At 71.2% G+C, this 55,956-nt stretch carries 51 protein-coding genes (1 of these 51 cut by a window edge); 25 read left to right on the forward strand and 26 right to left on the reverse strand.

Annotated elements, in window-relative coordinates; translation table 11 throughout:
• Positions 1-20, forward strand: the end of a protein-coding gene (locus ACZ5U5_RS22465; protein WP_469024397.1) for a class I adenylate-forming enzyme family protein. Its footprint begins 1,567 nt before the window's first position; only the last 20 of its 1,587 coding nucleotides appear in the window; the start codon falls outside the window, past its left edge; it ends in the stop codon at positions 18-20.
• 16 nt (positions 21-36) lie between these two features.
• On the opposite strand, the gene ACZ5U5_RS22470 is transcribed toward ACZ5U5_RS22465, so the two are convergent.
• Positions 37-549, reverse strand: coding sequence for an EF-hand domain-containing protein (locus ACZ5U5_RS22470; protein ID WP_469024400.1), 513 nt, complete (start codon positions 547-549; stop codon positions 37-39).
• A 423-nt stretch (positions 550-972) separates the two neighbouring features.
• Here ACZ5U5_RS22470 and ACZ5U5_RS22475 point away from each other — a divergent pair, with 423 nt between their 5' ends.
• The 3 genes from ACZ5U5_RS22475 to ACZ5U5_RS22485 all read left to right on the forward strand — a co-directional run bounded on the left by ACZ5U5_RS22475 (position 973) and on the right by ACZ5U5_RS22485 (position 4,485).
• Positions 973-1,422 (forward strand): hypothetical protein, encoded by a 450-nt coding sequence (locus tag ACZ5U5_RS22475; protein ID WP_469024402.1) that lies wholly within the window; start codon positions 973-975, stop codon positions 1,420-1,422.
• Between the two features lie 85 nt (positions 1,423-1,507).
• Positions 1,508-2,215 (forward strand): ABC transporter ATP-binding protein, encoded by a 708-nt coding sequence (locus ACZ5U5_RS22480; protein WP_469024404.1) that lies wholly within the window; start codon positions 1,508-1,510, stop codon positions 2,213-2,215.
• Positions 2,212-4,485, forward strand: coding sequence for an ABC transporter permease (locus tag ACZ5U5_RS22485; RefSeq protein WP_469024407.1), 2,274 nt, complete (start codon positions 2,212-2,214; stop codon positions 4,483-4,485). Before ACZ5U5_RS22480 ends, ACZ5U5_RS22485 begins: the two co-directional genes overlap by 4 nt.
• Positions 4,486-4,510: 25 nt before the next feature.
• Here the strand turns inward: ACZ5U5_RS22485 and ACZ5U5_RS22490 are convergent, their stop codons facing one another.
• Positions 4,511-4,885: an STAS domain-containing protein gene (locus ACZ5U5_RS22490; RefSeq protein WP_363211865.1), complete on the reverse strand. Its 375-nt coding sequence runs from the start codon at positions 4,883-4,885 to the stop codon at positions 4,511-4,513.
• Positions 4,886-5,147: 262 nt separating this feature from the next.
• Here ACZ5U5_RS22490 and ACZ5U5_RS22495 point away from each other — a divergent pair, with 262 nt between their 5' ends.
• Complete coding sequence (locus tag ACZ5U5_RS22495; RefSeq protein WP_469024410.1) at positions 5,148-5,747, forward strand: sigma-70 family RNA polymerase sigma factor; 600 nt, start codon at positions 5,148-5,150, stop codon at positions 5,745-5,747.
• Complete coding sequence (locus ACZ5U5_RS22500) at positions 5,744-7,084, forward strand: maleylpyruvate isomerase mycothiol-dependent enzyme family protein (protein ID WP_469024413.1); 1,341 nt, start codon at positions 5,744-5,746, stop codon at positions 7,082-7,084. Before ACZ5U5_RS22495 ends, ACZ5U5_RS22500 begins: the two co-directional genes overlap by 4 nt.
• 24 nt (positions 7,085-7,108) lie before the next feature.
• On the opposite strand, the gene purU is transcribed toward ACZ5U5_RS22500, so the two are convergent.
• Positions 7,109-7,993, reverse strand: coding sequence for a formyltetrahydrofolate deformylase (gene purU, locus ACZ5U5_RS22505; protein WP_469024415.1), 885 nt, complete (start codon positions 7,991-7,993; stop codon positions 7,109-7,111).
• A gap of 67 nt (positions 7,994-8,060) precedes the next feature.
• Entirely contained in the window at positions 8,061-8,564 is a 504-nt protein-coding gene (locus ACZ5U5_RS22510) for an SCO4402 family protein (protein ID WP_469024417.1), read from the reverse strand.
• Positions 8,565-8,681: 117 nt separating this feature from the next.
• Between ACZ5U5_RS22510 and ACZ5U5_RS22515 the strand changes: the two genes are divergently transcribed.
• A complete protein-coding gene (locus ACZ5U5_RS22515) occupies positions 8,682-9,956 on the forward strand; it encodes an ABC transporter substrate-binding protein (protein ID WP_469024420.1) in 1,275 nt (424 codons plus the stop codon).
• A gap of 25 nt (positions 9,957-9,981) precedes the next feature.
• Here ACZ5U5_RS22515 and ACZ5U5_RS22520 read toward each other — a convergent pair whose 3' ends face one another.
• Complete coding sequence (locus ACZ5U5_RS22520; protein WP_469024423.1) at positions 9,982-11,409, reverse strand: hypothetical protein; 1,428 nt, start codon at positions 11,407-11,409, stop codon at positions 9,982-9,984.
• Here ACZ5U5_RS22520 and ACZ5U5_RS22525 point away from each other — a divergent pair.
• Complete coding sequence (locus tag ACZ5U5_RS22525; RefSeq protein ID WP_469024426.1) at positions 11,401-12,846, forward strand: hypothetical protein; 1,446 nt, start codon at positions 11,401-11,403, stop codon at positions 12,844-12,846. The two genes, ACZ5U5_RS22520 and ACZ5U5_RS22525, sit on opposite strands and share 9 nt — an antisense overlap.
• Here the strand turns inward: ACZ5U5_RS22525 and ACZ5U5_RS22530 are convergent.
• Complete coding sequence (locus ACZ5U5_RS22530) at positions 12,786-14,174, reverse strand: transcriptional regulator (RefSeq protein ID WP_469024429.1); 1,389 nt, start codon at positions 14,172-14,174, stop codon at positions 12,786-12,788. The two genes, ACZ5U5_RS22525 and ACZ5U5_RS22530, sit on opposite strands and share 61 nt — an antisense overlap.
• Positions 14,175-14,503: 329 nt before the next feature.
• Between ACZ5U5_RS22530 and ACZ5U5_RS22535 the strand changes: the two genes are divergently transcribed.
• From ACZ5U5_RS22535 to ACZ5U5_RS22550, 4 genes are all read left to right on the forward strand, one after another.
• On the forward strand, positions 14,504-15,151 hold the full coding sequence (locus ACZ5U5_RS22535) for a bifunctional DNA primase/polymerase (RefSeq protein WP_469024432.1): 648 nt from the start codon (positions 14,504-14,506) through the stop codon (positions 15,149-15,151).
• 110 nt (positions 15,152-15,261) lie between these two features.
• Positions 15,262-16,065 carry an ABC transporter ATP-binding protein gene (locus ACZ5U5_RS22540; protein WP_469024436.1) on the forward strand — a complete coding sequence of 268 codons (804 nt, stop codon included), beginning with the start codon at positions 15,262-15,264 and terminating at the stop codon, positions 16,063-16,065.
• Entirely contained in the window at positions 16,062-17,669 is a 1,608-nt protein-coding gene (locus ACZ5U5_RS22545) for a transporter (RefSeq protein WP_469024439.1), read from the forward strand. Before ACZ5U5_RS22540 ends, ACZ5U5_RS22545 begins: the two co-directional genes overlap by 4 nt.
• A 457-nt stretch (positions 17,670-18,126) precedes the next feature.
• Positions 18,127-19,524, forward strand: coding sequence for a PAS domain-containing protein (locus ACZ5U5_RS22550; protein WP_469024442.1), 1,398 nt, complete (start codon positions 18,127-18,129; stop codon positions 19,522-19,524).
• Positions 19,525-19,746: 222 nt separating this feature from the next.
• Here ACZ5U5_RS22550 and ACZ5U5_RS22555 read toward each other — a convergent pair whose 3' ends face one another.
• From ACZ5U5_RS22555 to ACZ5U5_RS22570, 4 genes are read right to left on the reverse strand one after another with little or no spacing between them, the layout of a single operon-like run.
• Positions 19,747-20,964 (reverse strand): ABC transporter permease, encoded by a 1,218-nt coding sequence (locus tag ACZ5U5_RS22555; RefSeq protein WP_469024445.1) that lies wholly within the window; start codon positions 20,962-20,964, stop codon positions 19,747-19,749.
• On the reverse strand, positions 20,961-21,662 hold the full coding sequence (locus ACZ5U5_RS22560; RefSeq protein ID WP_469024448.1) for an ABC transporter ATP-binding protein: 702 nt from the start codon (positions 21,660-21,662) through the stop codon (positions 20,961-20,963). The genes ACZ5U5_RS22555 and ACZ5U5_RS22560 overlap by 4 nt, the downstream gene beginning before the upstream one ends.
• Complete coding sequence (locus tag ACZ5U5_RS22565) at positions 21,659-22,726, reverse strand: peptidoglycan-binding protein (protein WP_469024451.1); 1,068 nt, start codon at positions 22,724-22,726, stop codon at positions 21,659-21,661. The genes ACZ5U5_RS22560 and ACZ5U5_RS22565 overlap by 4 nt, the downstream gene beginning before the upstream one ends.
• Positions 22,723-23,217, reverse strand: coding sequence for a hypothetical protein (locus ACZ5U5_RS22570; protein WP_469024453.1), 495 nt, complete (start codon positions 23,215-23,217; stop codon positions 22,723-22,725). Before ACZ5U5_RS22570 ends, ACZ5U5_RS22565 begins: the two co-directional genes overlap by 4 nt.
• A 119-nt stretch (positions 23,218-23,336) precedes the next feature.
• Between ACZ5U5_RS22570 and ACZ5U5_RS22575 the strand changes: the two genes are divergently transcribed.
• Together ACZ5U5_RS22575 and ACZ5U5_RS22580 are read left to right on the forward strand one after the other, a co-directional pair.
• Positions 23,337-24,005, forward strand: a complete 669-nt coding sequence (locus tag ACZ5U5_RS22575; protein WP_469024455.1) for a response regulator transcription factor — start codon at positions 23,337-23,339, stop codon at positions 24,003-24,005.
• Between the two features lie 86 nt (positions 24,006-24,091).
• The gene (locus ACZ5U5_RS22580) at positions 24,092-25,261 is read left to right on the forward strand and encodes a sensor histidine kinase (RefSeq protein ID WP_469024458.1); all 1,170 of its coding nucleotides are present in this window, start codon (positions 24,092-24,094) and stop codon (positions 25,259-25,261) included.
• A gap of 1 nt (position 25,262) precedes the next feature.
• Here the strand turns inward: ACZ5U5_RS22580 and ACZ5U5_RS22585 are convergent, their stop codons facing one another.
• Complete coding sequence (locus ACZ5U5_RS22585) at positions 25,263-26,027, reverse strand: SIS domain-containing protein (protein WP_469024460.1); 765 nt, start codon at positions 26,025-26,027, stop codon at positions 25,263-25,265.
• Between the two features lie 225 nt (positions 26,028-26,252).
• On the opposite strand from ACZ5U5_RS22585, the gene ACZ5U5_RS22590 reads away from it, so the two are divergent.
• Together ACZ5U5_RS22590 and ACZ5U5_RS22595 are read left to right on the forward strand one after the other, a co-directional pair.
• Positions 26,253-26,945: a metal-dependent transcriptional regulator gene (locus ACZ5U5_RS22590; protein ID WP_160505687.1), complete on the forward strand. Its 693-nt coding sequence runs from the start codon at positions 26,253-26,255 to the stop codon at positions 26,943-26,945.
• A 587-nt stretch (positions 26,946-27,532) separates the two neighbouring features.
• On the forward strand, positions 27,533-28,396 hold the full coding sequence (locus ACZ5U5_RS22595; protein ID WP_469024462.1) for an alpha/beta fold hydrolase: 864 nt from the start codon (positions 27,533-27,535) through the stop codon (positions 28,394-28,396).
• Between the two features lie 16 nt (positions 28,397-28,412).
• Here the strand turns inward: ACZ5U5_RS22595 and pdxH are convergent, their stop codons facing one another.
• Complete coding sequence (gene pdxH, locus ACZ5U5_RS22600; protein ID WP_469025003.1) at positions 28,413-29,165, reverse strand: pyridoxamine 5'-phosphate oxidase; 753 nt, start codon at positions 29,163-29,165, stop codon at positions 28,413-28,415.
• Between the two features lie 297 nt (positions 29,166-29,462).
• Here pdxH and ACZ5U5_RS22605 point away from each other — a divergent pair, with 297 nt between their 5' ends.
• Entirely contained in the window at positions 29,463-30,563 is a 1,101-nt protein-coding gene (locus tag ACZ5U5_RS22605) for a citrate synthase 2 (RefSeq protein WP_365821428.1), read from the forward strand.
• A 221-nt stretch (positions 30,564-30,784) separates the two neighbouring features.
• Here the strand turns inward: ACZ5U5_RS22605 and ACZ5U5_RS22610 are convergent, their stop codons facing one another.
• The 8 genes from ACZ5U5_RS22610 to ACZ5U5_RS22645 all read right to left on the reverse strand — a co-directional run bounded on the left by ACZ5U5_RS22610 (position 30,785) and on the right by ACZ5U5_RS22645 (position 40,490).
• Positions 30,785-31,384, reverse strand: a complete 600-nt coding sequence (locus ACZ5U5_RS22610; RefSeq protein WP_469024465.1) for a TetR/AcrR family transcriptional regulator — start codon at positions 31,382-31,384, stop codon at positions 30,785-30,787.
• Positions 31,372-32,106, reverse strand: a complete 735-nt coding sequence (locus ACZ5U5_RS22615) for an enoyl-CoA hydratase family protein (RefSeq protein ID WP_469024467.1) — start codon at positions 32,104-32,106, stop codon at positions 31,372-31,374. The genes ACZ5U5_RS22610 and ACZ5U5_RS22615 overlap by 13 nt, the downstream gene beginning before the upstream one ends.
• 38 nt (positions 32,107-32,144) lie before the next feature.
• A complete protein-coding gene (locus ACZ5U5_RS22620) occupies positions 32,145-33,323 on the reverse strand; it encodes an acyl-CoA dehydrogenase family protein (protein ID WP_469024470.1) in 1,179 nt (392 codons plus the stop codon).
• Entirely contained in the window at positions 33,320-35,200 is a 1,881-nt protein-coding gene (locus tag ACZ5U5_RS22625) for an acetyl/propionyl/methylcrotonyl-CoA carboxylase subunit alpha (RefSeq protein ID WP_469024473.1), read from the reverse strand. The genes ACZ5U5_RS22620 and ACZ5U5_RS22625 overlap by 4 nt, the downstream gene beginning before the upstream one ends.
• A gap of 32 nt (positions 35,201-35,232) precedes the next feature.
• Positions 35,233-36,840 (reverse strand): acyl-CoA carboxylase subunit beta, encoded by a 1,608-nt coding sequence (locus tag ACZ5U5_RS22630; RefSeq protein WP_469024476.1) that lies wholly within the window; start codon positions 36,838-36,840, stop codon positions 35,233-35,235.
• On the reverse strand, positions 36,837-38,624 hold the full coding sequence (locus tag ACZ5U5_RS22635) for an acyclic terpene utilization AtuA family protein (RefSeq protein ID WP_469024479.1): 1,788 nt from the start codon (positions 38,622-38,624) through the stop codon (positions 36,837-36,839). Before ACZ5U5_RS22635 ends, ACZ5U5_RS22630 begins: the two co-directional genes overlap by 4 nt.
• Positions 38,621-39,415 carry a TIGR03084 family metal-binding protein gene (locus tag ACZ5U5_RS22640; RefSeq protein ID WP_469024481.1) on the reverse strand — a complete coding sequence of 265 codons (795 nt, stop codon included), beginning with the start codon at positions 39,413-39,415 and terminating at the stop codon, positions 38,621-38,623. Before ACZ5U5_RS22640 ends, ACZ5U5_RS22635 begins: the two co-directional genes overlap by 4 nt.
• A 76-nt stretch (positions 39,416-39,491) precedes the next feature.
• Complete coding sequence (locus ACZ5U5_RS22645) at positions 39,492-40,490, reverse strand: EamA family transporter (RefSeq protein ID WP_469024484.1); 999 nt, start codon at positions 40,488-40,490, stop codon at positions 39,492-39,494.
• Between the two features lie 216 nt (positions 40,491-40,706).
• Between ACZ5U5_RS22645 and ACZ5U5_RS22650 the strand changes: the two genes are divergently transcribed.
• Complete coding sequence (locus tag ACZ5U5_RS22650) at positions 40,707-41,732, forward strand: hypothetical protein (RefSeq protein WP_469024486.1); 1,026 nt, start codon at positions 40,707-40,709, stop codon at positions 41,730-41,732.
• A 31-nt stretch (positions 41,733-41,763) separates the two neighbouring features.
• Here the strand turns inward: ACZ5U5_RS22650 and ACZ5U5_RS22655 are convergent, their stop codons facing one another.
• The gene (locus ACZ5U5_RS22655; RefSeq protein WP_469024489.1) at positions 41,764-44,583 is read right to left on the reverse strand and encodes an FAD-binding and (Fe-S)-binding domain-containing protein; all 2,820 of its coding nucleotides are present in this window, start codon (positions 44,581-44,583) and stop codon (positions 41,764-41,766) included.
• 128 nt (positions 44,584-44,711) lie between these two features.
• Between ACZ5U5_RS22655 and ACZ5U5_RS22660 the strand changes: the two genes are divergently transcribed.
• A complete protein-coding gene (locus tag ACZ5U5_RS22660) occupies positions 44,712-46,046 on the forward strand; it encodes a cytochrome P450 family protein (RefSeq protein WP_469024491.1) in 1,335 nt (444 codons plus the stop codon).
• Positions 46,047-46,055: 9 nt separating this feature from the next.
• Positions 46,056-47,174, forward strand: coding sequence for a phosphoserine transaminase (gene serC / locus ACZ5U5_RS22665; protein WP_469024494.1), 1,119 nt, complete (start codon positions 46,056-46,058; stop codon positions 47,172-47,174).
• A 74-nt stretch (positions 47,175-47,248) separates the two neighbouring features.
• On the opposite strand, the gene ACZ5U5_RS22670 is transcribed toward serC, so the two are convergent.
• Both ACZ5U5_RS22670 and ACZ5U5_RS22675 read right to left on the reverse strand, forming a co-directional pair.
• On the reverse strand, positions 47,249-48,124 hold the full coding sequence (locus ACZ5U5_RS22670; RefSeq protein WP_469024497.1) for an ABC transporter permease: 876 nt from the start codon (positions 48,122-48,124) through the stop codon (positions 47,249-47,251).
• Entirely contained in the window at positions 48,121-49,143 is a 1,023-nt protein-coding gene (locus ACZ5U5_RS22675) for an ATP-binding cassette domain-containing protein (protein ID WP_469024499.1), read from the reverse strand. Before ACZ5U5_RS22675 ends, ACZ5U5_RS22670 begins: the two co-directional genes overlap by 4 nt.
• A gap of 134 nt (positions 49,144-49,277) precedes the next feature.
• Between ACZ5U5_RS22675 and ACZ5U5_RS22680 the strand changes: the two genes are divergently transcribed.
• Complete coding sequence (locus tag ACZ5U5_RS22680; RefSeq protein WP_469024502.1) at positions 49,278-50,072, forward strand: TetR/AcrR family transcriptional regulator; 795 nt, start codon at positions 49,278-49,280, stop codon at positions 50,070-50,072.
• An 11-nt stretch (positions 50,073-50,083) separates the two neighbouring features.
• Here ACZ5U5_RS22680 and ACZ5U5_RS22685 read toward each other — a convergent pair whose 3' ends face one another.
• Positions 50,084-51,073 carry a TolB-like translocation protein gene (locus ACZ5U5_RS22685; RefSeq protein ID WP_469024504.1) on the reverse strand — a complete coding sequence of 330 codons (990 nt, stop codon included), beginning with the start codon at positions 51,071-51,073 and terminating at the stop codon, positions 50,084-50,086.
• Positions 51,074-51,169: 96 nt separating this feature from the next.
• Here ACZ5U5_RS22685 and ACZ5U5_RS22690 point away from each other — a divergent pair, with 96 nt between their 5' ends.
• The 3 genes from ACZ5U5_RS22690 to ACZ5U5_RS22700 all read left to right on the forward strand — a co-directional run bounded on the left by ACZ5U5_RS22690 (position 51,170) and on the right by ACZ5U5_RS22700 (position 53,733).
• Positions 51,170-51,874, forward strand: coding sequence for a GDSL-type esterase/lipase family protein (locus ACZ5U5_RS22690; RefSeq protein ID WP_469024507.1), 705 nt, complete (start codon positions 51,170-51,172; stop codon positions 51,872-51,874).
• Positions 51,875-51,955: 81 nt separating this feature from the next.
• Positions 51,956-52,948, forward strand: a complete 993-nt coding sequence (locus ACZ5U5_RS22695) for an aldo/keto reductase (protein WP_469024509.1) — start codon at positions 51,956-51,958, stop codon at positions 52,946-52,948.
• Between the two features lie 269 nt (positions 52,949-53,217).
• Entirely contained in the window at positions 53,218-53,733 is a 516-nt protein-coding gene (locus tag ACZ5U5_RS22700) for a GNAT family N-acetyltransferase (RefSeq protein WP_469024512.1), read from the forward strand.
• Between the two features lie 12 nt (positions 53,734-53,745).
• On the opposite strand, the gene ACZ5U5_RS22705 is transcribed toward ACZ5U5_RS22700, so the two are convergent.
• Positions 53,746-55,083, reverse strand: coding sequence for an MFS transporter (locus tag ACZ5U5_RS22705; RefSeq protein ID WP_469024514.1), 1,338 nt, complete (start codon positions 55,081-55,083; stop codon positions 53,746-53,748).
• Between the two features lie 76 nt (positions 55,084-55,159).
• Complete coding sequence (locus ACZ5U5_RS22710; protein ID WP_249589249.1) at positions 55,160-55,597, reverse strand: MarR family winged helix-turn-helix transcriptional regulator; 438 nt, start codon at positions 55,595-55,597, stop codon at positions 55,160-55,162.
• A 144-nt stretch (positions 55,598-55,741) separates the two neighbouring features.
• Between ACZ5U5_RS22710 and ACZ5U5_RS22715 the strand changes: the two genes are divergently transcribed.
• The gene (locus ACZ5U5_RS22715; protein ID WP_363211910.1) at positions 55,742-55,924 is read left to right on the forward strand and encodes a ribbon-helix-helix protein, CopG family; all 183 of its coding nucleotides are present in this window, start codon (positions 55,742-55,744) and stop codon (positions 55,922-55,924) included.
• Positions 55,925-55,956: the final 32 nt, after the last annotated feature.

Genomic DNA, 55,956 nt, shown 5'->3' on the forward strand with positions numbered 1-55,956 from the left:
ATCGGTTCACACGGGGCTAGTGCGCGCGAGCGTCTCTCACTCAGGGACGGTGAAGTACGCCGAGAACGCCGCGACGACTTCTTCCTCCGTCACACGCCCGTCCCCGTCGGTGTCGAGCGAGCCGCCCGCGGCGCTCGCGACGTCCGCCGGGACGCCGAGGGCCCTGAGCACGCGCTCGACCTCCTGCGGGCTGACCGACCCGTCACCGTCGCCGTCCGCGACCGAGATCACGGCGTCCAGGAACGGCCGCGCGATCTCCGCGAACCGGGCCGGGTTGTCGCGCAGACGCTTGACCGCGCCGCCCACGAACTCCGGCTTGGTGATCCGCTGGTCACCGTCACGGTCGGCGATCCCGGCCATGCCCTGCCAGAAGGCCTCGGCCCCGATGTAAAGGGCCTGGCCCTTCTCGGAGCGTGCCGTGGCGCCGAACTCGCTGAGCAGGGCGGCGGTCGCCGTGCTGAAGTCCTCACGGGAGATGTAGCCGTTGCCGTCCTGGTCAAAGCTGGCGAAACGGGCCGCGATCCTACGCTCGTACTCGGCACTGTCCATGGTGTTCGGGCCGCCTCACTTCTGCGGTTGGGTGCGTGTGCACAGGGGGTTCCCTGGGTGTCTCTGGCAGCGAGCGTACGTGTTCGGCGACCACCCGGAGGCCGGAAGCCGACGCTTGTGCCAAGACCGGGACAAGAGAGGTTGTACCAGGAACCGATCCTTGATGATCTTTTGGGTCTCCCTTGACCTTCCCTCACCCGCAGTGGAGGACGTGTCCTCACGCTGCCACGCTCCGTGTTTCAAACCTCCCGGTTGGCATGATCGAGTCAAAGATCATCTACGTGCACGCAAAGCGAACGCACAGTGATACACGGCCAACAGTCCGTGCGGACGAAATTGCAACTGCCGCTGTCGGCCATGGGTGTTACGTTCCTGCCTCCCTTGATCAAACAAGGGGCGACCAACAAAAACGGGAGAACACAAATGAATCGAAAGCTGGCCGTCGGTGCCCTCGCGGCAGGGCTCTTTCTGACGGGTGCGGGGACCGCTTTCGCCACCGCGAGCGGGGGCAACGGGGATGTCGAGGCGACCGCCTCGTGGCACAAGATCCCGACGCTGTCGAGCAGCGGCGTCAAGTTCAAGAACGGTTACTACAAGTTCGAGGCGCCGGGCGCCAAGCACGGTGCCTTCCACTGGAAGGGCGACCTGCAGGACACCTCGGCCGGTGACGGCCACAATGTCTACGTCCAGGTGAAGGTCGAGGGTTACGACTGGAACCGGTTCAACGGCAAGCAGAAGCGGACGGTCCACAAGGACAAGCTCGTGTGGGACGGCGCCGCTCGCTACACCAGCGACGCATGGATCCGCGCCTGCCGTGACCGGGGTTCCTTCCACCCGGACAACTGCTCGACGACCAAGCACTACAAGCGGTAGTCACCACCGGCACACAGCGGCAGCACTGACCAGCTGCCACGCATGCACACCGGGCCCGGACCCCCGCTCCGGGCCCTTCGCCTTCTTGGGGGAAGCGATCAGTACGTCGAGCAGCACGTCAGAAGTCCTCAGCGCCACGGGAGTCGACCTCTCCTACGGTTCCACTCCCGCCGTCCGCGATGCCCATCTGACGCTGGCGCGTGGTGAGATCGCGGCGATCACCGGGGCGAGCGGCTCCGGGAAGTCCTCACTGTTGTACTGCCTCGCCGGTGTGCTGCCGGCCGCGCGCGGTGAGGTGCGGTTCGAGGGGCGGGCGTACGGCGGGCTCGACGACGAGGACATCAGCGCGCTGCGCCGCGAGCGCTTCGGCTTCGTCTTCCAGTACGGCGAGCTGCTCCCCGAGCTGACCATCGAGGAGAACACCGCGCTGCCGCTGCGCCTGGCCGGACAGCGCAAGCGCCCGGCGCTCAAGGCCGCCGCCGAGGTACTCGACCGGCTCGGGATCGCCGACCTGCGCGAGCGCAGGCCCTCGCAGGTGTCGGGCGGGCAGAGCCAGCGCGTCGCCGTGGCGCGGGCCTTGGTGCACCGGCCCGCGGTCGTCTTCGCCGACGAGCCCACCGGCTCGCTCGACAGCGCCAACGCCGCCACCGTCCTCAAGGAGTTCCTGGGCCTCGCCCGCTCGCAGGGGACCTCCGTCCTGCTCGTCACGCACGACCCCACGGTCGCCGCCCAGGCCGATCGCAACTACTCCATGGCCGACGGAGTCCTCACCGCGAAGGGCGCCTCCGCATGAGCGAGTTCCTGCTCGGCCTGCGGCTGCTCTTCGGCTCCGGGCGCGGCACCCGCGTACGTTTCCTGCTGATGACCCTCGGCGGCTCCCTCGGGGTCTGCTGCCTCGCGCTCGTCCTGACGATCCCCTCGATCCTGGGAGCCCACGACGGACGGGCCGCCGACCGCGACCCACAGGTCTTCGCCGGCAAGAGGTCCGGGCAGCCCACCCTCGTCCTGGAGCGCACCGATCCGCACGGCTCGAAGCCGTTCAGCCGCGTCTTTGTCGCCCGCGGCAAGGATGCCGACAGGGTGCAGCCTCCGCCCGGCCTGAGCGAGCTCCCCGCTGCCGGCGAGGTGTACGTCTCCCCCGCACTGCACGATCAGCTCCGCCGCGAGCCCGGCCTGAAGGGGCTGCTCCCCGGTGCGGAGAAGGGGCTGATCGGCCCCTCCGGCCTGACCGACCCGAACGAGCTCTACGCCTACGTCGGCACCACGCGATCCGACCTCGCCGACGACGCACGCGCGTTGAAGAGCTTCGGTTCCGAGCACCCGCCCACCACGGCCGTGGAGAAGTCCACCCTCGACATCCTGCGCTTCACCCTCGCCGCCCTCGTGCTGCTGCCGCTCGGCGTCTTCCTCTCCGTCTGCGCCAAGCTCTCCGCCGCCAGCCGCAACCGCCGCCTCGCCGCGCTGCGCCTCCTCGGCCTGAGTGCCAGGGGCACGCAACGCGTGAACGCCGCCGAGACCGTCGTCGCCGCCTTCCTGGGGGCGCTTCTCGGGCTCGGCGAGTTCTGGCTCCTGAACCAGATCATGGCGAGGACCGGGCTACCGGGCCTGAAGTGGTACCCGGCCGACGGCGCGCTCTCCGCGTCCACCGTCGCCGTCTGCCTGATCGGCTGCACCGCGCTCTCCTGGTTCGTGGGCCGGGCGAGCGCCCGCGCGGCGGCCACCAACCCGCTGAGCACCCGGCGCACCGCCGCCCCGCGCGCGCCCCGCGTCTGGGGTGGCCTGCTGCTTGTCACCGGGCTCGGCATCGTCATCGGCTACTGCGCGACCGGCCTCACCGACCACCCCGCGCAGAGCACCGGCATCAACTCCCTTCTGGTTCCCGGCGGGGTGCTCCTCACCGGGCTCGGCCTGGTGCTGGTCATGCCGCTGCTCTCGTACGGCATCGCCACGCGTCTGGCCCGCTCCGGCAACCTCGCCCTGAGCCTGGCCATGCGCCGCAACGAGGTCGAGCCGGGCAGCGCGATGCGCGTGGTCACGGGACTCGTCCTGCTGGTGTTCTCGGCGTCGCTCGCCCAGGGCGTCCTGGTCGAGGAGCAGCAGATCACCCGCTCCGACTCGCCCGTCCAGGAGTACGGCCTGCGGCTCTCGCAACTCGGCGAGGAGCAGCAGGCGAAGCTGCGGGACATCCCCGGGGTACGGGCGGACGCGATCGTGATGGAGCCGCACACCGACCCCACCAAGGAGGGCGGCGACTGGCAGGCCCCCGCCCTGGTCGCCACCTGCGCACAGCTCGCGAAGCTGGTGGAACACTCGGCGGGCTGCGAGGAGGGCAAGGTGCTCCGGCTCCAGGACCCGAACGTGTCCGAGTCCCCCCTCAAGCCCTCGACGTACGTGCTGAAGCAGCAGGACGGCAAGCGGACCTCGCTGAAGGTGAAGGTGCCGAGCGCCACCGTCCTGTTCGAGGGGTACGAGGTCACCAACATGCCGAGCCCCGGCCTCCTGGTGCCGCCCTCCGAGCTCCCGGCGCACGCCCTGCCCGCCGCGGCCACGCTGGTCCTCACGAGCAGCTCGGAGCCCGGCACCGTACGCGACGTTCTGGACCGCATCGGCGCCGTCGCGCCCACGGCTGACGTCGACCCGGCGGGCATCAACATCGACGGCCTCCAGCAGATCACCGTGATCGAGACGCTGCTCGCGCTCGGCATGGTGATGGGCCTTGTCATCGGTGTCGCGGCGTTCCTGGTCTCCGTCACCGACCGAGCCGTGGAGCGCCGCCCCCAGGTCACGGCGCTCTCCTTGATCGGCGCGCGGGCCCGCACCCTGCGGCTTGTGCAGTGCACGCAGGTCGTACTGCCGCTGGCCGTGGGCCTGCTGCTCGCCCTCGTCGCGGGGAAGCTGGCGGAGTCCGCCTATCTGGTCACCGGCGGCGGCGAGATCTTCTGGGACGGGGCCGGGGTTCCGCTGCTGGTCGCGGCCATGGCCGGGGTGCTCGTCCTGGCGGTCGTGGGGACGCTGCCGCTGGTCGGGCGGCGCATCGACCCGGAGCTGATCCGGCGGGACTGAGGGACGGTGTGGCTGGCGGGCGGTGTCACGCCGAGAGGGGGATTGCCTCGTCGTCGACCGCTGCCGTGACGTCGGGGAAGACCTCGAAGAGGCGGCGTACGCCGAGGGCCGCCAGGACGCGGTTCACGTGGGAGCCGTCCTCGGCGCCCTTCGCGGGCAGTATCAGGCGCAGGCGGCCCTGGCAGGAGCGGAACAGGCGGCGTGTGGCGATCAGCACGCCGACGCCGCTGGAATCGCAGAACAGCACGTCGGAGAGGTCGAGGACCAGGCTGTGGCGGCCGTCGGCCACGGCGTCGTGCACGCGCTGGCGCACGACAGGCGAGGTCACCAGGTCCATTTCGCCGGACACCCGCAGAACGGCCCAGCCGTCCTGCTCGTCCACGGCCACCTGCAGCGTCACTCGCACGCCTCTCGCTCGCTGATACCGCTCGCTCGTAGCTCGCCGATGCGGAAGCCTTCCCTACGCTTCCTACGTCGCGGCTGCCCCAGCTCCTCCCCATGAAACACCAGGAACACCGCTCCCTATCATCCGAGGCCGGGAGCATGCGCACTTTGCCTTAAAGGGAGTGCGTTGTCGGTGGTGGCGACTACATTCGACAGAGGGTTTCGGGACGAGCAAGGATTCTGGACGAGCAAGGAACGGCACGCGCAGAGGGGGCCGCATGGCGAAGGACGCGCCGCGCCGCTGGGACCGCCGCATGCAGCAGCGGCTGGCGCACGGTGAGGCGGCCGCGCTCGGCGAGTTGTACGACCACTTCGCCTCGCTCGTGCACGGCCTGGCCCACCGCGTGCTCGGTGACGAGGACGCCGCAGACCGGATAACCCGCGAGGTCTTCGCCCACATCTGGGAGAACCCCGACGCGTACGACCCGAAGCAGGGCCCCCTGCGCTCCTGGGTCGCCACGCTCACCCACCAGCGGGCCGTCCGGCGCCTTCGCCAGACCGAGTCCGCCGCCCTGGCCCGCGGCGGGGAAGGAACCGCGGAGGATCTCGAGCGCAAGGTCCGCCGCGCCTCGGCCGCCGCCCGCGCGGACTACATCGTCACGGCCATGCCCGCCCCGCTGCGTGCCGCCCTGGAGCTCGCCTACTTCCAGCGGCGCGACTATCGCCAGACGGCCGCCGACCTCGGCGTGACGGAGGACGAGGCGCGCCGCCGCCTCCGTCTCGGCCTGCAGCTGCTCTCCACCGCGAACGACGCGGCGAGCCCGGCGGAGCCGCACCCCGCGCCGGGGGCTCGCCCCGGTTACGGGAGGGCGCTGTGAAGGGCCCCGACCGGCAGGATCCCTTCGAGGAACCGGACCTTCCGGAGAACGGCGGCGGTGCGGGAGGTCCCGGCGGTCCCAGAGGTCCCGGCGGCGCGGACGGCCCCGGCGACGGGGACTCCCGCCGGCCGCCCCGCATACCGCTGCCCCGCGCCTCCATAGAGGACACGGGACACCCGCTGCCCGACCCGCCGCTCGCCCTCGACCACCGGGTCCTGAAGTCCCTGCTCGGGGCCTGGGCGCTCGCCGCCTGCTCGGTCGAGGAAGCCCTCGCCGTCGAGGTGCACCTGGGGCACTGCGGCCCCTGCGCGGAGGAGGCGCTGCGGCTGCGCGACGCGGTGGGCCTGCTGCATCAGGAGGAGAGCCTCGACCTCGACCCTGGCCTGCGCAACCGCGTCATCGAGAACTGCCTCGGGCGGCGCCCGCCCCGTATCCCGGTCCCCGAGTGGGCCGTTCCGTACGACGCCGAGACCGCCCGGCTCGACGCGCTCCTGAAGGACATCGGCGACTCGGAGTGGCACGCTCCGGTGCGCCTGCGGTGGTTCGACGCGGATCACCCGGTCAGCCGCAAGACGACGGTGGCCGGGGTGATCGCCCACCTCCTCGCCGTGGACGGCATGGTCGCGCTGGCCCTCGGCCTCGACGACCCGCTCGGCAGGGAGACGGCGCCTCGGTCCGACCCGGGCCACCGCACCGAGGCGTACTGGCGCGCCTCGTACTTCCCGCCGACGCGCGCGGTGCGCGGCCCCTGGCGCGAGCAGTCCCACGAGCTGATCCGCACGGTGTCCTTCACGGCGGGCGGCCCGCACGGCTCCGGCTCCGGCGGCCTCGCCGTCCCCTACAGCGCCCCGGACGAGCAGGGCCGCCGCGTCGAACTGCCGCTGCGGGACTCCATGCTGGACCGCGCCTTCGAGTGCTGGATCCACGCGGGCGACATCGCGGAGGCGGTCGACTATCCGTACGAGCCGCCGTCGCCGCGCCATCTGCACCGCATGATCGACCTCGCCGCCCGGCTGCTCCCCGGCACGCTCGCCGAGCGCCGCCGCTCGGGGCTCGCGGGCCCGGCGCACGGCCTGGTGGCGGCGGGCGCCCCGGGCCGCAGCCTGCGCCTGGAGGTGGAGGGCATGGGCGGCGGCGAATGGTTCATTCCGCTCGACTCCCCCGGCGCCAGTGCGTCGGCGGACCGCGAGGTGGCCCATGTCGCGCTGGACGGCGTCGAGTTCTGCCGCCTGGCCGCGGGCCACGTGTCTCCGCAGGAGGCGGCAGCGGGTCAGGTCGGGGACCGCCAGGCGATCAGGGACGTGCTGTTCGCGGCGGCGTCACTGAGCCGTATGTGAGTCCCGCGCGGGACCCCGGAGGGGTCAGGCGAAGACGACCGTGCGGTGGCCGTTGAGCAGGATCCTGCGCTCGGCATGCCACTTCACGGCGCGCGCGAGCGCCTGGCACTCCACGTCCCGGCCGATCGCGACCAGCTGGTTCGGCGTGACGCCGTGGCCGACGCGCTCGACCTCCTGCTCGATGATCGGGCCCTCGTCGAGGTCCGCCGTCACATAGTGGGCGGTCGCGCCGATCAGCTTCACACCGCGCGCGTGCGCCTGGTGGTACGGCTTCGCGCCCTTGAAGCTCGGCAGGAAGGAGTGGTGGATGTTGATGATCCGGCCGCTGAGCTGCTTGCAGAAGTCGTCCGAAAGGACCTGCATGTAGCGGGCCAGGACGACGAGCTCCACGTTCTCCGCGCGCACGAGTTCCAGGATCTGCGCCTCGGCCTGCGCCTTGTTCTCCTTCGTCACCGGGACGTGGTGGAAGGGGATGTCGTACGAGGCGACGAGCTCGGCGAAGTCCGTGTGGTTCGAGACGACCGCGGCGATCTCGACCGGCAGCGCGCCGATGCGCGAGCGAAAGAGGAGGTCGTTCAGGCAGTGCCCGAACTTCGACACGAGCAGGACGACGCGCATCTTGTCGTCGGCGCGGTGCACCTGCCAGTCCATGTGGAAGGAGTCACCGATCGCGGCGAAGCTCGCCCGCAGCTTCTCGACCGTCACCGGCGGCTCCGCCGAGAAGTGGACGCGCATGAAGAAGAGCCCGGTGTCGTGGTCACCGAACTGCTGGCTGTCCTCGATGTTGCAGCCGGTCATGAAGAGGTAGCTCGACACGGCGTGCACGATGCCCTGCTTGTCCGGGCAGGAGAGGGTGAGGACGTACTGCTCAGCGGGGGCGGGGACGGGCGCGGGGACCTTCTCGTTCATGCGCCCAAGGTTCCCACAATCAGGGCACCCCACGGGACCACGGTCCAAGCCCCGGACGGGGAAGTGCCTAGCTCGCCGACCGGGTGAGGATGCGCAGGACCTCAAGTGTCCGGGGAGCCTCGTCGGGGTTCTCCCCGTCACTCGCGGCGAGCCGCACATGGGCCTCGCGCGCGGCGCGGACCGCCTCCGGCCACCCCGGGTGATCGAGATAGGCGGACACCAGCGCGTCCGGGCCCACCTCGTGCATGATCCGCAGGACCCGCAGCACCGCGGTGTCGACGAGGGCCGCCTCCTCCGCGTCACGGAAGATCGTCCCGACGTACTTCTCGGCGGACCAGTTGTCGAGCCACGTGTCCTCGACCAAGCGGTACACGGCGTCGGTCACGTCCCCGTACTCCTCGCGCCCGGCGAGCCAGCACTCACGCTGGAACCCCGGGTCGGAGAGCATGTGAAGAGCCGAGCGCACGTTGCTGCGCCAGCGCCACCATGGCATGTCGTTCGTTGGCATGCCGCCCATGGTGCTTGAGCGACGGCCGCGACGGGAAGAGTTCTCCGAACCTTGCACGGTCATCGATCGTACGTTCCCCCTCGACGCAGCCGAATCGGCCCCTGTCATTCACCTTCTTGTCACCATGCGTTGAGAACGCGTCACTCCATGGTTGGCACTGCGGCGGAATCGTGCAGGACCATGCCCGTCTCGCGACGCACGTTGCTCCCCCGCCCCTCCAAGACCGCAATCCTCACCGCGACCGCCCTGGTGGCGGCGGGTGCGTCCCTGACCACCGCGTGCGGGGTCATCCCTGGTTCCACGGGGGGATCCAGGGAAGACCCCGTGACCGTCATGACCTGGGCCCCCGAGAAGACCAAGGCCACGAACAAGCCCGGAATCCCCGCGATGGCGCAGGCCTACGCGCGCTGGGTCAACGCGAACGGCGGCCTCGACGGCCGCGAGCTCAAGGTCATCACCTGCAACGACCACAACGACCCGGTGGGCGCCGCCGACTGCGCCCGCAAGGCGGTCGACGAGGAGGTCGCGGCCGTCGTCGGCTCCTACAGCCAGCACGGCCGCTCCTTCCTCTCCCCCCTCGAAGTCGCCGGCATCCCCTACATCGGCGGGTACGGCGTCACCGACGAGGAGTTCAGCAGCCCCCTGTCGTATCCCGTCAACGGCGGCGAACCGGCGCTCATGGCGGGCAACGGCCGTCAGCTCGCCGGCCGCTGCGAGCGTGTCTCCCTCGTACGCCCCGACACGATCGCCGGCGACGACCTCCCCGGGCTTCTGGACGCGGGCCTCGCCGAGGGCCGCCACAAGCCCGCCGCCGACATACGGGCACCCGAGGACGGCACCGACTTCACCGCGCAGGCCGAGCAGGCGCTGGAGCGCGCTGGCACCGGGGGCTGCGTGACGGCGGCCCTCGGCGAGCGCACGGACACGTTCTACGACTCCTACCGGCGCACCGAGGACGCGTACCCGACCGCGAAGATCTCCTCCGTGCTCGGCAGCGTCGACCAGTCCCTCGTCGACCGCACGGGCGGCGGCAACGGACCGTACGAAGGCGCCTACCTCACCGGCTGGTACCCGGCGGCCAGCGATCCGCGCTGGGACGACATGCGCGAGGTCATCCGCCGGCAGGCATTCGGCGACAACCGGGTCGACCCGACGGACGCGGGCGTGCAGACGACGTACATCGCGTACACCGTCCTCAAGCAGACCGTCGAGTCGCTGGAGGGCGGCGAGGTCTCCTCGCGGACGCTGCGGCGGGCCCTCGACGAAGGGCTCAAGGTGGAGACGGGCGGGCTCACGCCCACCCTGAGCTGGCGCTTCAAGGACATGCTCGCGGCCAGCGACTTCCCGCGCCTGGTCAACGCCGACGTCACGTTCCAGATGGTGCGCGACGGCCGCCTCGTGCCGGCGCGCAAGGGCTTCGTGAACGTCTCGAAGACGCTGGAGCAGGTGACGTAACCCGCTCCGCGGCCTCGGCGACGCGTCAGAGCTGTGACTTGTCGCGCGTGGTGAGGCCGTACTGCTTGGCGATGGCGTTCCACAGCCCGGCCGCTTCCTGCTTGGCCGTGGTCGCCTCGCCGCTCGACTTGTTCGCGGCGACCGCCTGCGGCGTCGTGCGGGCGTGGCCCTTCTTGCAGCCCTTCTTGCCCGCGACCTGGCCCGCCCACGCGGCGTAGTGGTTGTCGGCCGCGGCGGACGCCTTCCACGCCTTGGTGAGGGAGGCCGTCAGCTGGGCGTTGGCCGGGAGCTTGTCCACGGAGAGCTGTGAGAGGCGCGTGACCAGGCCGTTGCGCTGCTTGGCCGCGTTGCGCAGATCGGTCGCGGACTGGGCGAGGTCGGTGCACTTTCCTACGTTGCGTACGGCGCCGATCACCGAGTCACGGCTGTTGTTGCTGTCGGCCAGGAGCTTGTCCAGGGCGACGGCCTGCTCCTTGGCGGGGTCGACGGAGGGCGAGGGTTTCTCGTCGGCGGGCGCGGACTCGGAGACGGTCTGCGGACTGTCCTTCTCCTCGTCGCCGCCACCGCCGCTGAGGAGGGCGCCCGCTCCGACGCCGACCAGCGCGATCACCACTCCGACGGCCGCGAAGAGCGGCACCTTCGACCCGGTGCGGCCTCCGCCGCGTGCCGCGGGGGCCGCGGCGGCGGCCCGGCGTGCGGCCCGGCCGCCGCCGTCGCCACCGCCCTGGCCGTGGCCCGCGGGCTGCGGCGGCTCGAAGCGGGGCATCTGCTGGGTGGACGCGGGGCCTTCGTCTTCCGCTGCCTCGGTGCGGAAGAGGCTGTCGAACTCGGCGGGCGGCTGCCGGTCACCCGGGGCGCCGGGCCGTATCCCGAAGGGTGCCTTGCCGGGCTCGGCGGGCACGGGGGCGATGAACTGCGTGGGCTCGTTGTCGGAACCGGCCGCCGGGGGCATCGGCGTGCTGCCCAGAAACTGCGTGGCTTCCCCGGCGGGCGCCTCGGGCGGCAGGGCGCCGGGGGCGACGGGGGGTATGTACTGGGTGGCACCTTCGTCGACGCCGGCGCCTGCGCCAGCGCCTGCGGCGGGCGTGGCGGGTATGTACTGCGTCGCGTCCGCGTCACCCGCACCGGCGGGCGCGAGCGGCGCGAGACCGCCTGCGACGGGCGGCAGGGGGGCGCCACCGGAGCCACCGGGAAGCTGCCCCGCCTGTGCGGCGGGCGGAAGCTGCCCGGCTGGGGGAAGCGGCTGCCCCGACTGCCCGGGGTACGAGGCGTTGGAGGGTTGGCCGGGGTACGAGGCGTCGGCGGGCCGGCCGGGGTAGGAGGAGGCGTTGGCGGGCTGCCCGGCGTGGGCGCCACCTGCCGCCTGTCTCGCGTGCGCGCCGCCCTGCGGCAGACCCGCGGGCTGACCGCCGTGCGACTGCGCCGCAGGCTGACCGCCCTGCGCATGACTCACGTGCTGGCCGCCCTGGGACTGCGCTGCGTGCTGGCCCCCCTGGGACTGACCCCCGTACTGCCCGCCCTGGTGGCCCGCGTGCTGGCCGCCCTGAGCGTGCCCTGCGTGCTGGCCGCCCTGAGGCAGACCCGCGGGCTGACCGGCGTACGACTGCGCCCCGTGCTGACCGCCCTGCTGCTGCCCTGCGTGCTGGCCACCCTGCGGCTGACCCGCGTGCTGCCCACCCTGCGGCTGACCCGCGTGCTGCCCACCCTGCGGCTGACCCGCGTGCTGCCCACCCTGCGGCTGCCCTGCGCGCTGACCGCCCTGAGGCAGACCCGCAGGCTGACCGGCGTACGACTGCGCCCCGTTCTGACCGCCCTGCGGCTGCCCTGCGCGCTGACCGCCCTGAGGCAGACCCACAGGCTGACCGGCGTACGCCTGCGCCCCGTGCTGACCGCCCTGCGGCTGCCCTGCGTGCTGGCCACCCTGAGGCTGACCCGCGTGCTGGCCACCCTGGGACTGGCCCCCGTACTGCGCACCCTGCGAAGGCCCCGCAGGCTGCCCCGCGTGCTGACCGCCCTGAGCGTGCCCCGCAGGCTGACCCCCGTACTGCCCGCCCTGTGGCTGGCCCCCGTACGGTGCGCCCGCGCCCTGCGCCGACCCATAAGAACCGTCCTGCGGCTGGGCCCCGTAAGCGCCGCCGTAAGCACCGCCCGAAGCCTGACCGCCGTACGTACCGTCAGGAGCCTGACTGCCGTACGAACCGCCCTGCGGCTGACCGCCGTACGTGCCCTGACCCCCGTACGAGCCGCCCGCAGGACCGCCCCCGTACGCAGCGTCCTGTGCGTAGTCCTGGTGCTGGGCGCTCTCGGCGGGCGAGGGGGTGGTCGTGCCGTACTGCTGCTGGGGGGCGTCCCAGGGTTGGGCCGAGCCGGGGGGCGGGTCCGCAGGGGTCGGGCCCCACGGCTGGCCCCAGGGGCTGCCGCCCGCGGGGGCCACGTGGTCGCCGGTGGTGCCGGGCATCAGGGGCTCGCTTCCGTCGGCAGGCAGCACGATGCCTTCGTGCGCGTGCCGGTCCGCGGAATGCGGATCGGAGGAAGCGGCACCCTGCCCGCCTTGCTGCGTCACCGGGACTCCTACGAATGGGGGACCTACGGAACCGTCGGCTCACGCTACCGGGTCGCCACAGCCGTCTGCCACGCAGCTCAAACCTCCGCGACCGCATCAATCGCGGAAGTAACAAAAGCTCTCCGCGAAACGCTGATTACGTCACCAGGGAGTTTCGAACGCGCACGGGAGTTGCCGTTCACGGTACGGAAAGGGCCGGGACGGGCCACGTTCACCGGAGCGCGACACACGTCACAAACCCTTCACGCACCCGATCCCGCACTCTTTCACGCCGCCTGGACGTCCATCCGCGCCCCGAACTCCCTTACCACCGGCTCCTCGCGGTAAGGAGCGAGCCGCTGCTGAAGGTCCTCCAGATACTCGGCGCCGCGGTTCGACCGCAGCGTGCCGAGCAGTTCGACCGCCTTCAGGCCCGTGTGGCACGCCTGCTCGATGTCACGCCGCTGCACCTGCGCCGTGGCGAGCAGGACCAGGCCGATCGCCCGCCGCCGCGCCCGTGTCTCCGGATGCCCCGCGAGGGACTCCTCGGCGCTGCGGGCCGCCGCGTCCGCCTGCCCCAAGTCACGGTGGCAGTGGGCCAGTTCGTCGGCCAGGTAGGCGTGGTCGAAGTGCTTGATCCACACCGGGTCGTCGCCCGATTCCGCTTCCCCGGACGCCCGGTCCATCGCCTCGACCGCACGGCCCGCGACGACCTGCGTCGAACGCCCGTCCCCGAGCAGCGCGTGCCCCCTGGCCTCGGCGGCGTAGAACATGGCCTCCGCGCGCGGGGTGACCCGCCCGCGCGTCCCCTCCTGGGCCGCCCGCGCCAACTGCGCGATCTCCCGCGGGTTCCCGAGCTGGGCCGCGAGGTGGCTCATGGACGCGGCAAGTACGTAACCGCCGTACCCGCGGTCTCCCGCTGCCTGCGCGAGGCGCAGCGCCTGGATGTAATAGCGCTGGGCCAGGCCGGGTTGGCCCGTGTCCACCGCCATGTACCCGGCGAGTTCCGTCAACCGTGCGACGGCGGCGAACAGTTCACGCCCCACCGCCTCGCGGTAGGAACCGGCGAGCAGCCCCGACACCACGCTGTTCAGGTAGTGCACGACGACCGGACGCACGTGCCCGCTGCCGTACTGGTGGTCGAGTTGCGTCAGGGCGTCCGTCATGGCCCGCACCGCCGCCACGTCGGAGAGCCCGACCCGCGGGCCGGCCATCCGGCCGACCTGCGCGTCCGGCGACGAGATCAGCCAGTCGCGGCTCGGCTCGACGAGCGCGGACGAGGCGACGGACGAGCCGGACAGGAAGTCCCGCCGCCCCACGTCGCTGCGCCACAGCTCGCAGACCTGCTCGATGGCGCCGAGCACGGTGGGCGAGAACTGCAGACCGACGCCGGAGGCGAGGTTCTTGCCGTTCGCCATGCCGATCTCGTCGATCGTGACGGTCCTGCCGAGCTTGCGGCCGAGGGCCTCCGCGATGATGCCGGGCGCCCTGCCGCGCGGCTGCTGACCGCGCAGCCACCGGGCGACCGACGTCTTGTCGTAGCGCAGATCGAGACCGTGCTCCGCGCCGCACATGTTGACCCGGCGGGCCAGGCCCGCGTTCGAGCAGCCCGCTTCCTGAATGAGTGCCTGCAGCCTTTCGTTGGGCTGCCGCGCGACGAGCGGCCTTGCGGCCATGGCGTACCCCCTGATGTGCACCGTGGTTCATCTGGACGGACCGGACAGAGGGGCCGGAATCAGCCACCCCAGATGATCAATGCCCTTGGGACAAACGGAAGATGCACCACAAACGGACGATAAGTCGGTAACCGAGTCGGTAACCGACGACAACCGGGCTTCTTCGGAGTGCCCCAGCCTTGGCTACCCGCACATGGAACCCATTCCCCATGCGCGCCCCCGCCCGTGCACCCATGCGCCCCACGTGCAGGATCGATGCTCCGCCCCCGCGCACGCGCGGGCCGTAACCGTAGGTGTCGGGCGGAGTTGAGAAGTCCGTGGAAGAGACCATGGGAGTCACGTCAGCCGCGCACATCCCGAAGCAGCGCGGAGAATCCTTGCTGGACACGGCCGTGCGATACGCGGAAGAGCGCCACTGGGACGTGTTCCCCGGGACGTGGCTGGAGTCCGTCGAGGGGGCCGAGATCTGCTCGTGCGGTGACACCGCGTGCACGACACCCGGTTCGCACCCGGCGCGCGAGGACTGGGCGACACAGGCGACGGGCAGCGCGACCGGCGCCAAGCGGCTCTGGTCCAAGCAGCCGAAGTCGTCGATCCTGCTGCCGACAGGCCGTACGTTCGACGCCATCGACGTGCCGGAGACGGCCGGGTTCCTCGCGCTCGCCCGCATGGAGCGGATGCAGCTGACGCTCGGCCCCGTGACCTGCACGCCCGACCGCCGGATGCAGTTCTTCGTCCTCCCCGGCGCCACCGCCAAGGTCCCTGACCTGGTACGCAAGCTGGGCTGGCCGCCCGCGGCGATCGACCTTGTCTCACTCGGCGAGGGTGCCTATGTCGCCGCGCCGCCGACCCGGTTCGGCGCGACCGGCGCCGTGCAGTGGGCCTGCCGCCCCACCCCCGCGAACCGCTGGCTCCCCGACGCGGAGGAGATCATCTCGCCGCTTGCGTACGCGTGCGGGCGCGAGGCCCGGCGGTAGCGCGTCCCCGGGGCGCACGGACGCCGGACGGGCTGGTTTTCCAGCTCCCGTCCGGCGTTTGTGCTTCTCGCCGACGTATCGTGCGGAAACGGCGACGAAAGGCGGACACGGTGACCGAAGTGACCAAGGTGACCGAGGCAGTACCGCCCGCGGCGGTGAGAGTGCAAGGGCTGTGGAAGGCCTTCGGCCAGCAGATCGCCGTCGCCGGGATCGACCTCACCCTCCCCGCCGGCAAGTTCATCGGCCTCGTCGGCCCGAACGGCGCCGGCAAGACCACCACCCTCTCGATGGTCACCGGACTCCTGCGCCCCGACCGGGGCACGGTCGAAGTCGTCGGCCACGACGTGTGGACCGACCCCGTCCAGGTCAAGGCCCGTATCGGCGTCCTCCCCGAGGGCCTGCGCCTTTTCGAACGCCTCTCGGGACGCGAACTACTCGCCTACACCGGGCGCCTGCGGGGGCTCCCCGGCGACGAGGTCGACAAGAGAGCCACCCAGCTCCTCGACGTACTGGACCTCGCCGGCGCCCAGCACAAACTCGTCGTCGACTACTCGACCGGCATGCGCAAGAAGATCGGCCTCGCCGCGGCCCTGCTCCACAACCCCGAGGTCCTCTTCCTCGACGAGCCCTTCGAAGGCGTCGACCCGGTCTCCGCGCAGACCATCCGCGGCGTCCTGGAGCGCTACACCGCGTCCGGCGCCACCGTCGTCTTCTCCTCGCACGTCATGGAACTCGTCGAATCGCTCTGCGACTGGGTCGCCGTGATGGCCGCGGGCCGCATCCGCGCCCAGGGCACCCTCGCCGAGGTGCGCGGCGACTCCCCCTCGCTCCAGCAGGCGTTCCTCGAACTGGTCGGCGCGAACGCCCGCGACACCGGATCGCACCTCGACTGGCTGGGCGGCGGCACCCGATGAGCACGCCACCCGTGGCCGCGTCCGCCCCCTCCATCACCCCGGTCTTCGTACGCCTGAAGCTCTCGCTCCTGCGCAACGGCCTGCACCAGTCGACCGGCCGCCGCGCCGCCTACATCGCGTCCGTCGTCGCCGCGCTCCTCGTCGCCGCCCTCCAGCTCCTCGGCCTGATCGCGCTGCGCGGCAACGAACACGCCGCCACCGTCTCCGTCCTGCTCGCCGCCGTGCTCGCGCTCGGCTGGGCGGTGATGCCGCTGTTCTTCGCCGGCGGCGACGAGACCCTCGACCCCACCCGCCTGGTCATGCTGCCGCTGCGCCCCCGCCCCCTGGTGCGCGCGCTCCTCGTCGCCTCCCTGGTCGGCATCGGCCCGCTCTTCACCCTCTGCCTCGCGCTCGGCTCGGTCATCGCGCTCGCCCACGGCGCGACGGCCGCCGTCACCGGCGTCGTGGCCATCGCCCTCACCCTGCTCATCTGCGTGGCCCTCGCGCGCACCGTCGCCGCCGCCAACATCCGCCTCCTGACCAGCCGCAAGGGACGCGATCTGGCCGTCCTGAGCGGCCTGCTCATCGCGGTCGGCGCGCAGGTCGTCAACTTCGGTGCGCAGCGCCTCGGTTCGTCGGGGCTCTCGCAACTCGACCCGGCGGCGGATGTCGTGCGCTGGGTCCCGCCCGCGTCGGCGATCGGCGCCGTCGACTCGGTCAGCGAGGGCGCGTACGCCACCGGGATCGCCCAACTCGCGCTGAGCGCGGCGGCCCTCGCCGCCCTCCTCGCCCTCTGGCAGCGCAGCCTGACCCACCTCATGACCACCCCCGACGGCTCGACCCTCACGGCGGCGGAACCCACCAAGGCACGCGCGGCACACGGCCTGGGACGCCTGCTCCCCGGCGGCCGCACCGGCACGGTCATGGAACGCAGCCTGCGCTACGTGTGGCGCGACCCCAAGACGAAGGCGGCCTGGGTGACGTCCCTGGCCATCGGCCTCATCGTGCCGCTCTTCAACGCCCTGCAAGGGACCGGCTCCATCTACTTCGCGTGCTTCGCGGCCGGGATGCTGGGCGTCCTGATGTACAACCAGTTCGGCCAGGACACGTCGGCGTTCTGGATGGTCGCGATGACGATCTCGTCGACGTATGACGCCTACGTGGAACTCCGGGCTCGCGCGCTGGCCCTCCTCCTGATCACCCTCCCGTACGCGACGCTGGTGACGGTCATCACGGCGGCCGTGCTCGGCGACTGGACCGGCCTGGCGGAGGGGCTCGGCCTCTCCTTCGCCCTGCTCGGCGCGATGCTGGCGACCGGCGCCTGGTCGTCGGCGCGCTTCCCCTACTCGATCCCGCAGGAGGGCTACAAGAACGTGGCCCCCGGACAGGCGGGCCTGGCCTGGATCTCGATCTTCGGGGGCATGGTCGCCGCGGCCCTGCTCTGCGCCCCGGTGCTCGCCTTCACGATCTGGCTGCACGTCTCGGGCGAGAGCTCCTGGTCCTGGGTCCTGCTGCCGCTGGGCGGTGCCTACGGCGCGCTGATCACGTACGTCGGCCTGCGGCTCGCGGCACCGAGGGTGGCGAGGCGGCTGCCGGAGATCCTCACGGCGGTCAGCAAGGGCTGAGGGGCGACATCGCGGGGCCTTGGAACGCAGACGACCCGCGAGCCGTGGTCCCCGCCGTACGAGACGGCGGGAAGCCGGCCGGACTCACCGGCGGCTCGCGGGTCGGGTGACTGCTTGGGATTGGGCCGGTCGCACGCACATCACACGTGCTGGTCCGGCGCCGAAATCGAGTTGCGACGACGGGCCACTAGCCCGCAGTCACCTCACGCGTCCGGTTTCCATGCATCTGCCGAACCACCTCCCTTCATGTGTACGTGCCACCCTAGGAACGGCCCCGTCCGTCGCACAAGCGATTTATTCAGGGCTTTGCACAGCGCTTTGGGGGCAACGATTTCGTCCGACTTCTGGGAAGTGGCTGTGGGCTGCGTCACGTTCGAGTTCAATGATCTGACGTGCGGTATACGCGGAACTCGCAGAACATGCAGCTCATGAGGACACGGCCTGCAGGGGGTGCCAGGTGAGTGCTTCCCGGCGTAGCGGGACCACCGACGAGTTGGGGCCTGAAGAGCCCGAGCCCGGTGGGGCCGAATTGCTTGCGGCATTGCTGGACGGGATGGACGCCGCCCTGTGTGCGTTCGATGCCGACGGGGTGGTGACGCACTGGAATCGTGAGGCCGAGCGGATTCTCGGGTGGTCGGCGGCGGAGGCCGTCGGGCGGCAGGGGTTCGCGGGGTGGGCGGTGCGGACCGCCGACGCCGAGGAGGTCGAGGACCGGCTGATGTCGTCCATGGAGGCGCATGGGCGGCAGGTGCACGAGTTCGCCCTTCTCACCAAGGACGGCGGGCGGGTGCTCGTGCGGACGCAGTCCGCCGCCGTGCGGGGCGGGGACGGGAAGCCCGCGGGGGTGTACTGCGCGTTCAGCGAGGTTCACGCGCAGATCGACCTGGAGCGTTCCATCGCGCTGAGCGAGGCGCTGTTCGAGAACGCCTCGTGGGGTGTGGTGCTCGTCGACGCGGATCTGCGCCCCGCCGTGGCGAACGAACATGCCGCGCGGTCCTTGGGCATGGGGCGTACGGCGTTACTGGGGCGGCCCCTCGGGGAGTTGCTCGGGCAGGGTGTGGAGGAGCTGGAGAGCGCGCTGAGTCATGTGCTCGCCGAGGGGGCGCCGCCCGCGCCCGCCGAGATGTGGGTGTCGGTGCGGGCCACGGAGAGCGGTGAGCCGGAGCGGCGTTGCTGGCGCAGCGGCTTTCTGCGTCTCGCGTCGCCGCTCGCGGAGGAGCCGGTGCCGTTGGGGGTCGCCTGGCTCTTCCTGGACGTGACGGAGGCGAAGCAGACCGAGCAGGAGGCGGCGCAACTCCGTTTTCGTTCCCAGCAGTTGCACCGGGCGGCGCGGGCCGCGGGTGAGTGCGAGGATCCGATGGAGGCGGCGACGGTCCAGCTGGACTTCGCCCTTGCCGGGTTCGCCGACCACGCGTTGATCGATCTGGTGGCGGGAGAGGCGGCGGGTGCGGGGGGTGCAGGGGGTGCGGAGCCGGTACGGCTGATTCGCGTCGCCGCCACGCCTGCCGGTGCTCCGGGGCCGTGCCTGCCGGTGGCCAAGGCGGGGCTTCCCGTCCGTTATCTGGAGGGTCACCCGGCCCCGCAGTGCGTGAACCGGGTGGGTTCCGTGCGGGCCAGTGCGGGGACCGCGCCGCCGGAGCGTGCCCGGGAGTGGGCGGCGGTCAGGCAGTGGCCGGAGGACACGGTGCATGCGCTGTGCGCGGTGTTGCGGAGTCGGGGGCGGACGCTGGGGGTGGTGACGTTCCTGCGGGGCGCGAGCCGCACGCAGTTCGAGCGGGCGGATGCGGTGTACGCGGAGAGCGTCTCGGCGAGGGTTGCGGCCTCGCTTGACCTGGCGGGGGTCCTGAGCGGCTGACGGCTCCCCTGCCCACCCGATCGCCCCGCGGCGCGTCGAGTGGGTGATCATCCAACGCCGGGCAAACGGGTGGGCGGCTGGGGGAATGCGCCGCGCAGCGGCGGTTCAGGGCCCACCCGCCAGCCAAGCCAGGCTCCGCCCGGGGCCTGAGGTCCGTGCGGCCGGCGCAGCCGCCCCGTTGGCCCGGCTCCCCCGGGGCCTGGAATCCGGCCGCCCGGCCGGCTAGGCCGCGTGCAGCGCCAATGTTGGGGAGAGGCGGGCTGCTCGTACCGCCGGGTAGAGGCCCGCCACCGTGCCGATCGCCAGCGTCGCTCCGAAGCCGCCGGTCACGGCCCATAGGGGGACCACCCAGGGGAGCCCGCCGGACACCGCGTACGCGGCCGTCGCCGCCGCGCCGATGGCGATTCCCGCGAGACCGCCGAGGCCCGACAGCAGGAGGGACTCCGTCACGAACTGGATGCGGATCTGCCCCTTCGTCGCCCCCATGGAGCGGCGCAGGCCGATCTCGTACCGGCGTTCCAGGACCGAAATGATCATGGTGTTGGCCACGCCGACTCCGCCCACCAGCAGCGCGATCCCGCCGAGGCCGAGCAGCAGTGTGGAGAAGGCGCCTTCCGTCGCCGCCTTCGCCTGGAGGGCCGAAGAGGGGTCCGTCACCTGGACGTTGCGCGGGTTCTCCGGGTCGATCGACGCGGCGAGCAGCTTGCGGACATCGTGCACGGAGGCGTCGGTCGACCGTTCGTACACTGACGTGGGGCGGCCGTCGAAGCCGAGTTCGGTCTTCGCCGCCTCCCAGCCCACGAGGGCCGAGCGCTCCACGTCGGGCGAGAGCGGCAGCGGGTCGAGGATGCCGACGACCGTGAAGTAGCGGTCCTCCACCCAGACTTGCTGTCCGGGCTCCGTGATGCCGAGGCGGTCGGCCGCGACATGGCCGAGGACGATCGAGGGGTAGCGGCTGTTGGCCGCGTTGAACCACGTGCCGTGCCCCATCTCGCCCCGCAGCACCTTCAGCAGGCCCTCGGTCGCCGCCTTGACGGCGATACCGCCGGTCTCGTCCTCGGGGATCTTCTCGCTGCGCCGCACGCTGTGGTCGAGGTCGCCGGTCGCGCCGACGTCCTGGACGCCCTCGATGCGGGAGACCCGTCCGGCGGCGTCGCGCGGGAGCACGACCTTCTCGCCGGAGAACATCGGCTCCCCGGGGGCGGCGACCAGCATGTTCGTGCCCAATTCGTCCAGTTCACGCATGAGTTGCGCCTTGCTGGAGGAGGAGATGCCCACCACGGCGATCATCGTGGCGATCCCGATGGCGATGCCGAGTGCGGAGAGCACGACCCGCACGGGGCGGCTGCGGAGGCCCGCCGAGCCCACGTGGAGCACGTCCCGCGGCCCGAGCCGCGCCGCCTTCAGCCGTACATGTTTCACGCGCTTCGTACGGATCATCCGGCGAACACCTCCGACCCCGTCGAGGAGCGGACATCCGCCACCACCTGTCCGTCCCGGATCCGCACCTGCCGCGGCAGCCGTTCGGCGATCTCCGTGTCGTGCGTGATGACGGCGATGGTGGCGCCCTCGGCGTTGAGATCGTGGAGGAGTTCCATCACCGCCTCGCCGGACGCGGAGTCCAAAGCTCCCGTCGGCTCGTCCGCGAGGAGCAGGTCCGGCGCACCGACCACCGCACGCGCGATGGCGACGCGTTGCTTCTGGCCGCCGGAGAGTTCGTGCGGGCGGTGTTTCATGCGGTCGGCGAGGCCGACGCGGTCAAGGGCGTCGGCGGCTCTCGCGCGGCGCTCCCCGCGCGAGAGGCCCGAGTACAGGAGCCCCTCCGCCACGTTGTCGCGCGCGCTGATCCCCGGCACGAGGTGGAACGCCTGGAACACGAAGCCGATGTGCCGGGCGCGCAGTGCGGAAAGGCTGCGGTCGGCGAGCGTGGCGATGTCGTGTCCCGCGATGGCCACGGAGCCCTCCGAAGGACGGTCCAGGGTGCCGATGATGTGCAGCAGGGTCGACTTGCCGGAGCCGGAGGGGCCGACGATGGCGAGGAGTTCGCCCTCCTCCACCCTGAGGTCCACGCCGCGCAGGGCGGCGACCCCGCCCGGGTACGCCTTGGTGACCCCGCCCAACTCCACGACGGTGCTCATATCTTGGGCACCCCGACCTTCGTGCCGGCCTTGAGTCCGCCCCCGGTGACCTCGACGCGTCCCTGGCCGAACATGCCGAGTTCGACCTTCACCTGGCGGGCGCGGCCGTTCTCGACGACCTGGACGCCGTAGCCGCCGCCGGGCAGCGCGAGGAGGGCGTTGACGGGGACGGAGAGGACGTTCTCGCGGGTCTCGCCGGTGAGGTTGACGGTGACGGGGGACTGGTCGAATCCGTCGACCTTGCCGGGGTCGTCGAAGGAGACGGTGACCGGGATCTTGGGGGTCTTGTCGGCCGGGTCGTCGCCCGGCTTGGCGGTCTTGCCGACGGAGGCGACCTTCCCCTTGGCGGTCGTGCCGTCCGGGAGGTCCACGGTGACCTTGGTGCCCACCTTGGCGAGCTTCCCCTCGGCGACGTCGAGCTGGAAACGTACGACCCGCTCCGAACCGGTCGTGCTGAGCACCGGTTTGCCCGGAGCGACCTGGTCGCCGACGGCCGACTCGGTGGACTTCACGCGGACGCCGCCGGGCGAGAAGGCGATCTGGTCGGGGCCGACGCGGCCCGTCTGCTTCTGGTCGTGGGCCTTCTGCCACTGCTTGACGGCTGCCGCCGTACCCGCCGTGTACTCGTCGTCGACGGCGAGCCCGGCGCCGTACCCGAGCGCCTGGAGGTTCTCTTCGAGCTGGCGTACGTCGTTGCCCTCGTCGCCGGTCCTCAGCGTGCGGTACATGGGCTCGGTGCCGTACATGAGGCGTACCGGGACGCCGTTGACCTCGTACAGGCGTCCGTCCCGCTTGATCGTCGAGCCGCTGCCCGCGGACCAGGTGAGGGTGCCGGTGGTGCCGGCGTTGACCTTGCGTTCCTTGGCGTAGCCGAGGGTGCCGTCGGCCTGGGTGCCGCTGCTGAGGTCGCCGCGTTCGACGGCGGCGGTGGCGGGCGGGAGCCCGGCGTCCTGCTGCGTGGACCCTGCCTTGCCGTTGTCGGCGAGGGCGGTGACGGCGACGCCGCCGCCGGTGATCGCGATGAGGGCGACGACGGTGGCGACGACGGCGGTGCGGCGCCTCACGCGACGATGTCCTTGCACGCCTTGGCGGCCTTCTCCATCTTCTTCGCCTCGGCGCCCTTGGGGATCTTCTGGGCTTCCATGGCGCCGCCCTCGAACTTCGGGTCGGGCATGTTGAAGCCGTTCTTGCGCATGCACTGGGCGTACTTGAGCATCTTGTCCTTGTCGGCCTGCGAGGGACCGCGGGCGCCCGCGCCGCCGCTCTTGCCGGTGCAGTCCTTCATCGCAGCCTCCATCTTCTCTTTGCTCAGGTCGCCGCCGATGGTGATGCCGCGGGTGTCCTCGCCCGCCTTGGGCTCGGGGACCTTGAGGCCGTGCTTGCGCAGGCACTCGCGCTCCTTGAAGGCGGCGTCGGCCTGCTTGCCCTTGCCGCCGTCGGCCTTGTCCTGGCTGCCGCTGTCGCCGCCGGAGGAGCAGGCTCCGGTGAACAGGGCGAGGGCGGCGATGCCCGATGCGATGGCCGCTGAGCGCGTACGAGTCCTGCGAGTCCTCATGGCTTCCCCTCACTTCTCACGTCTTGCTGTCGCGCTCAGGCTGGCGGGAAGGGAGGTTTCGTTTCTCTCAACGGAGACGCTTACACCGACGAAAGGTGCACTTCAGGTACACAGGCCGGATGCGCGTACTGCTGGTGGAGGACGAGGAATTCCTGGCCGAGATGATCGCCGTCGGGCTGCGCCGTGACGCGCTCGCGGTCGATGTCGCGGCCGACGGCCTGACGGCGCTGCGCAAGCTCCAGCTGGGTGAGTACGACGTCGTCATCCTGGACCGGGACCTGCCGGGCCTGCACGGAGACGAGGTGTGCCGCAGGGTGGTGGGCCAGCGGCTGCTCACGCGCGTCCTGATGCTGACGGCGTCGGCCACGGTCCGGGACCGGGTGGCGGGCCTCGGTCTGGGCGCGGACGACTATCTGACGAAGCCTTTCGCGTACGACGAGCTCCTCGCCCGCGTCCTGGCCCTGGGCCGCCGCACGCGCCCCGCGCTCCCGCCGGTGATCGAACGCGCGGGCCTGGTCCTGGACACCGCACGCCGTCAGGCGAGCCGCGACGGCCGTCATCTGGCGCTCTCCCGCAAGGAGTTCGCGGTCCTGGAGGCGCTGCTGCGGGCGGAGGGCGCGGTGGTCAGCGGTGAGGACCTGATCGAACAGGTCTGGGAGGAGGACACCAGCTACCGCACGAACGCGGTCCGCGTGACCCTCTCCAAGCTCCGCGCCAAACTGGGCGACCCCCCGGTGGTGGAGACGGTCCCGGGCGCGGGCTACCGCATCGCGGGCTGGTCGGCGTGAGGGGGTGGGGCGGGGGTTCCGTCAGGCGTTTTCGTGTTGGGCGGCTCAGCAGTGAGCGTGGGCGGCTGACCGCGCTCTATGGCGGCATGCTGCTCCTGGCGGGGGCGCTGCTCACCGGGCTCGTCTACTTCCTGGTGCGGCAGGGGCTGTACTCCTCGATCAGCGCCGCCGTCACCACGGCCGTCCCCCGCAGGGTCGACCCGCCCTGGGTGCTGCCCACCCCGGCCACATCCGCCGTGCCGGCCCAACGGGTGCCGTCCGACGCCGCCGTCTCGTCCCTGGACCTCACGCAGGGCCTCGCCGTCACGAAGATCAGCGACGTCGCCGAACAGGCGGCCCTGAGCAGGCTGCTCACCGTGTCGGTGATCGTGCTGTTCGTCTACGCGGCGCTGTCCATCGTTCTCGCCTGGTGGATGGCGGGCCGCGTCCTGCGGCCGGTCGGCGTGATCACCGGCACCGCGCGGCGCCTGTCGGGCGAGAACCTGCACGAGCGCATCGCGCTCGACGCGCCGCCCGGCGAGCTGAAGCAGCTGGCCGACACCTTCGACGAGATGCTCGGCCGGATAGAGCAGCTGGTCAGCGCGCAGCAGCGGTTCGCCGCCAACGCCGCACACGAACTGCGCACCCCGCTCGCCGTCCAGCGGGCCGCCGCAGAGATCGGGCTCGCGGGTGAGCCCGACGCGGGTCAGGTGGCCCGCATCCGTAAGAAGCTCATCTCAGTCGCCGACGACAGCGAGCATCTGATCGAGGGGCTGCTGCTCCTCGCCACCTCGGAGCGGGGGCTCGAACTGCGGGAGCCCGTGGCCCTCGACGTCATCGCCGACGCGGTGGCGGAAGGGCTCGCGGGCCGGGCGGCCGAGCGGGACGTCACCCTGTCCCTGCACGCCGAGCCGCTCACCGTGACGGGTGACGGGGTGCTTCTCGACCGCCTCGTGCACAACCTGGTGGCGAACGCCGTGGACTACAACGTCAAGGGCGGCCGGGTCGAGGTGCGCACGGGCCGGGACGGCTTCGAGGTCACCAACACCGGACCCGTCATCCCGCCGGACACCGTCCCGCACCTCTTCGAGCCCTTCCGGCGCCTTCACGCACGTACCCACGCGCGCGGGGAGGGCGCGGGCCTCGGTCTGTCCATCGTGTTCGCGATCGCCCGCGCACACGGCGCAGAGGCGACCGCGGAGGCGAACGGGGAGGGAGGGGGGCTCAGCGTGCGGGTGCGCTTCCCCCACGGGGCCCACAGGCCTCCACAGGGGTGACTCAGCGGCGGTAGAAGATCCGGTCGCCGTACTCGGCGAACACGCGGCCGTTCCACTCGTGCCCGCCGTCCACGTTCCCCGACCGCAGGACCGGCGGCTCGACGCCCCGCGCGGCAAGACGTTCGACGGCCGTGGCCATCATCGCCTGCATGATCGCGTTGGCGACCACGCTGGAGGCGGGTCCGAAGGGCGCGCCGACCGTGTCGAGGCCGAGCTCCGCGTCACCGACGGTGATCTTGGAGTCGATCACGACGTCGCAGTGGTCCTTGAGGAAGGTCCCGGACACGTGCCGCGACTTCGTCTCCGTCGCGTACGCCACGGACGTCACCCCGATGACCTTCAGGCCGAGCGCGCGGGCGTTCATCGCCATCTCCACGGGCAGCGAGTTGCGCCCGGAGAGCGAGATGATCACGACGACGTCGCCGGAGCGGGCCGGCGAGGAGTCCAGGACGGCGCCCGCGAGCCCGTCGACCCGCTCCAGGGCCGAGCCGAGCGTGGCGGGCATGACGTCGACGCCGACGACCCCGGGGACGGCGAGCAGGTTCATCAGGGCGAGGCCGCCCGCGCGGTAGACGACGTCCTGGGCGGCCAGCGAGGAGTGCCCGGCACCGAAGGCGAAGAGCCTGCCGCCGGACTCGACCGCGTCGGCGAGCAGCGTGCCCGCGGCGTCGACGTTGCCGCCCTCCTCGTCGCGCACCCGCCCGAGCAGGCCGATCGCGGCGTCGATGTACTGACCGGCCAGCTTGCTCTCGCTCTTCGAGCCCATGCGCCGAGGGACCTTTCCGGGTATGTATTTCCTGGTGGTGCCTGCACGTGTTTCCCGTGTGCCGCGGATCACGTTGCGGTCTGGACCAGTGCCCTGTCAATACGGCCCGAGCACCCCGTCAAGGCCGTCTGGACCGGGTTTTCCCCTGGCGCGACCCGGTTGTCAGCGGTATGCGTCAGACTTGAGGGCAGGGCCGGCCGCACGAGCGAGATCTGAGGGGCACCCATGTCGGGGCTTATTGACACCACTGAGATGTATTTGCGCACCATCCTCGAGCTGGAGGAGGAAGGTGTGGTCCCCATGCGCGCCCGGATCGCCGAGCGTCTCGACCAGAGCGGGCCGACGGTGAGCCAGACGGTCGCGCGCATGGAGCGTGACGGCCTGGTGGCCGTCGCCAGCGACCGTCACCTGGAGCTGACCGAGGAGGGCCGCAGGCTCGCCACGCGCGTGATGCGCAAGCACCGCCTCGCGGAGTGTCTCCTGGTCGACGTGATCGGCCTGGAGTGGGAGCAGGTCCACGCGGAGGCGTGTCGCTGGGAGCACGTGATGAGCGAGGCGGTGGAGCGCCGCGTCCTGGAGCTCCTGCGCCACCCCACCGAGTCTCCGTACGGCAACCCGATCCCGGGCCTGGAGGAGCTGGGCGAGAAGGACGGGGCCGACCCGTTCCTGGACGAGGGCATGGTGTCCCTGGTCGATCTCGACCCCGGCACGGAGGGCAAGACCGTGGTCGTGCGCCGTATCGGCGAGCCGATCCAGACGGACGCGCAACTGATGTACACGCTGCGTCGCGCGGGCGTGCAGCCCGGCTCCGTGGTGAGCGTGACGGAGTCCGCGGGCGGGGTGCTCGTGGGCAGCAGCGGTGAGGCCGCCGAGCTGGACGCGGAGGTCGCCTCGCACGTCTTCGTCGCCAAGCGCTGAGGCCCGCCGGACCAGGGTCCGGCGGCTTCCGGCCCCTGTTACCGAGAGTTCATGTCAACTAGCGGTAACGGTTGGGCAGTTGTGAAGACCCGGGGGTCCGATGGGGTCCAAGATTCAGTGTGCGGAATCGCAGCGCCCGGACGTTTTGCGTGCGAGGCTGTCGCGAGAGGCATATGACTTGAGGGCTCTTGCCGTGTCGGCGCCTGGTCGCCGCCACGGCCGTGGGAGGGGGCAGGAGGATGTGCCCATCAGGTGAGCGGGAGCGCGAACGCGAACAGTGCGCGTCATCGCCCCCTGAGCACGCAGAGGGCCCCGGCGCCCTTGAGCGCCGGGGCCTGTCCTCCCCTGTTCTGACCCGGAGCCCCGAGCTCCCAGGGTCATCCCCCTCGGACCGTTTTCCCCGAGCGGCCCGCCTCCCGATGAAGATCTCCCCTCGGCAGCGGCGGCCAATCCTTGAGCGTGGTCACTCGAATGAGGGGTGTTGGCGGCGAACTGGCCGCTTTCGAAAAAGAGTTCGATAGCGTGCGGGGGTGCGTGACGGAACCAGGCGTTCGGCCCGAGTGGATTCAAGGGGGGTGCCAGGAAACATGGTGCGGCGCATTGACGTGACAGGCGCGGGTGGCGTGAGCCTCGCCGCCTGGGAGTTCGCCGATCCTCCCAAATCGAGGGAGACCGACGGTCCGCCCGGCGGCGTGCTGTTACTGCACGGCTTGATGGGCCGTGCGTCCCACTGGGCGGGCACCGCCCGCTGGCTCGCCGAGCGACATCGCGCGGTCGCACTCGACCAGCGCGCGCACGGGCAGAGCGACAAGCCCCCCGAGGGCCCTTTCACCCGCGATGCCTACGTGGACGACGCCGAGGCCGCGCTCGTCCAGCTCGGCCTCGCTCCCGCCGTCCTCATCGGCCACTCCATGGGCGCGCTCACCGCCTGGCAGCTCGCCGCGAAGCGCCCCGACCTCGTCCGCGCCCTGATCATCTGCGACATGCGGGCCTCCGCTCTCGGGGCCGCGTCGCAGCGCGAGTGGGAGGACTGGTTCAAGGCCTGGCCCGTGCCCTTCGCCACGCTCGCCGACGTACGGAAGTGGTTCGGCGAGGACGATCCCTGGGTGGAGCGGCCCAATCCCTCGCGCGGTGAGTTCTTCGCCGAGGTGATGGCCGAGGGCCCCGACGGCTGGCGCCCCGTCTTCGACCGCGAACAGATGCTGAAGTCCCGGGAGACGTGGGTGTTCGACGCCCACTGGGAGGATCTGGCCCAGGTCCAGTGCCCCGCCCTGGTCGTCCGCGGCCTGGACGGCGAGCTGGGCCGTGCCGAGTCCCAGGAGATGGTGCGGGTGCTGCCCCGCGGGGAGTACGCGGAGGTGGCCGACGCCGGGCACCTGGTGCATTACGACCAGCCGGAGGCCTGGCGCGAGGCGATCCAGCCGTTCCTCGACGGAGTCCTGACGGGGTAGGCCGCGCGGCAGCCCGTCACGGGCTGAGGCGCTCCACCGTCCAGTCCGAAGCGGTGTCGGCGGCGTCCTGCCCGGTCCGCGCGTAGCGCAAGCGGTCGTGCAGGCGGTTCGCCCTGCCCTGCCAGAACTCGACGCTCTCGGGCACGACCCGGAAGCCGCCCCAGTGCGGAGGCGCGGGCACCTGCTCGCCCTCGGGGTAACGCGCCTCCAGGTCGGCGTACGCGCGGTCCAGTTCCTCGCGCGTGGCGATGACCGAGGACTGGGCGCTGGCCCAGGCACCGAGCTGCGAGCCGTGCGGGCGGGTGCGGAAGTACGCCACCGTCTCCTCGCGGGCGACGCGCTCCGCCGTGCCCGTGACGATGACCTGGCGGGCCATCGGGTGCCAGGGGAAGAGCAGCGAGATGTTCGGGTTCGCGGCCAGGTCACGGGCCTTGCGGGACTCGTAGTTCGTGAAGAAGACGAAGCCGCGCTCGTCGTACCCCTTCAGCAGGACCGTGCGCGAGTTGGGGCGGCCCCCGGCATCCACCGTCGAGACGACCATGGCGTTCGGCTCGTGCAGCAGGCCCGCCCCGGCCGCGGCAAGCGCCTGCGTGAACCACACCGCGAACAACTCGACGGGCGTGGCGGGCGCCTGGGCCTCGGTGAGTCCTTCGATGCCGTAGTGGGCACGTATGGCGGCGGGATCGGACACGGGAGGGACGGGAGCGGCAGATGAGGAGGCTGATGCTGAGGCGTCGGCTCGATCGGTCACGCGGTCATCTTGCCGTATACGAAGGGCCGGCCGATGGGCTGTCGTACACCACGGGGAGGTGACGTGTGGCACTGAGTGCCGCTTACCATCGCCAAGGGTGGCACCAAGGGATATCGTTCCGACGCCGAATCGGTTGGGTGACCACCAGCCGCACGGGGCATCACCGGGGTGTCCGATCCGGACCGCGAGTCGAAAGCCGGCAGCCGCCTACGCACCGGCAGACCGCGGAACCGGACCGAACACGCCCATTTCTGACACATGGTCACGAGCTGTCTGTCACCACCATCTGTCGTACACATCACGAGGAGCCGCCTGATGTCCGACTTCGTACCCGGACTTGAGGGAGTCATCGCGTTCGAGACGGAGATCGCCGAACCGGACAAGGAAGGCGGCGCGCTTCGTTATCGCGGCGTCGACATCGAGGATCTGGTCGGCCACGTCTCCTTCGGCAACGTCTGGGGGCTGCTCGTCGACGGCGCCTTCAACCCCGGCCTGCCGCCCGCCGAGCCGTTCCCGATCCCGGTGCACTCCGGCGACATCCGCGTCGACGTCCAGTCCGCGCTCGCGATGCTCGCCCCCGTGTGGGGCCTGAAGCCGCTCCTGGACATCAGCGAGCAGGAAGCCCGCGACGACCTGGCTCGGGCCGCCGTCATGGCGCTCTCGTACGTCGCCCAGTCCGCCCGCGGCCAGGGCCTGCCGATGGTGCCGCAGAGCGAGATCGACAAGGCCGACACGGTCGTCGAGCGCTTCATGAAGCGCTGGCGCGGCGAGCCCGACCCCAAGCACGTCCAGGCCGTCGACGCGTACTGGACGTCGGCCGCCGAGCACGGCATGAACGCCTCCACGTTCACGGCCCGCGTCATCGCCTCCACGGGCGCGGACGTGGCGGCGGCGCTGAGCGGGGCCGTGGGCGCGATGTCCGGCCCCCTGCACGGCGGCGCACCCTCCCGCGTCCTCGGCATGATCGAGGAGATCGAGCGGACGGGCGACGCGGTCGCGTACGTCAAGCAGGCCCTCGACAAGGGCGAGCGTCTGATGGGCTTCGGTCACCGGGTGTACCGGGCCGAGGACCCCCGCGCGCGGGTCCTGCGCCGCACGGCACGCGAGCTGGGCGCTCCCCGCTTCGAGGTGGCCGAGGCGCTGGAGAAGGCCGCCCTCGACGAGTTGCACGCCCGGCGTCCCGATCGCGTCCTCGCCACCAACGTGGAGTTCTGGGCCGCGATCGTCCTCGACTTCGCCGAGGTGCCGGCGCACATGTTCACGTCGATGTTCACGTGCGCGAGGACCGCGGGGTGGTCGGCGCACATCCTTGAGCAGAAGCGGACGGGGCGCCTGGTCCGCCCCTCGGCGCGGTACATCGGGCCCGGGACGCGGGACCCCCGGGCGGTTGAGGGGTACGGAGATATCGCCAGGTAGGGAATTTTCCCCGACCCCGCCCCTTCCCGAAAACCGTGCCTCCGCCCCGGACCTAGCTGGGGCTTGGCCCCAGACCCCGTACAAGATGTCCTCAATCGCCGGACGGGCTGAAGTTCAGCCCGTCCGGCGATTGAGGACGAACTCGGCGAAGCCGGTGATGACGGCAACCAAGGCCCCCGCGCCAGAGCGGGTTTACGGGAAGGGGCGGGGTCGGGGAGAAATCAGCGCAGCGCCCCCTCCAGCAGCACCGTCCACTGGGCCACCACCCGCTCCCGCCGGGCCCCGTCGTCGGTGAGGAGGTTCGCGAGGCCGAGGCCCCGGGCCATGTCCAGTAGTCCTTGGATCGTCTCGCGGACACCGGGAGCCGACTCGTCCGCCCCCAGCAGCTCCACCGCGATCCGGTGCGTCTCACGCCCCACCCGCGCCTCCAGCTCCGTCACCCGGGAGCCGAGCTGCGGCTCGTTCGACGCCGCCACCCACAGGTGCAGCGCCGCCCGGAAAAGCGGACCCGTGTAGAGGTCGACCAGGGCGGCCACCACCGAGGCACGGTCCTGGGCCGGAAGCTCCCGCAGGGCCGTGGAGCGCTGCTCGGCGACGTACTCCACCGCCGCCGTGAAGAGGTCCTCCCGCGTAGGGAAGTGATGCTGGGCCGCCCCGCGTGAGACCCCGGCCCGCTCGGCGACCACGGAGACCGTGGATCCCGCCCAGCCGCTCTCGGCGAGGCACGCCACCGCCGCCTCCAGGAGCCGCTGACGGGTCGCACGGCTGCGGTCCTGCTTGGGCGAGCGGTCGGCCCTGTCGTCCGCGGTCACAGCACCCATGGGCACTCCCGTCGTTCGAGGAACGCCCCCATCCCCTCCCGCGCCTCCGCCGATGCGAAGAGCCGCGCGGACAGGGCGACGAGGGAGTCCGTGTGGTGGTCGAATGCGTCGAGCACCCTAGCCGTGAGCAGCTTCTTCGTCTCGGCCAGGGCCTGCGGCGCCGCCTTCCGCAGCCCCTCCAGGAGGGGCGAGAGCTCCGCGTCCACGTCGCCCCCGGCCGCCGTCACCAGACCGATCCGCGCCGCCTCCGCCCCGCCGAAGCGCTCCCCGGTGAGGAAGTAGCGCGAGGCGGCACTCGGGTCGAGCCGGGACAGGAGCGGCATGGAGATGACCGCGGGCGCCACCCCGATCCGTACCTCCGTCAGCGCGAATGACGCCCCAGGCCCCGCGGCCGCCATGTCGCACACGCCGAGCAGTCCGAGCCCGCCCGCGCGCACGTGCCCGTCCACCCGCGCCACCACCGGCTTCGGCAGCTCCAGGATCTGCCGGAGCAGCCCCACGAACACGGCCGGGTCCGGCGGCTCCCGCAGGTCTGCGCCCGAGCAGAACGTGGAGCCGGTGTGCGTGAGGACGAGCGCGCGCACCTCGGGGTCCTTGCCGCAGTCGCCGAGCGCCTCCGCGAAGCCGTCCAGGAGACCCGCAGAGAGGGCGTTGCGGTTGGCGGGGTTGTCCAGGGTGAAGGTGACGATGCCGCGCTGCGGGGAGGAGCAGACAAGACTCATGGGAACTCCCTCTGTTCGCGATGGGTGACCTGGTGCGGCTAGTACGACTTGGGCAGGCCCAGCGTCTGGTGCGAGACGTAGTTGAGGATCATTTCCCGGCTCACGGGGGCGATCCGGGCCACCCGTGACGCCACGATCAGCGAGGCCAGGCCGAACTCCTTCGTCAGGCCGTTGCCGCCGAGCGTGTGCACCGACTGGTCGACGGCCTTCACGCACGCGTCGGCAGCCGCGAGCTTGGCCATGTTGGCGGCCTCACCCGCGCCCATGTCGTCGCCCGCGTCGTAGAGTCGTGCGGCCTTCTGCATCATCAGGCGGGCCAGCTCGATGTCGATGTGGGACTGCGCGAGGGGGTGCGCGATCGCCTGGTGAGCGCCGATCGGGCTCTTCCAGACGCTGCGTTCCTTGGCGTAGCCGACCGCACGGGCGAGGGCGAAACGCGCCATGCCGAGCGAGAACGCCGCCGTCATGATCCGCTCGGGGTTGAGGCCGGCGAAGAGCTGGAGCAGCCCCGCGTCCTCATCTCCCACCAGGGCGTCGGCGGGCAGCCTTACGTCGTCCAGGGTCAGTTCGAACTGCTTCTCCGGCGCCTGGAGTTCCATCTCGATCTGCCGTCGATGGAAGCCTTCCGTCTCGCGCGGGACGATGAAGAGGCAGGGCTTGAGGTTGCCGGTGCGGGCATCCTCCGTACGGCCCACGATCAGGGTGGCGTCGGCGATGTCGACGCCCGAGATGAACACCTTGCGGCCGGTCAGGAGCCAGTCGCCGCTCGCCTCGTCCTTGCGGGCGGTCGTGGTGATCCGGTGGGAGTTGGAGCCCGCGTCGGGCTCGGTGATGCCGAACGCCATGGTGCGGCTGCCGTCGGCGAGGCCGGGCAGCCAGGCCCGCTTCTGCTCGTCGGTGCCGAAGCGGGCGATGACGGTGCCGCAGATCGCGGGCGAGACGACCATCATCAGGAGGGGGCAGCCCGCGGCGCCCAGTTCCTCCAGGACGATGGAGAGTTCGGCTATGCCACCACCTCCGCCGCCGTACTCCTCGGGCAGGTTCACGCCCAGGTAGCCGAGCTTGGCGGCATCGGCCCACAGCTCGTCGGGGTGGCCTTCGCCCGCCACGACCCGGGACATGTAGTCGCGGCCGTACCGCTTGCCGAGCGCGGCGACGGCCGCGCGCAGGGCCTGGTGCTCTTCGGTTTCGAGGACGGTGCTCAGGACGGGGCTCATACGGATTGTTCCTCCTGTACTACGTCTACGACTGCGAGCAGGGCGCCGACCTCGACCTGGCGGCCGGGCAGGGCGTGCAGGGTGGTGAGCGTGCCGGAGGCGGGGGCACAGATGCGGTGCTCCATCTTCATGGCCTCCAGCCAGATGAGGGGCTGCCCGGCGGCGACCCGGGCCCCTTCCGCGAGCCCCTCGGCCAGGCGCACGACGGTGCCGGGCATCGGGGCGAGCAGCGAGCCGGGCTCCTGCCGGGTGGTCGGCTCGGGGAGGAGCGGGAGCGCGGTGAGGGCGGTGTTGCCGACGTACATGCGGTCGTCGCCGTAACGCGCCACCGCAAACTGCCGCCGTACGCCGTCGGCTTCGAGCACGACGAGCTCACCGGAGACGGCGAGCACCCGCACGCCTTCCGCGCTCAGCCCCTCCCGCGTGTGCCGGTAGCGGACCTCGTGCTCGGTGCCGTCCGGCTCGCTGCGGAAGAGCTTGACCTGCGGCTGCGAGGCGAGGTTGCGGAAGCCGCCGAACCGCGAGCGCCCGTGCGCGTCGGCGAGCGCGGCGGCCAGTGGGGCGTACGGGTCCGGGGCGGGGGCCGTGAGCTCGGCGAGGTGCCGGTCGTAGAAGCCCGTGTCCATGCGGGCCCCGACGAACTCCGGGTGCCGCAGGGACCGTACGAGCAACTCCCGGTTGGTGACGGGGCCGTGCACGACCGCGCGCTCCAGGGCTCCCGCGAGGCCGCGCAGGGCCTGCGCGCGCGTGGGGGCGTACGCGACGGCCTTGGCCAGCATCGGGTCGTAGTGCACACCGATCGTGTCGCCGTCCACGTACCCCGTGTCGAGCCGCACGCCCGGCACGGACAGCCGATGCAGGGTGCCGGTCTGCGGGGCCCACTCGGCGGCCGGGTCCTCGGCGTAGAGGCGGGCCTCCACCGCGTGGCCGCGTGCGGTCGGCGGCTCCTTCGCGAGGGGCTCGCCCTCCGCCACCTGGATCTGCAGCGCCACGAGATCGATGCCGAACACGGCCTCCGTGACCGGGTGTTCGACCTGGAGCCGGGTGTTCATCTCCAGGAAGTGCGCCCGGTCGCCCGCGACCAGGAACTCCACCGTGCCCGCCCCGCGATACCCGGTCACGCGCGCCGCCCGCACGGACTGTGCGTGCAGTTCGTCGACGAGTTCGGCGGTCAGGCCCGGCGCCGGGGACTCCTCGATGACCTTCTGGTGCCTGCGCTGGAGCGTGCAGTCCCGGGTGCCGAGCGCCCAGACGGTGCCGTGCGCGTCGGCCATGATCTGCACCTCGACGTGCCGGCCGCCCTCCAGATAGGGCTCGACGAAGACCTCGCCGTCCCCGAAGGCACTGGCGGCCTCCGCGCGCGCCGCCTCCAACTCACCCTTCAGCGAGGCCAGTTCCCGTACGACGCGCATGCCGCGCCCGCCGCCGCCGGACGCCGCCTTCACCAGGACCGGCAGATCGGCCTCGGTGACCTCGTCCACGGCCATCGACGCGATGCCCATGAGTTCCTTTGCGCGCGTCTTGGACGCCATGGACTCGATGGCCTCGGGAGAGGGCCCGATCCACACGAGCCCGGCGTCCAGGACCGCGCGGGCGAAGTCCGCGTTCTCCGAGAGGAAGCCGTAGCCGGGGTGGACGGCGTCCGCGCCCGCCGCCTGCGCGGCCTTCACGACGAGTTCGCCCCGCAGATACGTGTCGGCGGGCGCCGAGCCAGGCAGCCGTACGGCGGTGTCGGCCTCGCGGACGTGCAGGGCGTCCGCGTCGGCGTCCGAGTAGACCGCCACGGTGGCGATGCCGAGGTCGCGGCAGGTGCGGAAGACGCGGCAGGCGATCTCACCGCGGTTGGCGACGAGGATGCTGCTGATCGTTTTCGTCATGGGGGTCGTCGTGGGAGTCGTCATGGGGGTCCTCACATCCGAAAGACGCCGAAGCCACCGCGCGAGCCCTCGTAGGGGGCGGTGTGGATCGCGGACAGGCACAGGCCGAGGACCGTGCGGGTGTCGCGGGGGTCGATGACGCCGTCGTCGTAGAGACGGCCGGAAAGGAACATCGGCAGCGACTCCGACTCGATCTGCTGCTCCACCATGGCGCGCAGGGCGGCGTCCGCGTCGTCGTCGTAGGGCTGCCCCTTCGCGGCGGCGGACTGCCGGGCCACGATCGACAGGACTCCGGCGAGCTGCTGCGGCCCCATGACGGCCGACTTGGAGCTGGGCCAGGCGAAGAGGAAACGCGGGTCGTAGGCGCGCCCGCACATGCCGTAGTGACCCGCTCCGTACGAAGCGCCCATCAGGACGCTCAGATGCGGCACCCGCGAGTTCGACACGGCGTTGATCATCATGGCGCCGTGCTTGATGATGCCGCCCTGCTCGTACTCCTTGCCGACCATGTAGCCGGTGGTGTTGTGCAGGAAGAGCAGCGGGATGTCGCGCTGATTGGCCAACTGGATGAACTGGGCTGCCTTCTGGGACTCCTCGCTGAAGAGCACGCCCTGCGCGTTGGCGAGGATGCCGATGGGATAGCCGTGCAGGGAGGCCCACCCGGTGGTGAGACTCGACCCGTACAGCGGCTTGAACTCGTCGAAGTCGGAGGCGTCGACGATGCGGGCGATGACCTCGCGCGGGTCGAAGGGGACCTTGAGGTCGCCGGGCACGATGCCGAGCAGTTCGTCCTGGTCGTACTTGGGCGGCTCCACGACGGCGGTCGCGGCCGGATCGGCATACGCCTTGCGCCAGTTGAGGCGCTTGACGACCCGCCTCGCCTGCCGCAGCGCGTCGCGCTCGTCCTCGGCGAGGTAGTCCGCGAGGCCCGACTCGCGGGCGTGCATCTCGGCGCCGCCGAGCGACTCGTCGTCGCTCTCCTCGCCGGTGGCCATCTTCACCAGCGGCGGACCGCCGAGGAAGACCTTGGCGCGCTCCTTGACCATGATCACGTGATCGCTCATGCCGGGGACGTACGCGCCGCCCGCCGTGGAGTTGCCGAAGACGACGGCGACCGTCGGGACGCCGGCGGCCGACGACTGTGTGAGGTGTTTGAAGAGCGCGCCTCCCGGGATGAAGATCTCCTTCTGGGAGGGCAGGTCGGCGCCTCCCGACTCCACGAGGTGGATGGAAGGCAGCCGGTTGGCGTGCCCGATCTCGTGCGCGCGGAAGGCCTTCTTCAGGGTCCACGGGTTACTCGCCCCACCGCGTACGGTCGGGTCGTTGGCGGTGATCAGACACTCCACGCCCTCGACGACGCCGATGCCGGTCACCATCGAGGCGCCCACGGGGTAATCGCTCCCCCAGGCCGCGAGCGGCGACAGTTCGAGGAACGGTGTGTCGGGGTCGAGCAGCAGCTCGATCCGCTCCCTGGCGAGGAGCTTTCCACGCTTGCGGTGCCGGGCCACGTACTTCTCGCCGCCGCCCTCAAGGGCCTTGGCCTGCTCGGTGCCGAGCTCGGCGAGCTTGGCCAGCATGGCCTCGCGGTGCTCGGCGTACTCGGCGCTCGCGGGGTCGAGCGCGGACGCGAGGACGGTCACGGGAGTACCTCCGTCGGTTCGGTCACTTCTACGAACGGCCCGTCCGCTTCCACGAGTTCGGCGGGTAGGTCGACGTGGCGGGAGCGCAGCCACTCGCCGAGGCCCTTGGCCTGCGGGTCGAAGCGGGCCTGGGAGGCGACGCCCGCGCCGAGGATTCCCCCGACGACGAAGTTCAGCGCGCGCAGGTTCGGCAGGACGTGCCGTACGACGGTCAACTCGACTGCCTCAGGTATGAGTTCACGGAACCGCTCGACGGTCAGCTCGTGGGCGAGCCACCGCCAGGCGTCGTCCGTGCGGGCCCAGACGCCGACGCTCGCGTCCCCGCCCTTGTCGCCGCTGCGGGCCCCGGCCACGAGGCCGAGGGGGGCGCGGCGGGTGGGGCCGGGCCGGAGGGGCGTGGGCAGGGGCGGCGGCTGGTCGAGGTCTTCGAGTACGAGGGTGTCGCCGGGGCCCTGGGCCTGGATCCGCTCACCGCCGGGCAGGACGGCCACGTGGTCGACGGTGCCGCGATCGACGTACGCGGCTTCGAAGACTCCGTAGGGCGCGCCCTTGCCCGGGGGTGCCGTGACGTGGAAGCCGGGGTAGCTGCCGAGGGCCAGTTCGATCGCGGCGCCGCTCAGGGCTCGGCCGACGGGGTCCTGCTGCGGGTCGCGCACGACGAGCCGCAGGAGGGCGGAGGCGGTCTCCTCGCTCGGGGCGTCGGGTCGGTCGGTGCGGGCCAGCTCCCACCGCACGTCCTGCGGGCGCGACTTGGAACGGGCGAACGCATCCTCGACCTGGGCGCGGACAAGGCCGGCCTTGGCCTCCACGTCGAGCCCGGTGAGGACGAAGACGACTTCGTTGCGGAAGCCGCCGAGCCGGTTCAGGCCGACCTTGAGGTCCGGCGGCGGCGCCTCACCACGCACTCCGGAGACGCGGACCCGGTCGGGTCCTTCCTGCGTGAGGGTGACCGTGTCGAGCCGGGCGGTGACGTCGGGTCCGGGGTAACGGGCGCCGGAGGTCTCGTAGAGGAGCTGCGCGGTGACCGTACCGACGTCGACGAAGCCGCCGGTGCCGTCATGCTTGGTGATGACGCCGGCCCCGTCCTCGTAGATCTCGGCAAGCGGAAAGCCGGGCCGCAACAGCTCGCGCTGTGAACGCTGCGCGAAGAAGGCGTAGTTGCCGCCGGTGGCCTGCGCCCCGCATTCGAGGATGTGCCCGACGACGACCGCGCCGGCGAGCCGGTCGTGGTCACCGTCGCTCCACCCGAAGTGGGCGGCGGCGGGCCCGGTGACGAGGGCGGCGTCGGTCACGCGCCCGGTGACGACGATGTCGGCGCCCGCGCGCAGGCAGGCGGCGATTCCGGCGCCGCCGAGGTAGGCGTTGGCGGTGAGAGCATCCGGGAAGCGGGACTTGAGATCGTCCCCCTCCACGTGCGCGACCCGCACACCGATCCCGAGCCGCCGAGCCAACTCCCTTACTTCATCGGCAAGTCCGGCGGGGTTGAGCCCCCCGGCATTGGCGACGATCTTGACGCCCCGCTCCTGGGCGAGCCCCAGACACTCCTCCAGCTGACGGAGAAAGGTCTTCGCATAGCCGCGGGCGGGGTCCTTGAGCCGGTCACGCCCCAGGATCAGCATGGTCAGCTCGGCGAGATAGTCGCCGGTGAGGACGTCGAGGGGGCCACCGGTGAGCATGTCACGCATGGCATCGAATCGGTCGCCGTAGAAGCCTGATGCGTTGCCGATGCGGAGGGGGGTGGAGGGCTGCGGGGCGGGCTGCGGGGCGCGCTGCGACCCGGTCACCGCTCGCCCTCCTTGGCCGGGCGGCCCGGTCCTGCTGGCCCCGCGAAAGCCTGCGCGATGCCGAGCCACCGCTCGGCGTCGGCACCCTCCGCGCGTACGGCGAGGTCGTTCCGGTGGGCGCGTTGCGTGACGAGGAGACAGAAGTCGAGTGCGGGGCCGGTCACCCGTTGGTCGGCATCCTCGGGACCGCTGGTCCATGGTTCGCCCGAGGGCAGCCGGAGCTCCACGCGGAAGAGGGATGCGGGGGCGTCAAGACCTCGTACCCCGAAGGAGAAGTCCCGGGCGCGCACCCCGATGTGCGCGATGTGCCGCAGCCGGTCGGTCGGCACCCGCTCGACGCCGAGCGCGTCGGCGACGTCCTGGCCGTGGGCCCACGTCTCCATCAGCCGGGCCGTCGCCATGGAAGTGGCCGACATGGGCGGCCCGTACCAGGGGAAACGGGTGCCGCGCGGCGCGGCCGTGAGGGCTTTCAGCAGGGCGTCACGCCCGCCACGCCACTGGGCGAGCAACTCACCCGGGGGCTGCGCGGCCCCCTCCTCGGCCCCGGCGTCGACGAACGAGTCGGGCGCGGCGAGGGCCTCCTCGACGAGCCGGCCGAAGGCTTCCGCGTCGGTGACGGCGGTCAGCGCGGCGCGGTCGGTCCAGGCGAGATGGGCGATCTGATGGGCGACGGTCCAACCGTCGGCGGGGGTGCCGAGCGCCCAGCGCCCCTCGCCCAACTCCCCTACCAGCTGGTCGAGTTCCTCGCTCTCACGGCGCAGATCATCGAGTACGGGCACAGCTTCGAACACGGAGCGCTCCTCTCGGGGCACGACGGTGTGCCCCGGAGCATGGCAGCGCCCGGAGAAACAAGCAAGCGTGCTTGCATTACTTTCGAGACGCCTCCGAAGGCGACTCCTCGGGGGCGGGAGCCAGCACCGCGTCCGGCGTGGCCCCCGCCACGACGTCCCCGCCGTCCCCGGCGCCCTCACGGCGGGCACGGCCACGCCCGACCTGGGTTCGCACAGCCCCCATGCTGGCGGCGATGACCAGCGAGATGGCCAGCGCCTCGTTGACGGAAAGCGCCTGGTTCAGCACCAGGAATCCGGCGACGGCGGCGATCGCGGGCTCCAGGCTCATCATGATCGCGAAGGTGGAGGCAGGAAGGCGCCGCAGGGCGAGCAGTTCGAGCGTGTACGGCAGCACGGAGGACATCACGGCGACGGCCGCACCGAGCGCGAGCACCTCGGGCCGCACGAGCTTCTCCCCGGACTCGATGAGGCCGAGCGGCAGGAAGAGGACGGCCGCGACGACCATCGCGAGGGCGAGTCCGTCGGCCTGCGGGAAGCGGCGCCCCGTACGGGCGCTGAACATGATGTACGTGGCCCACATGGCACCGGCACCGAGGGCGTACGCGACGCCGACGGGATCGAGCCCGCTGAACCCGCCCCCGCCGCCCAGCAGGAAGACGCCGCACAGCGCGAGCCCGGCCCACACGAGATTCACGGCACGCCGCGAGGCGAAGACGGAGAGCGCCAGCGGGCCAAGGACCTCGAGCGTGACGGCGGGACCCATGGGGATGCGGGCGACGGACTGGTAGAAGAGCCCGTTCATCCCGGCCATGGCCACACCGAAGGCGACGACGGTCCCCCAGTCGGCGCGCGAGTGCCCGCGCATCTTGGGGCGGCAGACGATCATCAGGACGAGCGCGGCGAAGGCGAGCCGCAGGGTCACGATGCCGAGGGCTCCGGCCTTGGGCATCACGCTCACGGCGATGGCCCCGCCGAACTGGACGGAGACGCCGCCCGCGAGCACAAGGCCGACGGGCCCGAGGGCACCCCACCGCCCACCGGATGCCGCCTCCTGGCCACTCCTCGACGCGTCCACAGCCAACCCTTCCGCCTCTTCGGTCCCAGCCGATCCCAGCCAGTCCACTCACCTGGACTACCCCGTCCAAGGTAGTAGACCACGTCAGGATTGTGGAGCCCTTTCACTGCTGTACGCAAACCGGGTCCACATGACGGCCGCCGGTGGAACCCCGCACGCTCCGCACCGCGTCTTGGGTGCAGTCACCACGTAACCGTACGGAAGTCAGGTCAAGGCATGGCGCGCGACGGAAATCAGGCGACCGAGCGGCCGGGCGGCAGCGGCTGCCGAAGCTACCGGGGTGCGGCCTACGGCTTCGTCCTGTGGGTGGCCGTCCTGACGGTGCTCCTCGGGTGCGCGATCCTGGCCGGGGGGTTCGCTGCGGCGTGGGACACCTTCGAGGGGGTCCGGGACTACGCGGACCGCAACATCGCCAACGAGGACTCCTACGTTGCCTATGCCGACGGCGGTTGGTTCCCGTTGGTGAAGGTCGGTCTCGTGGTGTCGCTGCTGCTGCTCGTGCTGGGACTTCTTGTCGTCTCCGTCCTGCACGCCGCGTACGCCGTCGCCGAGTCCCACGCCACGCGCGACGGTGAGGGGCCGCTGACCGTTCGCGAGCTGTGGCGGCGCACCCGCGGGCGCTTCCCCGCCGCCCTCGCGGTCAACGCGTTGAGCGGGCTGCCCGTGGGTGCCATGGCGGTGGCGGGCTACGTACTGTGGATGACCGTCGAACGGGGCGAGGTGCCCGGCGTCGAGCCCACGCCCATCGGCGAGACCGCGACCCCGATCTACACGCTGGTGGGGTGGGTGCTACCGATCGCCGTCATGTGCCTGGGCCCGCTGCTGTACTTCCGCCTTTCGCTGGCCACCGCCGAGACGGTGCTGGAGCGCCGCTCTCCGTTCGTGGCCCTGTACCGCTCCTGGGTGCTGACCCGCCGGGCGCGCATGCGCACCCTCGGACTCGGCACACTGTCCGTCGCGGCCGCGGCACTCGTCATCTTCCTCGCCGGGTACGCGGCCGCCCCTCTCGCCCATTACGCCGGGCTCGGCATGCTGTGGCTCAGCGACGACAACGTATGGATCACCGGCGTACTGGTGCAGATCTTTCCCACGACCGTGGCCCTGCTCCTGCTCCCACCACTGGTCATGCCGCTGGCGTGCGGGACATCGGCGCGCCTGTACGGGGAACTGCGGGCGGGCGAGGCGGACGCGAGCGGCGCGAAGGCGAGCCCACCGCGGGCCGGCAGCGCGGCTGGTGCGTGAACCCCCCACGCCCCGCGCCCCGCGACCCCCCTCACCCCCCGTCCAGCCCCTCCGCCAGCACCTCCGCCAGATGCCGTCCCCGTGCCCCCGCCCCCAGTTGTTCCAGCTGGGTTCGGCAGGAGAAGCCGTCTGCCAGGATTACGGGGCCTCCCTCCGCCTCGGGGGCGGAACTCCGTACCGACGGGAGCAGTTGTTCCTCTGCGCAGGCCGTGGAGACCTCGTAATGGCCTGCCTCGAAGCCGAAGTTGCCCGCCAGGCCGCAGCAGCCGCCGCTCAACTCGCCCTCCAGGCCCGCCTTCTCGCGCAAGCGGCGTTCGGCCGCGTCGCCGAGCACCGCGTGCTGGTGGCAGTGCGTCTGGCCCACCACCGGGCGGCCGATCCGCGGGGGTGACCACCCCGGGGCAAGTTCCTCCAGGGCCTCCGCGAACGTCCGTACGCGGGCGGCCAGTTCTCCCGCTCGCTCGTCCCCGGACAGCAGTTCCACCAGGTCCGTCTTGAGCGCCGCCGCGCAGCTCGGTTCGAGGACCACCAGCGGCGCCTCCGAGGACAGCAGCGGCCCCATCCGCTCCAGGGTGCGGCACATCACCGCTCGGGCGCGGTCCAGTTGCCCCGTCGACACGTACGTCAGGCCGCAGCACACGTCCCCCGGCGGCACCACCACCCGCAGCCCCGCGTCCTCGAGGACCCGCACCGCCGCCCGGCCAACCGCCGGCGACAGGTGGTCCGTGAACGTGTCCGGCCACAGCACGACCGTCGGGCCCTCGGGAGCCCCGGCAGGACGCCTCTCCCGGAACCACCTGCGGAACGTCTCCCGCGCGAGACGCGGAATCTCCCTCTCCGGTGCGATCCCGCCCATCCTCTTGGCCAGCGACGCCAGCACCCCCACCCCGGACAGCGCGTTGGCCACCCCCGCCGTCCGCGTCCGGGAGGCAAGGCGCAGCCACAGCGGCAGCCAGCCCATTGCGTAGTGCGCCGCGGGGCGCCTGCGGCCCTCGTAGTGGTGGTGCAGGAACTCCGCCTTGTACGTGGCCATGTCGACGCCCACCGGGCAGTCCGACCGGCAGCCCTTGCAGGACAGGCAGAGGTCCAGCGCGTCCCGTACCTCTTCCGACCGCCAGCCGTCCGTGACCACATCCCCCGCGAGCATCTCGTGCAGGAGACGCGCCCGGCCCCGCGTGGAATGCTCCTCCTCGCCCGTCGCCCGGAAGGACGGACACATCACCCCGCCGCCCGAACCAGCAGACGTGGTGCGGCACTTGGCGACTCCCACGCACCGCCGCACCGCCGCCGAGAAGTCCCCGCCGTCATGCGGGTAGCCGAAGGCCACGTCCACCGGCTGCCGCGGCAGCGGCGCGAACCGCAGGTTCGAGTCCAGCGGCGCGGGCCGCACCAGCATCCCCGGGTTCAGCAGGTCCGCCGGGTCCCACACCCCCTTCGCCCGCTCGAACAGCCGGACGAGGTCGGCCCCGTACATCGTGGGAAGGAGCTCGGCCCGTGCCTGGCCGTCCCCGTGCTCGCCCGACAGCGAACCCCCGTGCGCGACCACGAGCCGCGCCAGGTCCTCGGAGAAGCGGCGGAAGCGCCGCACGCCCACCTCGCTCATCAGGTCGAAGTCGATGCGTACGTGAATGCAGCCGTCCCCGAAGTGTCCGTACGGCGTCCCGCGCAGGCCGTGCTCGGCGAGCAGCCCCCTGAAGTCCCGCAGGTACGCCCCGAGCCGCGCGGGCGGCACCGCGCAGTCCTCCCACCCGGGCCACGCCTCGCTGCCGTCCGGCATCCGCGTCGCCGTCCCGCTGGCGTCCTCACGGACCCGCCACAGCACGCGCTGCCCCGCAGGATCCGTCACGACCACCGAGTCCACCGTGTCCCCGGCCACCGCCCGCGTGATCGCCTCCGCACGCGCGCGTGCCTCACCCTCGCTCGCGCCGCCCGTCTCCACGAACAGCCAGGCGCCGCCCTTGGGCAGCCCCTCGGCTCCCCGTACGAGGTCGGCCGCCATCCCCTCCACCGTCAGCGGCCCGTACGGGAGCAGCCCGGCCGCCGCCTCCGCCGCGGCGCTCTCGTCGGCGTACCCGAGGACCGCGAGCGCACGCGCGCGTGGCGACTCGACGAGGCGTACGACGGCCTCCGTCACCACGCCGAGCGTGCCCTCGGAGCCGCAGAAGGCGCGGGCCAGGTCGACGCCCCGCTCGGGGAGCAGGGCGTCGAGCGCATAGCCGGAGATACGGCGCGGCAGGTCCGGGAAGCCGGTGCGCAGGAGCTCCAACTCGCCTTCCACCAGCGGGCGAAGACCTTCGGGCGCACCGGGCCAGCCCTGCCCCAGTGCGTGCCGCGCGCCCGCCCCGCTCACGACGGAGAGCGAGGCGACGTTGTCGGCGGTCGTGCCCCAGGCGACCGAGTGCGACCCGCACGAGTTGTTGCCGATCATGCCGCCGAGGGTGCAGCGGTTGTGGGTGGACGGGTCGGGGCCGAAGGTCAGGCCGTGCGGGGCCGCCGCGCCCCGCAGGCTGTCGCAGATCACACCGGGCTGGACGACCGCGGTCCGCGACTCCGCGTCCAGGGACACGATCCGGTTCATGTGCCGCGTGAAGTCGAGAACGAGCCCCGTGCCGGTCGCCTGTCCGGCGATGGACGTACCGGCGCCGCGGGCCACGACCGGCACCCCGCGTTCCCGGCACACGGCGAGCGCCGCAGCCACGTCGTCCGCGTCGCGCGGGGCGAGGACGCCGAGCGGCACTCTGCGGTAGTTGGACGCGTCCATGGTGTTCAGGGCCCGCGCGGTGACGGAGAAGTCCACCTCCCCCCGCACGGCTGCCCGCAGTTCCTCTTCCACGCCTCCGAGATCACTCATGCCCCTATCCATGCCCCCAATATGCATCCGCGAAGGCCCGCACCGACCGCAGTCAAACGCCCGACACGCACCTATAGTTGCCGCGACTTGATCATCAGAACCCCGTGCGGCCCCAGAGGAGAACACTGATGACGACCGGTTGCCCCGCCCACGACGCACCCGACGGCAACGCACCCGACCGCATCGTCCTCGACCCCTTCGTCACCGACCTGGACGGCGAGAGCGCCAGGCTGCGTGCGGCGGGTCCGCTGGCCGAGGTGGAGCTGCCCGGCGGCGTACCGGTGTGGGCGGTCACGCACCACGCCGAGGCACGTCAACTCCTCACCGACAAACGCCTGGTGAAGGACATCGAGGTGTGGGGCGCCTGGCGGCGCGGCGAGATACCCGCGGACTGGCCGCTGATCGGCCTGGCCAACCCGGGCCGTTCGATGCTGACGGTCGACGGCGAGGAGCACCGCCGGATGCGCGCCCTGGTCGCGCAGGCGCTGACGCCGCGGCGGGTGGAGCGGATGCGGGAGCGGATCGCGGAGCTGACGAAGGACCTCCTGGACCGGCTCCCCTCGAACGACGGCCAAGACGGTCAGGGCGAGCAAGACGGTCAAGTGCTGGACCTGAAGGCCGAGTTCGCGTACCCGCTGCCGATGTACGTCATCAGCGACCTGATGGGCATCGACGCCGCCGACCACCCCCGCCTGAAGGTCCTCTTCGACAAGTTCTTCTCCACCCAGACGCCGCCCGCCGAGGTCATGGCCACGCTGGGCGAGCTGGCGGCCATGATGGGCCGGGTCGTCGCGGCTCGGCGCGCCGAGCCGGGCGACGATCTGACCAGCGCCCTGATCCTCGCCTCGGAGGACGGTGACCACCTCACCGACGCGGAGATCGTCTCCACGCTCCAGCTGATGGTCGCGGCGGGCCACGAGACGACGATCTCGCTGATCGTCAACGCGGTGGTGAATCTTTCGGCTCATCCCGGGCAACTGGCGCTCGTCCTCTCCGGCGACGCGACCTGGGAGATGGTCGTGGAGGAGACCCTGCGCCACTCCACTCCGACGTCGCACGTCCTGATCCGGTTCGCGGCCGAGGACGTCCCCGTGGGCGACAAGGTGATCCGTGAGGGTGACGCGCTGATCGTGTCGTACGCGGCGATCGGCCGCGACGAGCGGGCGCACGGCCCCACGGCGGGCGCCTTCGACATCACGCGCACCTCCCCGAACCGCCACATCTCCTTCGGCCACGGCCCGCACGTCTGCCCCGGCGCCGCCCTGTCACGGCTTGAGGCGGGGGTCGCGCTGCCTGCCCTCTACGAACGCTTCCCCGAGTTGACCCTCGCGGTCGACCCCGCCGCGCTCCGGAACAAGCCCGTCGTGACGCAGAACGACCTGTACGAGCTGCCGGTGATCACCGGCCCGTCCGCCGATCTCACCGGACGGACACCCGGAGGCCACGGCGCTCAAAGCCGTTAGGCTCATCCCGTGGCTGAGATCCAGATTCCCGCTGACATCAAGCCCGCCGACGGACGTTTCGGCGCGGGCCCCTCCAAGGTGCGCACGGAGGCGCTGGACGCGCTCGCCGCCACCGGTACCTCTCTGCTCGGCACCTCCCACCGCCAGGCCCCGGTCAAGAACCTGGTCGGCAAGGTGCGCGAGGGTGTGCGCGACCTCTTCTCCCTCCCCGAGGGGTACGAGGTGATCCTGGGCAACGGCGGCTCCACCGCCTTCTGGGACGTCGCGACGCACGGCCTCATCGAGAACAAGTCGCAGCACCTCGCCTTCGGTGAGTTCTCCTCCAAGTTCGCCAAGGCATCGAAGCTCGCCCCGTGGCTGGCCGAGCCCACCGTGATCAAGAGCGAGCCGGGTACGCACCCGGAGCCGCAGGCCGAGGCGGGCGTGGACGTGTACGCGTTCACGCACAACGAGACCTCGACCGGTGTCGCCGCCCCCGTCAAGCGGGTGGCCGGCGCGGACGAGGGTTCCCTCGTTCTGGTGGACGCCACCTCCGGCGCGGGCGGCCTGCCGGTCGACATCGCCGAGACGGACGTCTACTACTTCGCCCCGCAGAAGTCCTTCGCGTCGGACGGTGGCCTGTGGATCGCCGCGTTCTCCCCGGCGGCCATCGAGCGTGCCGAGCGCATCCACGCGAGCGGCCGGCACGTCCCGGAGTTCTTCAGCCTTCCCACGGCGATCGACAACTCCCGCAAGAACCAGACGTACAACACCCCGGCGCTCGCCACGCTCTTCCTGCTCGGTGAGCAGCTGGACTGGATGAACGGCCAGGGCGGGCTCGACTTCACGACCGGCCGCACGGCCGCCTCCTCGCGCACCCTGTACGGGTGGGCCGAGGAGTCGAAGTACGCGACGCCGTTCGTCACGGACCCGGCCAAGCGCTCGCAGGTCATCGGCACGATCGACTTCGCGGACGAGATTGACGCTGCCGCTGTGGCGAAGGCTCTGCGGGCCAACGGCATCGTGGACACCGAGCCGTACCGCAAGCTCGGCCGTAATCAGCTGCGCGTGGCGATGTTCCCGGCGATTGATCCCTCGGACGTCGAGGCGCTGACGAAGTGCATTGACTACGTCATCGAGAAGCTTTAGCAGTTCCTACGTAAATGGGGGCGCCCGGCAGGTGATACCTGCCGAGCGCCCCCATTTCGCGTACAAGGACGAACTCACCTGCTCAGCTGCTTGAACTTCCGTACTGCCAGCGGCAGGAACAGGAGCGAGATCGCGAGCGGCCAGAGCACGGCCATCAGCACCGCGTTCTGCTCGACCCAGCTCGCCCCGCCCGCCCCGGGGTTGCCGAACAGTTCGCGTGCCGCCGTGCCCGTGGAGGAGACCGGGTTCCAGGCGGCGACCGGCGCCAGCCAGTCCGGCATCAGCGACGGCGCTACGAAGACGCTGGAGATCATGGTGAGCGGGAAGGCGACCGCGTAGAGCCCGCCCGCCGCCTCCGGGGTCGGCACCACGAGGCCCAGGAACACGCCCACCCAGATCAGGCTGAAGCGCAGCAACAGCAGCAGGGCGAAGGCGGCCAAGGTCTCGGGCAGTCCCGCGCTGGACCGCCAGCCGATCGCGAGCGCGGTGAGGGCGAGGATCGTCAGCTCGGCGCAGGCCACGATCAGGTCGGCGAGTCCGCGCCCCGCGGCCACCGCCGACGGCGCCATCGGCATCGACCGGAAGCGGTCGATGACGCCCTTGGTGGAGTCCGTGACGACCGCCATCGCGGTGTTCATGAAGCCGAAGGCCATGGTCATCACGAACATGCCGGGCATCAGGAACTGCTTGTAGTCGCCGTCGTCGCCGCCGCCGGGCACCTTCATCGCCTCGCCGAAGACGAACCCGTACAGGAGCACGGAGATGATCGGGAAGCCAAGCTGCCAGGCGATGTTGACGGGCTGGCGCTGGAAATGGGTGAGGTAGCGGCGGGTGACGTTCCAGGTGTCGGCGAGCGCCCAGTAGAGGCGTCCGCGCGAGGTGTCGGCGGTCAGTGGTTCCGGTGTCAGTGGTTCCGGTGTCAGTGGTTCCGGTGTCAGTACGGCGCTCATGCCGCGGCTCCCGTCTTCTCGTCGATGCGGGCGGCGGCTTCCGCGGGAGCGGCCGCGGCCGTCTCGTCCTCGGTGCGGTGTCCCGTGAGCCGCAGGAACACGTCGTCGAGGCTGGGCCTGCGCAGTCCGATGTCCTCCACGGCGACGCCCTGGTCCTGCAAGGTCCGCGCCACGTCCGTCAGGGCGGCGACCCGGTCGGTGACGGCCGCCTGGACACGGCGCTCCAGGTCGACGGACTCGGGCACGCCCTTCGCGACGCGCTCGACGGCCTTCATGGCGGCCGGCAGGTCGGCGGCCTCGCGGACGACGACCTCCAGATAGCTGCCGCCCACCGTGTTCTTCAGGCCATCCGGGGTGTCGTCGGCGATGGCGCGGCCCTGGTCGATGACGGTGATCCGGGAGGCCAGCTTGTCGGCCTCCTCCAGATACTGCGTGGTGAGCAGGACGGTGGTGCCGTCCGCGACCAACTTCCGCACGGTGTCCCAGACTTCGAGGCGGCTGCGCGGGTCGAGTCCGGTGGTCGGCTCGTCCAGGAAGAGGACGGCGGGCGCGAGGATCATCGAGGCCGCGAGGTCGAGCCGGCGCCGCATGCCGCCGCTGTACTGGCCCGCGCCCTTGCCCGCGGCGTCCACCAGGTCGAACTGTTCGAGGAGTTCCTGGGCGCGCAGGGCGGCCCTCTTGCCGCCGAGGTGGAAGAGGCGGCCGAACATCTCCAGGTTCTGCCGCCCGGTCAGGACCTCGTCGACGGCCGCGTACTGGCCGGTCAGGCCGATGCGGCCGCGCACGACGTCGGGATGTCGCACCACATCGGCCCCCGCGACCTCGGCCCGGCCACCGTCGAGGCGCACCAGCGTCGACAGGATGCGTACGGCGGTGGTCTTGCCCGCGCCGTTCGGGCCGAGCAGGCCATGCACCGTGCCGCGCTCCACGCGCAGATCGAAGGCGTCCAAGGCCTTCTTCTCTCCGTAGCGCTTGTCGAGCCCCTCGGCCCGTACCGCGTATGCGTTCGTCTCGCTCACTGCCCCTCCAACTCGTGCCGCGCCGGCCGTCCGAACCCCCCTCTGGGTACGGCGTACTCAAATGAGAGTACACCGTACTCAGTTTTTCGGGTACACCGTACCCAATTTCTGGTCCGGCGATTAGGCTGAGCGTCATGACGAGCACGAACGGCGGTTCCGGCGACAACGCCCAGCGCACCGGCAGCGACATCGCCCACAGCCTGGAACTGCTCTGGGGTGAGGGCGAACGCCGCACGCGCGGCCCGAAGCCCGGACTCACCCTGGACCGGATCGTCACCGAGGCGGTGCGGCTCGCCGACGCCGAGGGGCTCACGGCGGTCTCGATGCGCCGCCTGTCCACGGAGCTCGGCACCGGAACGATGTCCCTGTACCGCTATCTCGCGGGCAGGGCCGAGCTGGTCGATCTGATGCTGGACCGGGTGTACATGCCGGCTCCCGACGCCGCGCCCCCGAGCGGCGGCTGGCGCGAGAACGTGGAGGCGTACGCCCGCGAGACACTGGCCGTCTACCGCGAGCACCCCTGGCTGCTTCAGGTGAACCAGGCACGTCCGGTGCTCGGGCCCGGCCTGGCCGGAGGCCTGGAGCGGACCCTGTCCGGCATCAAGTCGATGGGCCTGACCGACCCCGAGCTGATCAGCGTGGTCGTCATGGTCGAGGGGTACGTCACCGGGGTCGCCCGCACCCAGGTGCACGAGGTGGAGGCGACCAAGAGGACCGGACTGACGGACGAGGCGTTCTGGGAGGCGCAGTACCCGACCCTCGAACGGATCATGAACAGCGGCCGCTACCCCCACCTCGCGGGCCTGTCCGACGACGCGTTCGGCCCGCAGTTCGACCATTTCGAGTTCGGCCTGCAACGCCTGCTGGACGGCCTCGACGTCCTGGTGGCCCGGCGCGAGTCGGAGGCGGGCGCCCCCGGGAAGGGGTAGAGCCTGGACTGCTACTTCCGGCGGAACATCCGCTTCAGCCCGAAGAAGGCCACGAGCACGGCGGCGAGCGCAAGGCCGCCCACCTTGAGGTCGCCGTCGAGCCCGGAGCCGTCCCCCGACTCGCCGGAACTCCCGCCGCCGGACGCGGAGTCGTGGCCGCCGCCCGCCCCCTCGACCTCGACGGGCTCGACATCGCTCTGCGCGCCCTCGGTGCCGTACAGGATGGTCGTCCCGTCCAGGGTGTACGTCGCGGACTCGCCCTGCCGCTGCAACGGCACGCTCAGCCGCCCCTGGCGCTCGGGCTTTTTGCCCTCGCCCTTCCAGGTGTACGAGACGCCGCCGAGGTACCCGCGCAGGGCGAGCTGCTTGCCGTCGGGCGAGAAGGCGCCGTCCGTGGTCCAGAGGCCGGTGGTGCCCAGGCGCTTGAAGACGTTGGCCCCGGACGAGGACATCTGGGCGGGCCCTTCGTACAGCGCGCCGCCCTCCTCCTTCTTGTCGGCGATGTAGATCCGGCCGGTCTTCGGGTGGACCATCAGGGCCTCTGCGTCGCGCGCGCCGTCCTCGTACTTCACCGTGTACTGCGTGGCGCGCACGGTCTGGTCGGCCAGCTTCTTCGGCTCGGGCAGCTTGTAGATCCACACGTGGGACCAGGTGCCGCCGAGGTTGTCGCCGATGTCGCCGACGTAGATGTTGCCGTCGGCGCCGACCGAGACGGCCTCCACGTCACGGGGCTCCCCGACACCGGTCATGGTGAGGGTGGCGACCGTCTTGCCGGTCTTGCCGTCCACCGCGTAGAGCAGCGCCCCGTTCTTGTCCTGGTCGTTGTGCGTCCAGTAGACGCCCGGGTGGGCGCGGGAGGCGGCGAGGCCGCTGGACTCGATGATGCGGGGGTCCTTGATGGTGAACCCGTCGTGGCTGTCGTCGGCGGCGGCGGGGCCGGCGGCACTCAGCAGGACCAGGCACCCGGCGGCGGCACCCATCGAAGAACGCAGTGAACGCATGGCCCAAGCCTGCCACCCCCGGGCGCAGGGACGGGCGTTGGCCAGGTGTTCAGCCTCACATCGCAGGCCGGGGCGCTGATCCGCGATGATGAGCGGATGCTCAGGTTCATGTTCGTCGGCGACTCGATGACGATCGGCAGCGCGGGGGAACACACCTGGCGCTACCGGATGTGGCAGCACCTGCGGTCCTCGCTCGGCGAGGAGGGGTTCGCGGTGGTGGGGCCGCGCAGCGCGCTGCACGACAAGGTCTCCGGCGAACCGGTCTCGTACGACTATGCGGGCGACGACCCGGAGTTTCCTCGCCACCACTTCGCGGGGTGGGGCGAGGGCTGGCTGCACATGGCGCCGCAGATGGCGGACGCGGTGCGGGAGGACCGCCCCGACGTCCTGCTCATCTCCCTCGGCCTGATCGACCTGGGCTTCTACACGAACGCGGAACAGACGGCGGAGAACATACGCCGCTGCGTCTCGGCGGCGAGATCGGCCAACCCGCACATCCGCCTCGTCCTGCTCCCCGTGATCCCGAACATCCGGGCCAGGACGGACGCCCCGTTCGCGGCAGAGGTGTCCCGCTTCAACGTGCTCCTCGCGAAGGCGGCGGCGGACCTCGACACGGGCACCTCGCCGCTGCTCCTTGCCTCCACACCACCCTCGTACGACATCGACCGCGACACGTACGACGGCACGCACCCGAACGCGAGCGGCGAGCACAAGCTGGCGGCGGCTTTCGCGGACGCGATGCACCAGGCGTGGGGACTCGGCGCACCGTACGACTGCCGGCAGGGCCTCTCCGCTCACTGAAAGAGGGCGGTCGCAGACAACACGATTGCTCCGGCGGGCACCCTTGCATAGAGCGCACTCCAAGTCGTTGGCTTGGCAACCATGAAGTACACGCAGCTGGGACGCACAGGACTCAAGGTCAGTCGACTCGTGCTCGGGACCATGAACTTCGGGCCACTGACCAACGAGCCCGACAGCCACACGATCATGGACGCCGCGCTCGACGCGGGCATCAACTACTTCGACACCGCCAATGTCTACGGGTGGGACGAGAACAAGGGCCGCACCGAGGAGATCCTCGGCACGTGGTTCACACAGGGCGGCGAGCGGCGCGACAAGACCGTCCTCGCCACCAAGATGTACGGCAACATGGCCCTCGACGGGAAGCCGGCGTGGCCCAACCACGACCTGCTCTCGGCGGTCAACATCCGCCGGTCCGTGGAGGCTTCGCTCAAGCGCCTGCAGACCGACTACATCGACATCTACCAGTTCCACCACATCGACCGCAGCACACCCTTCGAGGAGATCTGGCAGGCGATCGACACCCTCATCACCCAGGGCAAGATCCTCTACGCGGGTTCATCGAACTTCCCCGGATACAAGATCGCCCAGGCCAACGAGATCGCCGCGCGGCGCGGCAGCTACGGCCTCGTCAGCGAGCAGTGCCTCTACAACCTCGCCGAGCGCAGCGCCGAGATGGAGGTGATCCCGGCCGCCCAGGACTACGGACTCGGCGTCATCCCGTGGTCGCCGCTGCACAGCGGGCTGCTCGGCGGCGTCCTGAAGAAGGAGGGCGAGGGCAAGCGGCGCACCGGCGGACGGGCCGCCCAGGACCTGGCGAAGCCCGAGGTGCGCGCGCAGGTCCAGGCGTACGAGGACCTGCTCGACAAGCACGGCCTCGCGCCGGGCGAAGTGGCGCTCGCCTGGCTGCTCACCCGGCCCGGCATCACCGGGCCGATCGTCGGGCCGCGTACGCCGGAGCAACTCACCAGCGCACTGCGCGCGGTCGAGCTGGAACTCCCGGCCGAGCTGCTCGACGCCCTGGACGAGATCTTCCCGGGGCCGGGGCCCTCGCCGGAGTCCTTCGCCTGGTGATCAGCGGCTGATCACCGGCTGATCACCGGGTGCGTACGGCCGCGGTCATCGCCTCACTGGCCGACCGCGGCCGCCACCGCCACGACGACGAACATCAGCACGAGCACACCGGCCATGATCCGGTTCCTGGTTTTCGGGTCCACGTGGTCGAGGTTAACCGGCTCCGCTCAGGGGCCATCGACCGACCACCTCATAGCGCGGCTTACCGCCATGACGAGCTGAGTGATCCCGCTGGATATCCGGGCGCGCGCCTGGGGAGGGATGGCCGCATGGACAGCCACAGCCACATAACCATCCGCCCCGCCGGACCCGGCGACATTCCCACCGTCCTCGCCCTCTTCGACGAGGCCGTCGCCTGGCTCGTGTCGCAGGGCCGCACCGGGCAGTGGGGCGACACGCCCTGGTCGGCCAATCCGAAGACCATCGCTCTGGTCGAGAAGTATCTGACCACCGGCTCCCCCTGGATCGCGGAAATCGGCGGGCTGCCGGTCGGCACGCTCACGCTGACCGATGGGCCGGGGTCGTACATCGCGCCGGTGGACGAGCCGGAGCGGTACATCCATCTGCTGGCCTCCCGGCACGGGACGGGCGCGGGCGCCGCCCTCCTCGCGCACGCGGCGGAAGAGACCCGGAGACAGGGGGTCTCCCTGCTCCGGGTCGACTGCTACGCGGGCGGTGACGGCAAGCTCGTCGCGTTCTACGAGCGCAACGGCTTCACGCGGACCGAGTCCTTCGTCGAGCAGGACGGCACCTGGCCGGGCCAGATCCTGGCCCGGCGGGTGTGACCGAGTAAGAGTTCACGCCGCCGTCGCCAGCTCCCGCGGCACGAACTGCACGTGCTGCTGCCCGCGCCGCAGATCCACCTTGAGCCGCAGGTTCGCGGCGCGGGCCAGCATCAGGCCGACGCCGACCGCGGCCACGGCGCATATGAGGCCGCCCGCTGCCATGCTCACGCGCACCCCGTACGCGTCGGCGAGCCAGCCGAAGAGCGGGCCGCCCAGCGGCGTGCCACCGGTGAAGACCATCATGAAGAGGGACATGACGCGGCCCCGCATCTCCGGGTCGGTGGCCATCTGGACCGAGGAGTTGGCGGTGACGTTCACCGTCAGGCCCAGGATGCCGATCGGGACGATCAGGGCGACGAACATCCAGAGGTCCGGCGCGAAGGCCGCCACGATCTGCAGCACTCCGAAAGCGATCGCCGCCCCTGCGAGCAGCCGAAGGCGTGAGGTCCCGCGGCGGGCGGCGAGCAGCGCGCCCGCGAGGGAGCCGATGGCCATCAGGGTGTTGAAGAGCCCGTACATCCCCACACCGCCGTGGAAGATGTCGTCCGCGAAGGCGCTCAGCCAGATCGGGAAGTTGAATCCGAACGTGCCGATGAAGCCGACGAGGACGATCGGCCAGATCAGCTCGGGGTGCTTGGAGACGTAGTTCAGGCCTTCCCTCAGCTGACCCTTGCCGCGCGGCTTGCGTGGGGTGGGGTGCAGCTCGCGGGTGCGCATCAGCATCAGGCCGGTGAGCGGCGCGAGGAAGGACAGACCGTTGGCGAGGAACGCCCAGCCGGGGCCGACCGCGGCGGTGAGACCGCTCGCCACGGCGGGGCCGATGAGGCGGGCGGACTGGAAGTTCGCCGAGTTCAGCGAGACGGCGTTGCGGACCTGGTCGGGGCCGACCATCTCGGACACGAAGGACTGCCGGGTCGGGTTGTCGACGACCGTGACGAGGCCCGTGAAGAAGGCCGCGAGGTAGACGTGCCAGACCTGGACGTTGCCGCTCAGGGTGAGCGCCGCCAGGAACAGCCCGCTGATGCTCATCGCGCCCTGGGTGCAGAAGAGCAGCTTCCGCTTGGCGAAACGGTCGGCGATGACGCCGCCGTAGAGGCCGAACAGCAGCATCGGCAGGAACTGCATCGCGGTGGTGATGCCGACCGCGGCCGAGGATCCCGTGAGGCTCAGGACCAGCCAGTCCTGGGTGATGCGCGCCATCCACGTGCCGGTGTTGGAGACAACGGCGCCGGAGGCGAAGAGCCGGTAGTTGCGGATCTTCAGCGAGCTGAACATCGACGTCTTGGCGGCAGGGGTTTCGTCGAGGGTGGTTGGTGCGGGGGCGGAGTCTGCTCCGGATCCCGTACTCAAAGTGCGTTCGCCTCCTTGGCGTCGTACGGCACAGGGCGGGCGTGCTGCCGCCGTGTGCGCTGCTTATAGATGCGCGTTATAGATGCGCGAGCTTCTCCAGGACGGGGGCGGCGGCACGCAGGCGCGCCCACTCGTCCTCGTCGAGGTGCTCGGCCAGGCCGGCCAGCCAGGCGTTCCGCTTGCGGCGGCTCTCCTCGAGCATGGCCTCGGCCGTCTCCGTCTGGGTCACCACCTTCTGGCGGCGGTCCTCGGGATGCGGTTCGAGCCGGACGAGACCCTTGGCTTCGAGCAGCGCGACGATGCGGGTCATCGACGGCGGCTGCACGTGTTCCTTGCGGGCCAGCTCACCGGGGGTGGCGTGGCCGCAGCGGGCGAGGGTGCCGAGCACCGACATCTCGGTGGGGCTCAGCGACTCGTCGACCCGCTGGTGCTTGAGTCGACGGGACAGGCGCATCACGGCGGAGCGCAGGGAGTTCACGGCGGCGGCGTCGTCACCATGGGAGAGGTCCGGCATGTTCGTTAGAGTAACTCATTACTCTAGCTAAGGACCACTTGGTTTCCCGCGACAAGGGTCACGGAACCCTTTCGTCACCCATATGAGTGAGGTGGCCGCGGAAAGTGAGACACGGTCCGCGGAACGGCAGCGACCCTGACACGCATGGGATCGACAGTGCTCAGCCTGCGAATAGACGGTGAGCTGCTCGACCGGCTCAAGCAGCACGCCGCCAAGAGGGGAATGAGCGTCCAGGACTACGTGGTCGGGACGCTCATCCGTGGTGACTTCGACGAGCGCTTCCAGAGCGCCGTCGAGGAGACGGAAAAGTTCTACGGGGCGGCCTGATGGCCGCCCCGTAGGCATGAAGACGCACCCGC

Source organism: Streptomyces sp. NPDC033177 (genome assembly GCF_055577715.1).

Excerpts from the sequence above, each read along its gene's own strand:
- ACZ5U5_RS22510 (WP_469024417.1), bottom strand. The coding sequence starts at position 8,564 with ATGACCGTGCAAGGTTCGGAGAACTCTTCCCGTCGCGGCCGTCGCTCA.
- ACZ5U5_RS22525 (WP_469024426.1), top strand. The coding sequence starts at position 11,401 with ATGACTCACGTGCTGGCCGCCCTGGGACTGCGCTGCGTGCTGGCCCCC.
- ACZ5U5_RS22470 (WP_469024400.1), bottom strand. The coding sequence starts at position 549 with ATGGACAGTGCCGAGTACGAGCGTAGGATCGCGGCCCGTTTCGCCAGC.
- ACZ5U5_RS22560 (WP_469024448.1), bottom strand. The coding sequence starts at position 21,662 with ATGAGCACCGTCGTGGAGTTGGGCGGGGTCACCAAGGCGTACCCGGGC.
- ACZ5U5_RS22680 (WP_469024502.1), top strand. The coding sequence starts at position 49,278 with ATGACGAGCACGAACGGCGGTTCCGGCGACAACGCCCAGCGCACCGGC.
- ACZ5U5_RS22580 (WP_469024458.1), top strand. The coding sequence starts at position 24,092 with ATGCTGCTCCTGGCGGGGGCGCTGCTCACCGGGCTCGTCTACTTCCTG.
- ACZ5U5_RS22585 (WP_469024460.1), bottom strand. The coding sequence starts at position 26,027 with ATGGGCTCGAAGAGCGAGAGCAAGCTGGCCGGTCAGTACATCGACGCC.
- ACZ5U5_RS22590 (WP_160505687.1), top strand. The coding sequence starts at position 26,253 with ATGTCGGGGCTTATTGACACCACTGAGATGTATTTGCGCACCATCCTC.
- ACZ5U5_RS22625 (WP_469024473.1), bottom strand. The coding sequence starts at position 35,200 with ATGACGAAAACGATCAGCAGCATCCTCGTCGCCAACCGCGGTGAGATC.
- ACZ5U5_RS22495 (WP_469024410.1), top strand. The coding sequence starts at position 5,148 with ATGGCGAAGGACGCGCCGCGCCGCTGGGACCGCCGCATGCAGCAGCGG.
- ACZ5U5_RS22515 (WP_469024420.1), top strand. The coding sequence starts at position 8,682 with ATGCCCGTCTCGCGACGCACGTTGCTCCCCCGCCCCTCCAAGACCGCA.
- ACZ5U5_RS22650 (WP_469024486.1), top strand. The coding sequence starts at position 40,707 with ATGGCGCGCGACGGAAATCAGGCGACCGAGCGGCCGGGCGGCAGCGGC.
- ACZ5U5_RS22545 (WP_469024439.1), top strand. The coding sequence starts at position 16,062 with ATGAGCACGCCACCCGTGGCCGCGTCCGCCCCCTCCATCACCCCGGTC.
- ACZ5U5_RS22475 (WP_469024402.1), top strand. The coding sequence starts at position 973 with ATGAATCGAAAGCTGGCCGTCGGTGCCCTCGCGGCAGGGCTCTTTCTG.
- ACZ5U5_RS22660 (WP_469024491.1), top strand. The coding sequence starts at position 44,712 with ATGACGACCGGTTGCCCCGCCCACGACGCACCCGACGGCAACGCACCC.
- purU (WP_469024415.1), bottom strand. The coding sequence starts at position 7,993 with ATGAACGAGAAGGTCCCCGCGCCCGTCCCCGCCCCCGCTGAGCAGTAC.
- ACZ5U5_RS22555 (WP_469024445.1), bottom strand. The coding sequence starts at position 20,964 with ATGATCCGTACGAAGCGCGTGAAACATGTACGGCTGAAGGCGGCGCGG.
- ACZ5U5_RS22575 (WP_469024455.1), top strand. The coding sequence starts at position 23,337 with ATGCGCGTACTGCTGGTGGAGGACGAGGAATTCCTGGCCGAGATGATC.
- ACZ5U5_RS22690 (WP_469024507.1), top strand. The coding sequence starts at position 51,170 with ATGCTCAGGTTCATGTTCGTCGGCGACTCGATGACGATCGGCAGCGCG.
- ACZ5U5_RS22670 (WP_469024497.1), bottom strand. The coding sequence starts at position 48,124 with ATGAGCGCCGTACTGACACCGGAACCACTGACACCGGAACCACTGACA.
- ACZ5U5_RS22685 (WP_469024504.1), bottom strand. The coding sequence starts at position 51,073 with ATGCGTTCACTGCGTTCTTCGATGGGTGCCGCCGCCGGGTGCCTGGTC.
- ACZ5U5_RS22485 (WP_469024407.1), top strand. The coding sequence starts at position 2,212 with ATGAGCGAGTTCCTGCTCGGCCTGCGGCTGCTCTTCGGCTCCGGGCGC.
- ACZ5U5_RS22610 (WP_469024465.1), bottom strand. The coding sequence starts at position 31,384 with ATGGGTGCTGTGACCGCGGACGACAGGGCCGACCGCTCGCCCAAGCAG.
- ACZ5U5_RS22615 (WP_469024467.1), bottom strand. The coding sequence starts at position 32,106 with ATGAGTCTTGTCTGCTCCTCCCCGCAGCGCGGCATCGTCACCTTCACC.
- ACZ5U5_RS22710 (WP_249589249.1), bottom strand. The coding sequence starts at position 55,597 with ATGCCGGACCTCTCCCATGGTGACGACGCCGCCGCCGTGAACTCCCTG.
- ACZ5U5_RS22570 (WP_469024453.1), bottom strand. The coding sequence starts at position 23,217 with ATGAGGACTCGCAGGACTCGTACGCGCTCAGCGGCCATCGCATCGGGC.
- ACZ5U5_RS22595 (WP_469024462.1), top strand. The coding sequence starts at position 27,533 with ATGGTGCGGCGCATTGACGTGACAGGCGCGGGTGGCGTGAGCCTCGCC.
- ACZ5U5_RS22620 (WP_469024470.1), bottom strand. The coding sequence starts at position 33,323 with ATGAGCCCCGTCCTGAGCACCGTCCTCGAAACCGAAGAGCACCAGGCC.
- ACZ5U5_RS22715 (WP_363211910.1), top strand. The coding sequence starts at position 55,742 with ATGGGATCGACAGTGCTCAGCCTGCGAATAGACGGTGAGCTGCTCGAC.
- ACZ5U5_RS22700 (WP_469024512.1), top strand. The coding sequence starts at position 53,218 with ATGGACAGCCACAGCCACATAACCATCCGCCCCGCCGGACCCGGCGAC.
- ACZ5U5_RS22695 (WP_469024509.1), top strand. The coding sequence starts at position 51,956 with ATGAAGTACACGCAGCTGGGACGCACAGGACTCAAGGTCAGTCGACTC.
- ACZ5U5_RS22535 (WP_469024432.1), top strand. The coding sequence starts at position 14,504 with ATGGGAGTCACGTCAGCCGCGCACATCCCGAAGCAGCGCGGAGAATCC.
- ACZ5U5_RS22605 (WP_365821428.1), top strand. The coding sequence starts at position 29,463 with ATGTCCGACTTCGTACCCGGACTTGAGGGAGTCATCGCGTTCGAGACG.
- ACZ5U5_RS22655 (WP_469024489.1), bottom strand. The coding sequence starts at position 44,583 with ATGAGTGATCTCGGAGGCGTGGAAGAGGAACTGCGGGCAGCCGTGCGG.
- ACZ5U5_RS22530 (WP_469024429.1), bottom strand. The coding sequence starts at position 14,174 with ATGGCCGCAAGGCCGCTCGTCGCGCGGCAGCCCAACGAAAGGCTGCAG.